This window comes from Halorubrum sp. Atlit-26R, assembly GCF_003666015.1.
Taxonomy (GTDB): Archaea; Halobacteriota; Halobacteria; order Halobacteriales; family Haloferacaceae; genus Halorubrum.
The window spans coordinates 1-54,883 of the sequence record NZ_QPLT01000014.1 but is presented as its reverse complement, the minus strand read 5'-3'; the positions used below and the strand labels follow the sequence as shown (position 1 = coordinate 54,883).

The 54,883-nt window shown below is 68.5% G+C and carries 53 protein-coding genes and 3 pseudogenes; 23 read left to right on the top strand and 33 right to left on the bottom strand.

Annotated elements, in window-relative coordinates:
• The first annotated feature begins 195 nt into the window (after nt 1–195).
• From DVK07_RS14650 to glmS, 8 genes are all read left to right on the top strand, one after another.
• Nucleotides 196–636, top strand: coding sequence for a helix-turn-helix domain-containing protein (locus tag DVK07_RS14650; protein ID WP_121597738.1), 441 nt, complete (start codon nt 196–198; stop codon nt 634–636).
• Entirely contained in the window at nt 633–1,046 is a 414-nt protein-coding gene (locus tag DVK07_RS14645; RefSeq protein ID WP_121597737.1) for a hypothetical protein, read from the top strand. The genes DVK07_RS14650 and DVK07_RS14645 overlap by 4 nt, the downstream gene beginning before the upstream one ends.
• The gene (locus tag DVK07_RS14640; protein WP_121597736.1) at nt 1,043–2,110 is read left to right on the top strand and encodes a DUF354 domain-containing protein; all 1,068 of its coding nucleotides are present in this window, start codon (nt 1,043–1,045) and stop codon (nt 2,108–2,110) included. Before DVK07_RS14645 ends, DVK07_RS14640 begins: the two co-directional genes overlap by 4 nt.
• Nucleotides 2,111–2,436: 326 nt before the next feature.
• Entirely contained in the window at nt 2,437–4,119 is a 1,683-nt protein-coding gene (locus DVK07_RS14635; RefSeq protein ID WP_121597735.1) for a hypothetical protein, read from the top strand.
• 277 nt (nt 4,120–4,396) lie between these two features.
• Nucleotides 4,397–5,194, top strand: coding sequence for an AAC(3) family N-acetyltransferase (locus tag DVK07_RS14630; protein WP_121597734.1), 798 nt, complete (start codon nt 4,397–4,399; stop codon nt 5,192–5,194).
• Nucleotides 5,195–5,236: 42 nt separating this feature from the next.
• Nucleotides 5,237–6,169, top strand: a complete 933-nt coding sequence (locus DVK07_RS14625) for a glycosyltransferase family 4 protein (RefSeq protein WP_121597733.1) — start codon at nt 5,237–5,239, stop codon at nt 6,167–6,169.
• 557 nt (nt 6,170–6,726) lie between these two features.
• A complete protein-coding gene (locus DVK07_RS14620) occupies nt 6,727–7,314 on the top strand; it encodes an ArsR family transcriptional regulator (protein WP_121597732.1) in 588 nt (195 codons plus the stop codon).
• A 246-nt stretch (nt 7,315–7,560) separates the two neighbouring features.
• Nucleotides 7,561–9,429, top strand: a complete 1,869-nt coding sequence (glmS, locus tag DVK07_RS14615) for a glutamine--fructose-6-phosphate transaminase (isomerizing) (protein ID WP_121597731.1) — start codon at nt 7,561–7,563, stop codon at nt 9,427–9,429.
• A gap of 392 nt (nt 9,430–9,821) precedes the next feature.
• On the opposite strand, the gene DVK07_RS14605 is transcribed toward glmS, so the two are convergent.
• Nucleotides 9,822–11,015: an alpha-D-ribose 1-methylphosphonate 5-triphosphate diphosphatase gene (locus tag DVK07_RS14605; RefSeq protein ID WP_121597729.1), complete on the bottom strand. Its 1,194-nt coding sequence runs from the start codon at nt 11,013–11,015 to the stop codon at nt 9,822–9,824.
• 295 nt (nt 11,016–11,310) lie between these two features.
• Here DVK07_RS14605 and DVK07_RS14600 point away from each other — a divergent pair, with 295 nt between their 5' ends.
• Entirely contained in the window at nt 11,311–11,595 is a 285-nt protein-coding gene (locus DVK07_RS14600; protein WP_121597728.1) for a HalOD1 output domain-containing protein, read from the top strand.
• 775 nt (nt 11,596–12,370) lie between these two features.
• Nucleotides 12,371–12,811, top strand: coding sequence for an Hsp20/alpha crystallin family protein (locus DVK07_RS14595; RefSeq protein ID WP_121597727.1), 441 nt, complete (start codon nt 12,371–12,373; stop codon nt 12,809–12,811).
• A gap of 47 nt (nt 12,812–12,858) precedes the next feature.
• On the opposite strand, the gene DVK07_RS14590 is transcribed toward DVK07_RS14595, so the two are convergent.
• Together DVK07_RS14590 and DVK07_RS14585 are read right to left on the bottom strand one after the other, a co-directional pair.
• Nucleotides 12,859–13,059, bottom strand: coding sequence for a hypothetical protein (locus tag DVK07_RS14590; RefSeq protein WP_121597726.1), 201 nt, complete (start codon nt 13,057–13,059; stop codon nt 12,859–12,861).
• A 94-nt stretch (nt 13,060–13,153) separates the two neighbouring features.
• Nucleotides 13,154–13,777, bottom strand: coding sequence for a phosphoribosyltransferase (locus tag DVK07_RS14585; RefSeq protein WP_121597725.1), 624 nt, complete (start codon nt 13,775–13,777; stop codon nt 13,154–13,156).
• A gap of 151 nt (nt 13,778–13,928) precedes the next feature.
• Here DVK07_RS14585 and DVK07_RS14580 point away from each other — a divergent pair, with 151 nt between their 5' ends.
• Entirely contained in the window at nt 13,929–14,099 is a 171-nt protein-coding gene (locus DVK07_RS14580) for a hypothetical protein (RefSeq protein WP_233565445.1), read from the top strand.
• Nucleotides 14,100–14,149: 50 nt separating this feature from the next.
• On the opposite strand, the gene DVK07_RS14575 is transcribed toward DVK07_RS14580, so the two are convergent.
• From DVK07_RS14575 to DVK07_RS14565, 3 genes are all read right to left on the bottom strand, one after another.
• Nucleotides 14,150–14,368, bottom strand: coding sequence for a hypothetical protein (locus tag DVK07_RS14575; RefSeq protein ID WP_121597723.1), 219 nt, complete (start codon nt 14,366–14,368; stop codon nt 14,150–14,152).
• 282 nt (nt 14,369–14,650) lie between these two features.
• Nucleotides 14,651–15,103, bottom strand: a complete 453-nt coding sequence (locus DVK07_RS14570; protein ID WP_121597722.1) for a hypothetical protein — start codon at nt 15,101–15,103, stop codon at nt 14,651–14,653.
• A gap of 52 nt (nt 15,104–15,155) precedes the next feature.
• Complete coding sequence (locus DVK07_RS14565) at nt 15,156–15,587, bottom strand: Hsp20/alpha crystallin family protein (RefSeq protein ID WP_121597784.1); 432 nt, start codon at nt 15,585–15,587, stop codon at nt 15,156–15,158.
• A 375-nt stretch (nt 15,588–15,962) separates the two neighbouring features.
• Here DVK07_RS14565 and DVK07_RS23380 point away from each other — a divergent pair, with 375 nt between their 5' ends.
• A complete protein-coding gene (locus DVK07_RS23380) occupies nt 15,963–16,103 on the top strand; it encodes a hypothetical protein (protein ID WP_199719539.1) in 141 nt (46 codons plus the stop codon).
• A 12-nt stretch (nt 16,104–16,115) separates the two neighbouring features.
• Here the strand turns inward: DVK07_RS23380 and DVK07_RS14560 are convergent, their stop codons facing one another.
• The 7 genes and pseudogenes from DVK07_RS14560 to DVK07_RS14530 form a co-directional block, all read right to left on the bottom strand.
• Nucleotides 16,116–16,538 (bottom strand): universal stress protein, encoded by a 423-nt coding sequence (locus DVK07_RS14560; protein ID WP_121597721.1) that lies wholly within the window; start codon nt 16,536–16,538, stop codon nt 16,116–16,118.
• A 2-nt stretch (nt 16,539–16,540) separates the two neighbouring features.
• Nucleotides 16,541–17,341, bottom strand: a complete 801-nt coding sequence (locus DVK07_RS14555) for a 3-oxoacyl-ACP reductase (protein WP_121597783.1) — start codon at nt 17,339–17,341, stop codon at nt 16,541–16,543.
• A gap of 2 nt (nt 17,342–17,343) precedes the next feature.
• Nucleotides 17,344–18,027: an HTH domain-containing protein gene (locus tag DVK07_RS14550; RefSeq protein ID WP_121597720.1), complete on the bottom strand. Its 684-nt coding sequence runs from the start codon at nt 18,025–18,027 to the stop codon at nt 17,344–17,346.
• Between the two features lie 205 nt (nt 18,028–18,232).
• On the bottom strand, nt 18,233–19,528 hold the full coding sequence (gene phaC, locus DVK07_RS14545) for a class III poly(R)-hydroxyalkanoic acid synthase subunit PhaC (RefSeq protein WP_121597719.1): 1,296 nt from the start codon (nt 19,526–19,528) through the stop codon (nt 18,233–18,235).
• Nucleotides 19,525–20,082 carry a poly(R)-hydroxyalkanoic acid synthase subunit PhaE gene (locus DVK07_RS14540; RefSeq protein WP_233565444.1) on the bottom strand — a complete coding sequence of 186 codons (558 nt, stop codon included), beginning with the start codon at nt 20,080–20,082 and terminating at the stop codon, nt 19,525–19,527. Before DVK07_RS14540 ends, phaC begins: the two co-directional genes overlap by 4 nt.
• Nucleotides 20,083–20,694: 612 nt before the next feature.
• A pseudogene (locus tag DVK07_RS24375) lies at nt 20,695–21,285 on the bottom strand (MaoC family dehydratase); the annotation flags it as partial.
• A 78-nt stretch (nt 21,286–21,363) separates the two neighbouring features.
• Nucleotides 21,364–21,609, bottom strand: coding sequence for a hypothetical protein (locus DVK07_RS14530; RefSeq protein WP_121597717.1), 246 nt, complete (start codon nt 21,607–21,609; stop codon nt 21,364–21,366).
• 136 nt (nt 21,610–21,745) lie between these two features.
• On the opposite strand from DVK07_RS14530, the gene DVK07_RS23370 reads away from it, so the two are divergent.
• Nucleotides 21,746–21,910, top strand: a complete 165-nt coding sequence (locus tag DVK07_RS23370; RefSeq protein WP_199719529.1) for a hypothetical protein — start codon at nt 21,746–21,748, stop codon at nt 21,908–21,910.
• A 193-nt stretch (nt 21,911–22,103) separates the two neighbouring features.
• Here the strand turns inward: DVK07_RS23370 and DVK07_RS14525 are convergent, their stop codons facing one another.
• Nucleotides 22,104–22,556, bottom strand: coding sequence for an Hsp20/alpha crystallin family protein (locus DVK07_RS14525; protein ID WP_121597716.1), 453 nt, complete (start codon nt 22,554–22,556; stop codon nt 22,104–22,106).
• Nucleotides 22,557–22,682: 126 nt separating this feature from the next.
• Between DVK07_RS14525 and DVK07_RS14520 the strand changes: the two genes are divergently transcribed.
• Nucleotides 22,683–23,165 carry a hypothetical protein gene (locus DVK07_RS14520; protein ID WP_121597715.1) on the top strand — a complete coding sequence of 161 codons (483 nt, stop codon included), beginning with the start codon at nt 22,683–22,685 and terminating at the stop codon, nt 23,163–23,165.
• A gap of 155 nt (nt 23,166–23,320) precedes the next feature.
• Here DVK07_RS14520 and DVK07_RS14515 read toward each other — a convergent pair whose 3' ends face one another.
• From DVK07_RS14515 to DVK07_RS14500, 4 genes are all read right to left on the bottom strand, one after another.
• Complete coding sequence (locus tag DVK07_RS14515; protein ID WP_121597714.1) at nt 23,321–23,518, bottom strand: hypothetical protein; 198 nt, start codon at nt 23,516–23,518, stop codon at nt 23,321–23,323.
• Nucleotides 23,519–23,819: 301 nt separating this feature from the next.
• Entirely contained in the window at nt 23,820–24,575 is a 756-nt protein-coding gene (locus tag DVK07_RS14510; protein ID WP_121597713.1) for a proteasome assembly chaperone family protein, read from the bottom strand.
• A 69-nt stretch (nt 24,576–24,644) separates the two neighbouring features.
• Nucleotides 24,645–25,256 (bottom strand): rod-determining factor RdfA, encoded by a 612-nt coding sequence (gene rdfA, locus DVK07_RS14505; RefSeq protein ID WP_121597712.1) that lies wholly within the window; start codon nt 25,254–25,256, stop codon nt 24,645–24,647.
• Between the two features lie 63 nt (nt 25,257–25,319).
• A complete protein-coding gene (locus DVK07_RS14500) occupies nt 25,320–27,275 on the bottom strand; it encodes an archaea-specific SMC-related protein (protein ID WP_121597711.1) in 1,956 nt (651 codons plus the stop codon).
• A 255-nt stretch (nt 27,276–27,530) separates the two neighbouring features.
• Between DVK07_RS14500 and DVK07_RS24370 the strand changes: the two are divergent.
• The 3 genes and pseudogenes from DVK07_RS24370 to DVK07_RS14485 all read left to right on the top strand — a co-directional run bounded on the left by DVK07_RS24370 (nt 27,531) and on the right by DVK07_RS14485 (nt 29,033).
• A pseudogene (locus DVK07_RS24370) lies at nt 27,531–27,963 on the top strand (universal stress protein).
• Nucleotides 27,964–27,995: 32 nt separating this feature from the next.
• Nucleotides 27,996–28,424: a DUF2267 domain-containing protein gene (locus tag DVK07_RS14490; RefSeq protein WP_121597710.1), complete on the top strand. Its 429-nt coding sequence runs from the start codon at nt 27,996–27,998 to the stop codon at nt 28,422–28,424.
• Nucleotides 28,425–28,598: 174 nt separating this feature from the next.
• A complete protein-coding gene (locus DVK07_RS14485) occupies nt 28,599–29,033 on the top strand; it encodes a pyridoxamine 5'-phosphate oxidase family protein (RefSeq protein ID WP_121597709.1) in 435 nt (144 codons plus the stop codon).
• On the opposite strand, the gene DVK07_RS14480 is transcribed toward DVK07_RS14485, so the two are convergent.
• On the bottom strand, nt 29,034–30,584 hold the full coding sequence (locus DVK07_RS14480; RefSeq protein WP_121597708.1) for an alkaline phosphatase family protein: 1,551 nt from the start codon (nt 30,582–30,584) through the stop codon (nt 29,034–29,036).
• 385 nt (nt 30,585–30,969) lie between these two features.
• On the opposite strand from DVK07_RS14480, the gene DVK07_RS14475 reads away from it, so the two are divergent.
• Complete coding sequence (locus DVK07_RS14475) at nt 30,970–31,899, top strand: glycosyltransferase (RefSeq protein WP_121597707.1); 930 nt, start codon at nt 30,970–30,972, stop codon at nt 31,897–31,899.
• A gap of 80 nt (nt 31,900–31,979) precedes the next feature.
• Here DVK07_RS14475 and DVK07_RS14470 read toward each other — a convergent pair whose 3' ends face one another.
• Together DVK07_RS14470 and DVK07_RS14465 are read right to left on the bottom strand one after the other, a co-directional pair.
• On the bottom strand, nt 31,980–33,206 hold the full coding sequence (locus DVK07_RS14470; protein WP_121597782.1) for a phage integrase SAM-like domain-containing protein: 1,227 nt from the start codon (nt 33,204–33,206) through the stop codon (nt 31,980–31,982).
• A gap of 392 nt (nt 33,207–33,598) precedes the next feature.
• The gene (locus tag DVK07_RS14465) at nt 33,599–34,429 is read right to left on the bottom strand and encodes a TrmB family transcriptional regulator (RefSeq protein ID WP_121597706.1); all 831 of its coding nucleotides are present in this window, start codon (nt 34,427–34,429) and stop codon (nt 33,599–33,601) included.
• A 293-nt stretch (nt 34,430–34,722) separates the two neighbouring features.
• Between DVK07_RS14465 and DVK07_RS14460 the strand changes: the two genes are divergently transcribed.
• Together DVK07_RS14460 and DVK07_RS14455 are read left to right on the top strand one after the other, a co-directional pair.
• Complete coding sequence (locus DVK07_RS14460) at nt 34,723–35,529, top strand: TrmB family transcriptional regulator (RefSeq protein ID WP_121597705.1); 807 nt, start codon at nt 34,723–34,725, stop codon at nt 35,527–35,529.
• 108 nt (nt 35,530–35,637) lie between these two features.
• Nucleotides 35,638–35,976, top strand: coding sequence for a HalOD1 output domain-containing protein (locus DVK07_RS14455; protein WP_121597781.1), 339 nt, complete (start codon nt 35,638–35,640; stop codon nt 35,974–35,976).
• 42 nt (nt 35,977–36,018) lie between these two features.
• On the opposite strand, the gene DVK07_RS14450 is transcribed toward DVK07_RS14455, so the two are convergent.
• The 4 genes from DVK07_RS14450 to DVK07_RS14435 all read right to left on the bottom strand — a co-directional run bounded on the left by DVK07_RS14450 (nt 36,019) and on the right by DVK07_RS14435 (nt 39,730).
• Nucleotides 36,019–36,351, bottom strand: coding sequence for a hypothetical protein (locus tag DVK07_RS14450; protein WP_199719526.1), 333 nt, complete (start codon nt 36,349–36,351; stop codon nt 36,019–36,021).
• A gap of 469 nt (nt 36,352–36,820) precedes the next feature.
• The gene (locus DVK07_RS14445; RefSeq protein ID WP_121597703.1) at nt 36,821–37,726 is read right to left on the bottom strand and encodes a hypothetical protein; all 906 of its coding nucleotides are present in this window, start codon (nt 37,724–37,726) and stop codon (nt 36,821–36,823) included.
• A gap of 6 nt (nt 37,727–37,732) precedes the next feature.
• On the bottom strand, nt 37,733–39,166 hold the full coding sequence (locus DVK07_RS14440) for a TIGR00341 family protein (protein ID WP_121597702.1): 1,434 nt from the start codon (nt 39,164–39,166) through the stop codon (nt 37,733–37,735).
• A 102-nt stretch (nt 39,167–39,268) separates the two neighbouring features.
• Complete coding sequence (locus DVK07_RS14435) at nt 39,269–39,730, bottom strand: DUF1269 domain-containing protein (protein WP_121597780.1); 462 nt, start codon at nt 39,728–39,730, stop codon at nt 39,269–39,271.
• A 375-nt stretch (nt 39,731–40,105) separates the two neighbouring features.
• Here DVK07_RS14435 and DVK07_RS14430 point away from each other — a divergent pair, with 375 nt between their 5' ends.
• Together DVK07_RS14430 and DVK07_RS14425 are read left to right on the top strand one after the other, a co-directional pair.
• A complete protein-coding gene (locus DVK07_RS14430; protein ID WP_121597701.1) occupies nt 40,106–41,437 on the top strand; it encodes a metallophosphoesterase in 1,332 nt (443 codons plus the stop codon).
• Nucleotides 41,438–41,444: 7 nt separating this feature from the next.
• Complete coding sequence (locus tag DVK07_RS14425; protein ID WP_121597700.1) at nt 41,445–43,172, top strand: MFS transporter; 1,728 nt, start codon at nt 41,445–41,447, stop codon at nt 43,170–43,172.
• A 95-nt stretch (nt 43,173–43,267) separates the two neighbouring features.
• Here the strand turns inward: DVK07_RS14425 and DVK07_RS14420 are convergent, their stop codons facing one another.
• The 5 genes from DVK07_RS14420 to DVK07_RS14400 all read right to left on the bottom strand — a co-directional run bounded on the left by DVK07_RS14420 (nt 43,268) and on the right by DVK07_RS14400 (nt 49,945).
• A complete protein-coding gene (locus DVK07_RS14420) occupies nt 43,268–43,951 on the bottom strand; it encodes a heme-binding protein (RefSeq protein WP_121597699.1) in 684 nt (227 codons plus the stop codon).
• An 81-nt stretch (nt 43,952–44,032) separates the two neighbouring features.
• Nucleotides 44,033–46,249, bottom strand: a complete 2,217-nt coding sequence (locus tag DVK07_RS14415; RefSeq protein ID WP_121597698.1) for a cation-translocating P-type ATPase — start codon at nt 46,247–46,249, stop codon at nt 44,033–44,035.
• Between the two features lie 76 nt (nt 46,250–46,325).
• Nucleotides 46,326–46,904, bottom strand: a complete 579-nt coding sequence (locus DVK07_RS14410) for a VIT1/CCC1 transporter family protein (RefSeq protein WP_121597697.1) — start codon at nt 46,902–46,904, stop codon at nt 46,326–46,328.
• 9 nt (nt 46,905–46,913) lie between these two features.
• Nucleotides 46,914–47,204, bottom strand: coding sequence for a DUF211 domain-containing protein (locus DVK07_RS14405; protein WP_121597696.1), 291 nt, complete (start codon nt 47,202–47,204; stop codon nt 46,914–46,916).
• 80 nt (nt 47,205–47,284) lie between these two features.
• A complete protein-coding gene (locus DVK07_RS14400) occupies nt 47,285–49,945 on the bottom strand; it encodes a cation-translocating P-type ATPase (protein WP_121597695.1) in 2,661 nt (886 codons plus the stop codon).
• 176 nt (nt 49,946–50,121) lie between these two features.
• Between DVK07_RS14400 and DVK07_RS14395 the strand changes: the two genes are divergently transcribed.
• A complete protein-coding gene (locus DVK07_RS14395) occupies nt 50,122–52,926 on the top strand; it encodes an HAD-IC family P-type ATPase (RefSeq protein ID WP_121597694.1) in 2,805 nt (934 codons plus the stop codon).
• Nucleotides 52,927–52,980: 54 nt separating this feature from the next.
• Here the strand turns inward: DVK07_RS14395 and DVK07_RS14390 are convergent, their stop codons facing one another.
• The 3 genes and pseudogenes from DVK07_RS14390 to DVK07_RS14380 all read right to left on the bottom strand — a co-directional run.
• Entirely contained in the window at nt 52,981–53,502 is a 522-nt protein-coding gene (locus DVK07_RS14390) for a hypothetical protein (RefSeq protein WP_121597693.1), read from the bottom strand.
• Nucleotides 53,502–54,386, bottom strand: coding sequence for a ParA family protein (locus DVK07_RS14385; RefSeq protein WP_121597692.1), 885 nt, complete (start codon nt 54,384–54,386; stop codon nt 53,502–53,504). The genes DVK07_RS14390 and DVK07_RS14385 overlap by 1 nt, the downstream gene beginning before the upstream one ends.
• A 342-nt stretch (nt 54,387–54,728) precedes the next feature.
• Nucleotides 54,729–54,883, bottom strand: a pseudogene (locus tag DVK07_RS14380) (IS6 family transposase); the annotation flags it as partial.

The window sequence follows — 54,883 nt, the reverse complement described above, 5'->3', positions numbered from 1 at the left end:
ACAGCGTGCGTGTTTCGCGCGTTCCGGCTGTTTCGGATCCCGACACAGCCAGCGGCGCCCGCGGCGGACGCCGGTTCGATCGCGCGGCGGATGAGGGGCCGGTCCGTTCCCCGGCGGCTGTCCGAGGCGAGCGACCGCGTCGTCGTCGGGCTATCTGAAGCATAACAAAGCGTCCGTCTTCCGCCCTCCGTAACAATGAGCGACAAGGAGTGGGACCCGAACAACGTGCTCGATCTCCTCGGGGACCCCCTCGCGCGGCGGGTGCTCGTCGCGACGGGCGCCCGGCCGAAGTCTGCGGAGGAACTCGCCGAGGAGTTCGACGTCTCGTTACCGACCGTCTACCGACGGACGAACAGGCTGATCGAACACGGACTGCTGTCGGATCACCTCCGCGCCGACGAGCGGAAAAACCAGTTCAAGGTCTTCGAAGCGACCGTCAGCGAGGTAGTCGTCAGCGTCGAAGAGCGGGGGTACGAGATCGAGATGAAGACGAGATCCACGGTCGGGACGCGCTTCGACGCGTTCTGGTCGGACATCGGCCGCTCCGTCCCCGACGACGGCGGGCGAAAAGACTCTGAGGACCGGTCGGTCGGGACCGATCGCCCCGACTCGACCGAACACACTGATCCCGCATGAGCCGGCTCGCCGTAACCGCCATCCTCGTCGTGAACGGCCTCGTGTTCCTGTTCGGCTGCGCGATGACGGGCCTGAGCCTGGCCGCGTACCGCGCGACCGACGGGCGCGGCTCGTACCGCTGGTCGACCGCGGGGTTCGCGTTCGTCACGGTCGGCTGCGTCATCGAACCAGTGTTCCAGTACGGGATCCGCCGCGACTGGGACATCTCCGGGATCGAACTGCTATACCTCCAGGCGATGGAGGGGACGTTCTTGGCGCTCGGGCTCGGAATCCTGTTCGTCTCGATCTACCGCCACGGTCGCGGACGGTCGACCCCCGGAACCGAACGAGTGCCGACGGAGCCGGCCCGGAACTCCGAGACCGTCCGCCTCTCCGTGGACTCGCGTCGGGATGGAGAGTCGGATCGATGAGTCGAATTCACTTCGACATCACGCACCCGGCGCACGTCCATCTGTTCAGACACGCGATCCGCGACCTCGTCGACGACGGGCACGCAGTCGCCGTCAGCTCGCGCGAGAAGGAGATCACGACCGATCTGCTCGACGCCTACGGCATCGAACACACGGTCCTCTCCCGGAAGGGAACCCGGAAGCCGGGACTGGTAGCGGAGTGGCTCGGTCGGGATTTGCGGGCGCTCCGATACGCGTGGCAGTTCGACCCGGACGTGGTGGTGAGCCGGCTCAGCCCGACGGCGATCCACGCGGCCGCGACGTTCGGGGCGGGGAGCGTCGTGCTCTACGACACCGAGGGGACGAACCGGCTGGCCCGGCTGTTCCTCCCGCTCGTGGACCGGATCTGTACGCCGGACTCGTTCGAGACCGAGTTCGGGGAGCCGCACCGCCGACACGCGGGAGTCCAGGAGCTCGCGTACCTCCATCCCGACCGGTTCGAGCCCGACTTCGACCGGCTCCGCGAGCACGGCATCGACCCAGACGACCCCTTCGCGGTGTTGCGGTTCGTCTCGATGGGCGCGCACCACGACGTCGGCCGGGAGGGGCTCTCCCCGGCGGTCAAGCGCCGGCTCGTCGACGCCTTGAGCGATCTCGGGGAGGTGTACGTCTCCGCGGAGGGCTCGCTGCCCCCAGACCTCGACGCGCGGCCGGTGCCGGTGCCGCCGGCGGCGATCCACGACCTGCTCGCGGCCGCGAACGTGCTGGTCACCGACTCGAACACGATGGCGACGGAGGCGGGGCTGCTCGGCACCCCGTCCGTGCGGTCCGGGTCGTACGTCGACACCGGGGAGTTCAGCAACTTCGCCGCCCTCGCCGAGGCGGGGCTCGTCGAGTCGATCGCCGACGGGGACGCCGCCGTCGAGCGCGCGGTCGAGCTCGCCGCGGACCCCGACGCGAGCGACCGGTGGGCGGAGCGCCGCCGGGAGTACGTCGCGGCGTCGACGGACGTCACCGACTACATCGTCGACACCGTCCTCGAAGTCGCCGGGGAACGGGACGCAGAATCTGTGGCCCGCGAGTAACCGACCCCACCCTACTTCGGTCGCTCTTTGAGGCCGGAGGCTCCACCTCGAAGTATGCTGAAGCCGAGAGCTCATCGACAGATTTCCTTCTGTGCGAACGGCCCACGCGAAAGACGCGCTACCTCAACTACCCACCCTCAGCGAGCGAAACCGTCGGGGCGAGGAAAGCGGGGAGGAGAAACCGCGTTATCACACCAGTCGAACGGAACCGACTCCCTACGTGTGAAGAATGGAACCCGACGAACCCATTTGTACAATACTTATCTACTGGCAGAAATCACGTCACACGTGTACGTTTCCAAGTAAGTGACGTACGATCTAAATTAATGTCGACACGCCCTCCATCCGACGATTCAGACGAACAGCCCTCCGATGACGATCTGACCGACTGGCCGCCGGACGGCCCCGACCAAGACCAGTCGTCCCGACCGTGGATTCCGCTTGGCGTTGTTGGAGTCATCGCCGTAGCCGTCGGGTGGTTCTTCCGGCCGTGGCTACACGGGCTCGTCTACACGGTCTACACGACGCCGCTGCTGTTGATCGGCATCGTCGTCGGCGGTCTCGCTGCGTGGATCACCGCACGGTCGGGAGATCGCGTCGAGACTGCCGTCAACACGCTCTCCAGCAACGACCACACGATCACTCCGCTCCGTGTCGGAGTGGTCGTACTCGTGATCGCTGCGTTCGCGCTGATGCCCGTCGCCAACGCGGTCGCTGGCGTCACGTTGAGCGACCAAACGATGAGTCAGACGACTACCGTCGAGCGACTCGACGATGTCGACGCCGAAAACCCGCGCATCGTCACGCGAGCGGTCGCCGATCGGTACGCGTCGAACACGCTCAGCCGGCCCCAGTACCGCGTCGGGGACACGGACATTAGCGTGGTGAACGGGACTCCCTACTGGGCGGCGCCGCTCGCACCGGACGGCCTGTTCAACACGATCACCAAACGGCAGGCCGGGACGGTCCTCGTCGATATGACGACCCAACAGGCGAACGTCCGGTCCGTCGACGGCGAACTCGAAACCGGCGTCGGAACGATATTCTACCGTAACTACCGGTGGGAACTCCTCAAATCGCAGTCGTACCTCGTGGACTACGGCGATCCGAAGATGGTCGTCCACGACGGTTCCCAGTATATTGCGGTTCCGTACACGGAGCCGACGTTCCACCTGACGCCGCTTCCCCACTCCACGCCGCAGTGGGGAGGCGTCGCCGTCATCGATCCGAGCGGATCGGTCCAGATGCTCTCGCCGTCCGAAGCTGCGGCCAGTCCGATCCTCGACTCTCAGCAACTGTACCCCGAGGCGCTGGCGCTCCGGTCGGTCGCAGCGACGAAGTACCGCAACGGGATCGTCAACACGTACACGAGCCACGAGGACGAGATCGAGATCGCACCGCTTCCCGGAGACGGAAACGACCAGCCGTTCTTCATCCTCTCCGAGACGGGGCCAAAGTACGTCGTCGCCGTCGAGCCGTACGGAGACGCACAGGGACTTCAGGAGCTGTGGACGATCGACGGTCAAAGCGGGACGTTCGAACGGTACGTGCCAGCCGACTCGCTGTTCGGCCCGCAGCGAGCAGCGGACCTCGTGAGGCAATCGGCGCCACAGACGGATTGGGACCGATTTTCGCCGGCCGAGCCGATCCTCACGGTCATCGACGATCGGGAGTACTGGCAAGTACGCGTCGTCCCCGAGGACAACAGCGGGATCGCGTACGTCGCGTTCGTCGACGCGCGGTCCGGTAACGTCGATTCGTTCGAAGAAACGGACGCGATCACGCAGTTCCTCGCGGGCGAGACGCCGTCTGGGACGCCCACAGAAACAGATCCGAGCGAGACGGCTACAGAGACGCCGACAGTCATAGTCCAACGGGTCGCCGAGAACGGCACCGTGATCGAGACCATGAGAGTGTACGACGACGAAACGGTCGAGATCCGAACACCAACGAACGGGACCGTCAGTACGGCGAACGCAACCGCCAGAGCGCTCGGAAGCCGGCCGTAGTCAACACCACAACCACGGCGACACGATCCGTGACCGGGCGGCGGGACCGACCCGGCGCCCTCGTTCATTGCGATCCGGTGGCCCGCTCGTTGGTTCGGGAACGGCGGTCGCCGCCCGGAGTAGCCCCGGCATTACAAACCGCGAAACCGCGGGAGACCGCACACGAATGTCTCACGGATCCCGCGGTGCGGCGCGAGGCGACAATCGATCTGCGGCGAGACGACCGCGCGGCGCCGGCCCGAACGCGAGGCGGCCGGGGCTTCGGGGGTGACCGCCGGTGGTCACGCACCTGCCGCGCACGCTCTGGAGCAGCCTGAGGCACTATCCGCTCTTACACCGTTCGAGCGACGTCGGCCCGGTCAGCCCGGAGCTGTTCGACGAAATCCTCGACGACTACGACGCCGACGCCGCGTTCCTCCACGTCGGGCTCAGCGACGTCAAGGCCGCGTTCGAGACGAACCCCTACGAGTTCGTCGTCGAGCGGCTCCGCGAGCGGTTCCCCTCGCTCCTCGTGCCGGGGTTCACCAAGTCGTTCCGCGATACCGGTCGGTTCGACGTGGCGGAGGACCCGCCGGAGCTCAACGCCTTCTCGCGGCTGTTCTACGAGAACGACGCGGAGTACCGGACGCCGGACCCGCTCCACTCGATCCTCTGTGCCGGCGAGTACCGGTTCGACGGCTGTGACTTCCGGGACACGTTCGGACCGGACGGCTGTTACGCCCAGCTCGAAGCCGACGACGTGCTCTGTCTGAACGTCGGGACGCACTGGCTGGTCTCGACGCAGCTCCACTACCTCGAACAGGCGCTCGACGTGCCGTATGTCGAGACCGTCGAGTTCGAGGGCGAACTCGTCCAAGAGGACGGCACGGTCGAGCAAGTGACGCAGACGAACTACGACAAGAACCTCTACCTCTACTTCTGGAACCGGACGAAGCTCCGCGACCAGATGGTTCGGGCGGGAGTTCTCGACTGGTACCGGCTCAACGGGCTCGACGTGATGGCGTTCACGATGGACGACCTCCGGTCGTTCGTCGAGCCGAACGTCCTGAACGACCCCTACTACCTCGTCGCGTGACCCGAACGCCAACCGCCGCGGCGGCCGGGGAGAGGTGAGACGGTGCGCGTGCTCACCCTCGCCACGAACGGTCGCTCGCGGTTCTACCGGCAGCATGTCGCGGGCCTCAGGGACCGTGGGCACGCGGTCGACGCGATGGTGGTCTCACAGCCCGACGACGGGGAGTCGCGGTCGGTTGCGACCTACGCCCGGTACTACGCGCGGGTCCTCGCCGCGGCGCGCCGAGGGTACGACGTGGTGCACGCGAACTACGGCCTCACGGCGCCGCCGGCGGTCGCACAGCCGTTCGCGCCGACGGTGGTGTCGCTGTGGGGGAGCGATCTCATGGGCCGCTACGGCGCCGTGAGCCGGAATGCGGCCCGGTTTGCCGACGCCGTCGTGGTGATGTCCGAGGAGATGGCCTCGCTCGTCGACCTCGACTGCCACGTGATTCCGCACGGGGTCGACACGGACCTGTTCCGGTCGCTCCCGCGCGAGTTCGCCCGCTCGGCGGTCGGGTGGGACCCGGACCGCCACCACGTGCTCTTCCCGTACCCGCGCGACCGAGCGGTGAAGGACTTCCCCCGGGCGCGGCGGATCGTCGACGCGGCCGACGCCGCGGCCGAGCGTCCGGTGGAGCTTCACACGATCAGCGGCGTTCCGCACGCCCGCATGCCGGTGTTCTACAACGCGGCCGACGCGCTGATCCTGACCTCGCGGCGGGAGGGCTCACCGAACGCGGTGAAGGAGGCGCTCGCGTGCGACTGCCCGGTGGTCGCGACCGACGTGGGCGACGTGGCGGAGCGGCTCGACGGCGTCGCCCACACGGCGGTCGGTGACGACGACGACGACCTCGCGCGGCGGCTGGCGGCGATACTCGCGTCCGGCTCCCGACCGGACGGCCACGCGGCGGTCGCCCCCCTCAGCATCGAGCGGCAGCTCGACGGGATAGTCGACGTGTACCGGTCCGTCGCGGACGCCCCGGACAGGCGGTGAGAGCGGCGTCGGTCGAGACCGTCCCGACATCCGCGAGTAGTGTAATTTAAACTATATAAGTGGACGGAACGGCCGGCTCCGACGAGCTATCGAAGCGGCGACACTCGTCGTCGGGAGTCTACAGAACGCCTCGAAACCGGTGATATCGGGATTCCGACCGCGTGATCGGAACGAACGAGGTCGATGAACAGCTTTGCCGTCGGCCGGCCGCCGGCGTGCGTCAGTTCTGTATATTCAAATATGTGTATCTTTTCTAAAACGTGGTATAAGACGCTTACCGCGGTGTATCCTGTATCAACCGTCGGTAGGTTTTAAATATATAGGTTAAATTGGATGACTCGAAACAGATGGCGATTCGACGAGTCGACCGGTCGTTCCGGGGCGCGTTCGGGAGCGGATTCGAGGCGTGGGCGCCCAGCCGGTCTCGGACGGTCCGGCGAACGGCCCGAAACCGCGGAACGGGTTGACGGCCCCGAGCGAACGACGCGCGTCGTTCTGCGGCGAGCGGACGGGTGCCGTGTGCGAACAAACGGGCGCCGACGAATCAGTTCGGACATATGAGTACTACAAAACCAACGACAGACCACGCGAATCCGACGGACTCAGACGGGAAATCGGACGACGAGGGAGAATCGAACGGCGACGAACGGGCGCAAGAGCTCTCGCTGGACGTCATCTTCGACATCCTGCGAAACCGGCGACGGCGGCTGGTGATAGAGGCCATCGAGGCCGAGGACGGTGAGACGACGCTGAGTGACCTCGCGGAGCGCATCGGCGGCATCGAGAACGACAAGTCGCCGAGCGCGCTCGACGCGCAAGAGCGGAAGCGCGTGTACGTCGGACTGTATCAGTGCCATCTCCCCAGGATGGACGACGCGGACGCGGTCGAGTTCGACAAGGACCGGGGAACGGTGACCCGCGGACCGATGGCCGACGCGTACCTCTCGTACTTGGAGTCGGACGCGGACGAGGAGTCGAAACGCCGGTGGTCGCGGTACTACTCCGCGCTCGTCGGGGGGAGCTTCGTCGCGTTCATCCTCTCGTGGACGTTTACGACGGATCTGGCGGCGCCCGTGTTCGCCGGATCGTTACTGCTGATCGCGGGCTTTTACGGCTACCACAGTATCGTCGAGGGAACCGACTGAGCGGACCCTCCGTCGCTCCCCGGCTCGGTTCCCGATCCGTCGCCGTTATTCGGCGACTGGACCGGCGTGTCCGGCCTCGGGCTCGCTCGGTTTACGCTCTATAACAAAGCCTCGGGCAGGGGTGGATGGGTATCTGACGTTCCGTCCCGGTTCGGAACCGATGGTGATACCCAATGAACGGACGACACGGATCCGACGACACGGCATCGAATCGACCGCACGGCGCCCGTTCCACGGAGGCCTGAGATGTGCGGCATCATCGCGCGGGTCGGCGACGGCGACGCGCTCGGCGAGATCCTCGGCGGCCTCCGCAACCTCGAATACCGCGGGTACGACTCGGCGGGCGTCGCGCTCCGGACGGAGGACGGCATCGACGTGTACAAGCGCGAGGGCGAGACCGACGCCCTCGTCGACGCGATCGGCGACCGGACGCCGGACGGGACGGTCGGCATCGGGCACACCCGGTGGAGCACGCACGGCGCTCCGTCGGACGCGAACGCGCACCCGCACACGGACGACGAAGGGAGGGTCGCCGTGGTCCACAACGGGATCATCAAAAACCACGAGTCCCTCCGCCGCGAGCTCCGCGCGGACGGGCACACGTTCACCAGCGAGACGGACACCGAGGTCGTCCCCCACCTCGTCTCCCGGGAGCTAGCGGCGGGAGCGGACCCCGAGACGGCCTTCCGGCGCGCGGTCGACCGCATCGAGGGCAGCTACGCCCTCGCGATGGTGGTGGCGGACGAAGACGCGGTGTACGCGACCCGGAGCGGGTCGCCGCTGGTGCTCGGGCTCGGCTCGGCGGCGAACTACCTCGCGAGCGACGTGCCCGCCTTCTTGGAGTTCACCGACCGCGTCGTGTACGTCGAAGACGACGAGGTCGTCGTGCTGGACGGGGCGGGGTACCGCATCAGCGACCCGGACGGCGAGACCGTCGAGCGCGCTCCGGAGACGGTGGAGTGGACGGCGGGAGACGCCCAGAAGGGCGTGTACAACCACTTCATGCGCAAAGAGATCGACGAGCAGCCGGTCTGTCTCCGGCAGACGGTCGACGGCCGCCTCGACGTCGAGGGCCGCGCCGACGGCGGCGAGGGCGGCGGCGGCACGCCGGTGTTGGACGCGTTGCCGCCGGGCGAGCTATCGGGGATCGCGAACGTCGTGTTCGTCGCCTGCGGCACGTCGTACCACGCCGCGATGTACGGCTGCGTGCTGCTCAAGCGGCTCGGGATTCCCGCGACGGCGATGCCGGCGAACGAGTTCGCTCACGACCCGATGCCGGTCGGCGACGAGACGCTTGTCGTCGCGGTGACGCAGAGCGGGGAGACGGCGGACACGCTCGCGTCGCTGCGCGCGGCCGACGCCTCGCCGGCCCGGACGCTGGCGGTCACGAACGTCGTCGGGTCGACGGCCGCGCGGATGGCCGACGACGCCGTGTTCATCCGGGCCGGGCCGGAGATCGGCGTCGCCGCGACCAAGACGTTCTCCTCGCAGGTCGCCACGCTCGCGATGCTGGCGGAGCGGCTCGCCGACGACGGCGCGGGCGTCGGCGCGACGACCCCGGGCGGCGCGGCGGTGAGCGAGGCGGCCGGGTGGTCGGCGAGCCTCGCGTCGCTTCCGGACCTCGTCGAGACCGTCGTCGAGGACGGCGGCGCGGCGCGGCTCGCCGAGGCGTACGCGGACGCCGAGGCCTACTTCTTCATCGGACGGGGGACGGGATACCCGGTGGCGCTCGAGGGCGCGCTGAAGTTCAAGGAGATCACGTACGAACACGCGGAGGGGTTCGCCGCCGGCGAACTCAAGCACGGACCGCTCGCGCTTGTCACCCCCGCGACGGTCGTCGTCGCGGTGTTCACGGGGCGGAACGACGACGTGACGCTTCATAACGTCCGCGAGGCCCAGAGCCGGGGCGCACCGGTCCTCGGTGTCGGTCCCGCGTCCTCGACGGCGGCCCGCGACGCCGTCGACGAGTACCTGGAAGTCCCGGACGCCGACCCGGAGCTGGTCGGGGTGTTAGCCAACGTCCACCTCCAACTGCTCGCGTATCACGCCGCGGCGATCCGGGACCGCGCGATAGACAAGCCTCGGAACCTCGCCAAAAGCGTGACCGTGGAGTAGGAGACGGGCGAAACGGCCGACCGCTTTTCCGTCACCGCGGCTCCCCGACGGGCCAGCTGATCCCCGCCTCTCGGGTGCTCGGCTCCGCGGCTCTCCCGAGCGTGAGGTCGGCCCGCTGCGTACACTCTAGACAGCCGTGAACGGTGTTATCCACGCCGAATACGCGGATGAAGCGGCTGCTCACTGCCGCGCCACACCGAGCGCATCGTCGGTTCAGATCTGTCGTGGCGTCTCCGGCGTTCACCATGTCCGACGCATCCGTCCATTCCGCCTATTGTTAGGTATACGTTGTTACTGTGTATCGTGAGAACATACCTCTCACTTTGTGGTCCCGCGAACCGATCGACGCCGCCCGGCACCGCGCCGCCACCGGCCGAGCGGGAGCCCTCGTCTCAGGAGCCCGACCCGCGGAACGGAACGCGCCTGGCGGACCGCTCGCGCCTCGGTCCCGACCTGAGGACCTCCGACCCGGCGACGAAGACGCGCTCGACGGACGGCGTCGGTGACGGCTCGACGACGATCACGTCTGCCCGGGCGCCCACTTCGAGGCGTCCACGGTCGTGGAGCCCGACCGCCTCGGCCGGGTTCCGCGTCACCCGGTTCACCCGGGTCGACAGCGACTCGCCCGTCTCGACGAACGGCGCGGCCAGGAGCGACGGCGGGTGGTAGTCGGAACAGAGCGCGTCCACGGCGCCCGCCCGGACGGCCGACCGGGCCGAGAGGTTCCCCCACAGGCTCTCGCCGCGCACGAGGTTCGGCGCGCCCATCGCCGTCGTCATCCCCAGACTGACCGCGCGTTCGGCCGCCTCGACGGTGAGCGGGTACTCGCTTATCGACGCCCCGCGGTCGGCCATCCGCTCGACGGCCGCCGCGGTCTCGTCGTCGTGCGAGGCGAGGGGCACGTCGGCGTCGGCCGCGAGGTCGGCGACGCGCGCGACGAGGTCGTCACGGTCCGAGGGCGACGGCGCAGCCCGCGTCTCCGAGAGGCGTTCAACCGCGTCCGGCGGCACGTTCCTGTCTTCCGCGTAGTGCCGCTCGAACGCAGCCTCGTCGAACTGACCCTCGCCGGGCACGTGGCGCATCACCGACAGCAGGTCGACGGAGACGTCGCCCTCGGCGACGACGCGTTCGACCGCGTCGACGCTCTCGCGCGACAGGTCCGCCCGGACGTGGACGCGGTTGTCGGCGAGCGTGTCGCCCGCGGCGTCGACCGCGCGGACCAGCGTTTCGGCCTCGCCGACGGACCTGGCGTCCTCGCCGTCGGCTTCGAACGCGATCGCGTGGAACTTCGTCGTCACCCCCGCCACGACGTTCGTCCGGTCGGCGGACAGCACGGCGGACCCGGCGTCGACCCGGGCGCCCGTACGGGGAGCGCGGTGTCGCTCGACGTCGTCGCCGTGGAGGTCCACCAGCCCCGGCAGGACGACCCGCCCGCCCACGTCGACGACCGTCGTCCGGGGGACCGGGTCGGGAGGCGCCTCGCCGACCCGAACGATCCGGTCGTCGGCGATGACGACGTGGCCGTCCGCTATCACGCCCGTCGGGGTAACGACACGGCCGTTGCGGAGCTCGAACGCGTCGGTCATCGCGACGGCTCCGAGCGGCTCCGCGCGGTCGGAGGGTGACGCGTCGCCGAGACGGGGATGGCCCCGCCGCCGGGAGCTGTCTGAAACATAACGCCCACGTAACTGTGGCGGGGGCTTTGTTAGGGAGGGCCAACGCGGTCGAAGGGTCTCGACGACGCCGCGCTTTTCCGGTGCCGTGTGCGTCGAGAAAAATCAATGAATTAATACATGTCGCGAATACCGAAACGACAAATCACCGGGTTTCATATGACAGCAAGCCCTGAATATCGACGTTGGTTATGAGGGCGTGTATTTCATGTCAGTAGACAGTCCCCCCGAACGCGGGCGAGACGACGAATCTACAGTCTTCGAGTGGGACGAAGGTACGGAGGTCGGAATCGCAATCGCGGAGTCCGTCGCAGCGGTCGCCGGCGTCGATCCCGTCGACCTCGAACCGCGCGTCAACGACGTCGTCGATCCGGACGCACTCGACCGCGCTCTCCGGAGCGCCCACTCCGGTGCCTCCTTCGCCTTCCCGTTCGGCGACTACCTCGTCACCGTCTGGAGTGACGGCGAGCTCGTCGTCTCGGAAGCCGATTGACCCCGATCTCACCTCACGCGGTCGCATAGGCGACGACTACCGACGCGAGTACTCGGTGAGCAGCGACGGCCCATGGCGGTGCCGGACGATCGGGGCCACCGCGAGCCGGAAGTATATTACGTGATAGCATTCAGTATAACTGAGACGAACTCGATCGGCACAGACTCCGCGTCGCTGCCCGACGCCCGGATAAAAGCTACTACTCAGGCCTAAAGCGCCCGAATCCGACGGTCACCGCCGGTAGATCAGGAGCCATCTGACGGTCCGGACTACTTTACCGTTCGACACGTACACCGGTTCGCTGATGGGTATTCCGAGGTTTCACCGGCTTTCGTGATAGCTGTCCATCCGGGTCGAAATATATAAAAGTATAAATACTTCTTATGAATAATAAGTTATCATATATTTAACCGCCACCGTCTGTCGGCGTCGACGAGGATGGCCGCCGCTCGCTGTCGACGGTCGTTAGCGCGCCGGATCGCGTCGCGAACGCCTGCCGGGAACCGCCGTCGGTCGCGCGGAGCCGGGCCGCCGAAGCGTTCGATTACTCGGGTGACCGACGCCGGCACGGTGTTAATAACGATGTCGGCCGCCGCGCTACCCGCGCTCACTTCACGGAGGAGACTATCATGAGTCACCAGAGTCATTCGGACGGACGGCAGCGGTATCGCAAGCCCCGGCGGTCGAGGCGGTCCGGAAGGGAGTGTCCGCGCGAACCCAACGAGCCGCCGGCCGGAGGCGAAGCGAGCGGCCCCGGTAGCGAGGTGTCCGGCACGTGACGCCGAACCCGCACGGACGGACGCCCGGACCGGAGCAGCCGGCGGCGTCGGGACGACAGTTCCCTCAGGGTCAGACGTACGCCGGACAACAGCTCGGGGGGCAGAAGGCGGGACGGTCGCCCGTCCCGGCGGTCGACGTCATCGAGAACGAGGACCACCTCTGGGTGTTCGTCGACCTCCCCGGGTTCACCGAGGAGGAGATCACCGTCCGCGCCGACGAGAACACGCTGTTGCTGAGCGCGGACCGCACGGGCGAACTCGAAGCGGGCCGGCGCCCGATCCTCAGCGAGCGGGCGACGCACGTCGAACGCAGCGTCCCGCTGCCCCGTCCCGTCCGGACGAACGGGTCTCGGGCGGTGTTCGAGAACGGCGTCTGTAAGGTCGTGCTTCCGAAGGCCGCGACGGACCGCTACGCGAAGATCGAGTTCACCGACTGACGGCGCTCGGCCCGGGCGACGGCGCAGGTACTCGGTGGAGACGCGAGTCAGTCGTCGTCGGCGCGGGGCGGCTCGGCTGCTTGGCGGTACACCTCGCAGTCGCTCTCGTGATCGAACCGGAAGCGGTTGTTACAGACGTCGGCGCGCATCGGGGAGACGAACTCCCCCATCACCGTACAGTAGGGTCGGTCGTGGTCGAACTGGTGCGTCTCGTCTTCGGCGCGGTAATCGAGGTGCGGACACGTCATCGTCGACGGCGAGACTCCTCCCGACGACTTTGTAACCGGACCGCTACTCCACCCGACGGCGGGGGCGATTCGGGGAACGGGCGAGGGATCGCCCTCAGTCCGAGAGGCACGCTTCGGCTCGTTCGTCCGAGACCTGGTCGAACGACTCGTAGAACTCGCCGACGGCCCCGAAGTACGGCGGCGTCTCGACGCAGATCACCTCGTCGGCCTCCCCGTAGAGGCGCTCGACCGTGTCCGGCGGGGCGACGGGCGCCGCCACGACCACCCGCTCGGCGGCGGCGTTTCGGACCTGTCTCGCACAGGCGGTCATCGTCGCGCCCGTCGCGATCCCGTCGTCGACGATGACCGCGCGCTCGCCGCGCAGGTCGAGGGGCGGGCGGTCGCCGCGATACCGCTTCAGCTTCTCCGCGGCGACCTCCCGCTGGCGTCCGATCTGGTCGGCGACGTACGACTCCCGGATCCGGAACCGCGCGAGCAGCGAGTCGTTCAGCCATACGGTACCGTCGCTCGCGACCGCGCCGATCGCGAGTTCGTGGTTCCACGGCGCCCCGAGCTTCCGGGCGGAGACGACGTCCAGCGGGGCGTCGAGGCGGTCCGCCACCGCTCGCCCGACCGGGAGCCCGCCGCGCGGGATCGCGAGGACGAGGTCTGCTTCGACGTCGTGGTCCGTCAGGAGCTTCGCCAGCTGTTTGCCGGCGTCGGTTCTGTCCTTGAACATGGTTTCTCCGTTTCGCGCGTCCGTCGGTGCGAGTCGCCGCCCTCGCGGACGGAGCGGCACACGGCCGGGAGCCGGAAAGTATGTGGCATATTACTATGCTAAGAATTTATTTATATCGTATATGGAATTTGTGCCGACCCGATCGAGAAAAGTGTGTCTCGTAACGTTGGGTACCGCGCTCTCGTTGCTGACGGTCGGTCTCGGCTACCTCATCGCGTTCGGCACGACGCTGGCCGATTTCCTCCTCATCGTCGCCGGGCTACTGCTCGGCTGGGTGGGGTTCATCTACTGTTTCGCACACTTCTCCGGCTGGCGCGAGTGAGCGTCTCCTCGCCCGCCGAGACCCGGACATTCGGATCGGGTCGACGGCGGTCAGTCGGTGGGCTCCGCCTCCCCTTCGCCCACTCGACGCTCGCGCCGCCCACCGAAGTACTCGACGGCCCACAGCAGTATCCCCAGGACGATCAGTCCGATTCCGAGCATCGACGTCGGGGGGAGCGGGACCACGAACAGCACGGCGCCGACGACGATCAGGACCCCGGGTGAGGCCAGTGCTATCCAGTCGCGTATCGAACGGCGTTCTGATGCCATCGTCCGCACATGGCCGACCCCGGTGATTGTTATAGTGGTCGTAGCGGTCGTACGAGCGGGGTATCGGGAGACGGCGGTGAGGTGGTGGGGCGTCGCGGCCCAGAGGCGTGCCGGTTCGGTCCCCGAGTCACGACTTCTCGGTCGGCTCGGAGATCAGGAGCCAGCCGTCGCTCCGGACCTCGACGCGCTACCCGCCGTAGCGGAACTCCACCGTCCCCGTGCCCCACTTCTCGCGCTCGGGACCGAAGAAAACTCTTCGACTGCGGCCGCGTCGGCCCTCCGTCAGCGCCGAACGTCATCGGTCTCATCCCGTGCGTGCGCCTCCTGCCGACCGTCGACGCTTCCCTCTATTGCTTCGAGGACCGAGAGGACCTGCGTGGCGTTCCCGGCCGGCCGTATCGTTTCGCTCGCCTCGTCGAAGGCGACGATGTCGTCGTCGACCAGCTTGGGGACGTGCGCGTGATACAGCGAGACGATCACTCGTTGCCGTTGGCACTCGGTGACCGCGTCCTCGGACGCCCCGTTCTCCCACGCGGCGATCCGCGTCGCCAAGTCCGACAGCGACCACGAGGCCCCTCCGAGGAGGGTGTAACAGAGGTACCGGCGCCGCGGATGTGCCAGCGCTCGGTAAACGTGGTCGAGTCCGAGAACGTCGGGTGACGGGGGCCGATCGCCCGCCGACGGGTCCCCCGGACCGTCGCCGGCGCGATCGTTTCGGTTTTGACCGTCGTTCATGACAACTGTATATACTGTAACCGATATTAAATGATACCGGTAACCGCCGGGCTCACTCCTCGTTGATCTCGACGGTTCGCTCCGCCTCGGCGGTCGTCCGCGGGAGCGTGACGGTCAACACTCCGTTTCGCATCCGGGCCGACACCGCTTCCGTGTCCACTTCGTCGGGGAGACTCACTGACTCGCGGACCGAGCGATGGCGACGCTCGCGCCTGATGTACGCCTCGTCGTCCTCAGACACCGACTCGTCGCGGTCGGCCTCGATCCGGAGCGTGTGATCAGCGACCCGGACCTCGACGTCGTCCGTCTCGAACCCCGGGAGATCGAAGGTGACGACGAACTCGTCGTCGTGTTCGACGAGGTCGATCGGCGTCGACGACGAGCGGTCGTCAGACGCGTCCCAGCCCTCGACGTCGCCAAACCGCCGGTTCATTCGGTCGAGCAGCCGCTCCGTCTCCGCGAAAGGGTCGTATCGAGAGCTCATGGTTAACACTCTGGTCAACGATACGCGGAACTTCGTAATATAGCCTTGGGCAGTTGTCGAGTCGCGGTCGATTCGGGGTTCTCCCGACGGCCCACGAGAGGAACCGGCACACGAGACCGAGGAGTCCTAGCAACCGCCTCGGTGCCGAAGGCCGCCGCTCATGGCCGGTGCGGGGGCAGTTCGAGCGGGTTCGAGGCCGCGGTCGCTCGGTCGGTCCGCGGTCGTCGCCGCGATTTCGGCGCAGTCTGTCATGTCGTGAGGGCTCGATACACCGTTAGCAACGGCGTGTGTGACGGTATCGATCCCGTTACCGGACGGCTCGCCGCGAACGGAGGCGGGGGTTTATCTTATCGTTACGCGTTATCACTCCTCGTGATGGCGACTATCGAACTCGACGACGAGCTACTGGCGCGCATCGAGAGCCACCTGGAGGACGACGAGACCCCCGCGGAGTTCATCGCGGAAGTCGTCACCATCTACGAACAGGAGGGCCGCTTCCTTCAGGAGGGACCCTGACGCGGTCCCGGACTACGAGACGAGGAGGACCGGCTGGGGACAGTTGCGAACGACGCGGTCCGCGACGCCGCCGAGGTGTCCGGGGCGGTCGTGCGTGAGCCCCTGCGTGCCGATGACGACGACCCCGGCGTCGACCGTCCCCGCGTAGTCGACGATCTCGCGGGACGGGTACCCTCGACAGAGGCGCGACTGTGCGTCGACGCCGACAGACGCCGCGCGGTCGACGAACTCCCGGAGCAGGTCGTCGCCGCGGTCTTCGAGCCCGTCGATCACCAGCTCGGCGTTGCTCAGCGCCGGCTCGCCGTACCGGTGCGTGTCGACCACGTGGATCACGTGGAGGTCTGCGTCGAAGCGCTCCGCGATGGTGAGCGCGTGTTCGGCCGCCTTGTTCGATCCGGCGCTACCGTCGACGGGGAGGATGACGTGTTCGTACATGGTCACGCGTACATGCCGCCGTTGACGTTGACGATCTCGCCGGTGACGTACGACGCCCGCGGCGCCGCGAGGAAGCCGACGGCTGCGGCGACCTCCTCGGGGGCCGCGAACCGGTCGAGCGGGATGTCCTCCCGGATCGCCTCCTGAACGTCCTCGCGAACGACCTCCAGCATCTCCGTCTCGGTGAACCCGGGCGCGACGCAGTTGACGGTGGAGCCGTGCGGCGCGAGCTCCAGCGCGAGCGAGCGGGTGAAGCCGATCAGGCCGCTCTTCGAGGCCGCGTAGTTCGTCTGGCCGTAGTTCCCGCGGCGGCCGACGACGCTCCCGACGTTTATGAGCCGCCCGGCGTCGGCGTCGCGGATGTCCTCGTAGAACGCGTTCGTACAGTTGAACGTCCCACCGAGGTTGGTCTCGATCACCCGCTGCCAGTCGCTCCGGTCCATCCGCTCGAAGGGGGTATCGACCGTGATCCCGGCGTTGTTGACCAGCACGTCGACCGGACCGAACCGCTCGCGGACCGCCGTCGCCATCGACTCGACCGCCTCGGGGTCGGCGACGTCCGCCCGGACGGCGGTCGCCTCGCCCTCGGCCGCGTCGTCGATCGCCTCGGCGACGGCGTTCGCCCGGTCCGCGGAGCTGCGGTAGTTCACCACCACGTCCGCTCCGGCGGCGCCGAGCTCGGTCGCGATGGCGCGGCCGATGCCGCGCGAACCGCCGGTCACGACGCAGGTCGCGTCGGCGAGGCCGCCGCGCTCCCTCGTCTCCTCGACCCGGGCGAGCGCGTCTCGTTCGAGGCCCGACACGGTCACTCGCCCTCCGTACCGAGGGGTCCGATCGGGGTGAAATCGTCGCCGGACCGCGTCGGCTCACCGCGCTCGGCGGCGTCCTCGGGCTCCTCGCGGCTCGGCTCCGAGGCGGCGCGATCCACCACCGACAGGCAGTCCTCGATGTGCCAGGTGCCGTCCCGCCCGTGGCACGGCGCGAGGTCGACGAGGTCCGACCCGTCGTAAAGCAGGAGACAGAGCGCCGGCAGCAGGAACACCTCCGTCGTCTCGTCGGTGATCGCCGAGTGCCGCGAGACGATCCGGAACGGGTACCGATGTCGGTCCTCGCCCCCGAGCCGGTCGGCGACGTCCAAGAGGCCGCGGACGTTCGTCGCGGCCGTGGCCGTCGATCGCTCGCTGAGGTTCACCTCCGGCGGGACGGCGTGGACGACGTAGCCGTCGAGCCGCCCGTCGGCCGCGAGGTCGTCCATGCGGTCGACGACGCGCCGGACGCGGCCCGGCGCCGGGGCGTTCGCCCGCACGTACAGCTCGGCTTTGAATCCCTGAGCGTCCCCGCCGCCGTCCGAGCGGACGGCCTCTTCGGTTTCGACGGTCGGCGGCGGGGCGGCTCCCGCGCCGTCGCGAACTGTGCGTCTCTCGTCGGTCGTGGCGTCGGCTGCGGGAGGATCACGTCGTCCCGCAGTCGAGGCGTTTTCGTGCGTCATTGTCGGTCACCTTCGCGCAGCGTGCCGCGTCCGCCGGGCTCGCCGTTCCGTCGCGTTCGAACGACCGTTGGGGGCGCGCTCGCGGACCGGTTCGCACTCGGACGGCGATGTCTCGTCGCTCTCGGGGTCACGTCGCCGGCGGAGCGTCGTAGCAGTTTGTCAGTCACCAGCATTCGATAAAAGTGTTTCTCGGGCGAGGACGAGACTACTCCCCGAGTCGGTCCGCCGCCCGTTCGACCCAGCCACGGACCCGGCTCGGCGGGGCGCCCGTGGCCGACGCCAACTCGTCTGGGTCTCCCTCGACGAGGTCGGCGAGGGAGTCGACGCCGGCGGCGCGGAGCCGCTCGGCGTACACCTCGCCGATCCCGTCGACGACCTGTATGTCGGGGGCGTCCTCGGGCGACGCCCCGGAGTCGTCGGCCGACGAGCGCTCGGCGAACCAGTCGGCGACCCGCGGCCAGAGCTCGTCGTGCGAGCGACGGGAGACGGAGAGGCCGATGTGGCCGGTCGCGAACTCGATGGTCTCGACGTCGTCGCTGGGTATCGCGTCGTTGAACGGTCGGCTCGCGCTCGGCGGCACGAGGTGGTCGTACTCGGCGAGGATCTGTAACACCGGCATTCGGAGGTTGTCGAGGTCGACGCGCTCGCCGGCGAGTTCGAGCTCGTTCCGACAGAGGGCGTTCGACTGGTACACCTCCTCGAGGAACTGCCGGTACGTCTCGCCGGCCATGTCGATCCCCTCGGAGAGCCAGCGCTCCATCCGGGCGAAGTTCGCCACGAACTCGTCGTCGTCGAGGTTCTCGCCGAGCCGGACGTACTTCGTCAGGGCGTTGTCGACCGGGTCCATCAGGTCGAAGCCGGTCGCGAAGAAGTCCGCCGGCACCGTGCCGGTGGCCTCGGCGACCGCGGCCGGCGAGTAGTACGCCTCGTCGCCCCACGTCTCCAGAACGCCGCCGCTGTCGTCGAAACAGAGGCTCGCGGCCATCAGCCCGAGGTTCCGTACCTTCTCCGGTCGGAGCGCGGCGTACATCGCGCTCATGCTCCCGCCCATACAGTAGCCCAGCAGCGAGACGGCGTCGACGCCCGCCCGCTCGCGGACCTCGTCGACGCAGTTGTCGATGTAGCGCGTGACGTAGTCGGCGAGGGTGAGCGACGCGTCCAGCGTCGAGGGCTCGCCCCAGTCGATGAGATAGACCTCGAAGCCGCGCTCCAAGAGCCGGCGGACGACGCTCCTGTCCGGCTGGAGGTCGAGGATGTACGGGCGGTTGATGAGCGCGTACACGACGAGTATGGGCACGTCGTGCTCGCGCTCGACGAGCGGCTCGTACCGCAGGAGTTCGAGCTTGTTCTCCCGGTACACCACCTCGCTCGGGGTCTGTCCGACGTCGACGTCGGCCATCAGCTCCGCTCGGTCGGCGGCGTCGCTCCGGCGGCCGACCGCCGCGGCGCTCTCGCGCCACAGGTCCGTTCCGAGGTCGACGAACGCCGGAATGGACCTCATTCCTTGGCGTCGAGCGCCTCGAGGATCCGGTCGAGCCGGTCCTCGACGGCGTGTTGGCGCCGTTCGAGCTCGACGAGCCGCTCGCCGACCTCCTCGATGTCGCCCTCGCTCGGGAGGCCGCTCGCGTGGAGCGACGTCTCGACGAGGTCGTCGACGCGCTGCCGGAGGTCCATCTGGGACCCGACCGACTGGCCGGTCGCCGCGGCGAAGGCCCGGGTCTGCATCACGTCCTTGAACGCCTGGTTGGCGGCGTTCAGCCAGATCGACCGGAACTGCTCGGCCGAGACGTTCTCGCCTTCCATCACGTCGGCCATCGTTTCCACGGACTCGTTGGCGGCCGTCATCCACGTCTCGTAGGCGCGCATGACGCCCGCCATCCCGTCGGACATCTCCTCTTGGCCGGACGTCACGTCGAACGAGTCCATCCAGGCCTCGGTGAACGCGGCCTGCGCGTCGAGGTTCCGTTCGAGCGCGGTCGCGAACTCCTCGTTCATCTCGGCGAAGCTGTTCCACCACTCGGACTGCGCGTCCATCGGGTCGGTCGTCGTTGACATTGTGTGTCTGCCGTGTCGGGGGTCGCTGTCGGTTCGCGACCGGTCACGTCACCGGTCGGGGCCGGGCGTCTCGTCGGCGTCGAATCCGCGGTCCGGAGTCGCCGTCGGGCGCATCCCGCCGCCGGTCATCGCGTCGACGAACGACTCGTACGCCGCGATCTGGGCGTCGAGTCCCTCCTCGACGAGCGACCAGTTGGCCGCCCGCAGGTCCGCGAGCGGCTCGAACGAGCGCTCGACGAACTCGTCGACGTCGGCCTCGGTCTCGGCCGCGCGCGCCGACGAGCTCCAGGCGGTCATCGGCGTCCGCAGCGCGAGCCGGGTCAGGTCGCGGGCCACCGCGTCGGCCCGCCGCTGTGCCGACCGGGCCTCCGGCGTCGCCTCGCGGGCGGCGCGGGCGAATCGCCGCGGGAGGTCGAACTGTTGTTCGACGGCCCGCTGGCCCAGGTCGACCGCGCGTCGTCGGTTCTGTGCGGCGGTCTCGGTCGGGTCCCCGTGTCGGGTCGGTCGGTTCGAGAGCATGGCGTGTTCTACCGCGGTTCGGATGATCTGCGCCGCGTTCGGCGGTCCGCCGGTTCGCCGACGACTCTGATAAGTGTTTGCCCCCGTCGCTTCCGGGGGCGCCTCGCCGATCAGCACCACCGCCTCGCCGTCGACCACCGTCTCGCCGTCGTCGGTAGTGACGCGGGTGTGGAGCCGGTATCGGTCGTCACCGACCGGTTCGAGGACCTCGCACTCGGCCGTCACGCGGTCGCCGACCGACACCGGGCCGAGGAAGCGGAGGTCCTGCGAGAGGTAGACGACGAGCCCCGGGAGCTTCGCGAGCGCGGCGCTGATCACGCCCGCCACCAGAATTCCGTGGGCGACCCGCTCTCCGAAGCGGGTCTCGCGGGCGTACGCCTCGACGAGGTGGAGCGGGTTCTCGTCGCCGCTCGCGCGGGCGAACGCCCGGACGTCCGCGTCGGTCAGCCGCTTACCGTACGAAACGACCTGTCCGATCCGTAGCTCCTCGGGAGCGTCCGCGGCCGCGTCGGCGGAGCGGTCCCCGTCGGGCTCGGAGCCGGACGCGTCCGACGGCTGCGGAGCGGCGTCGTCCAGTCCCGGAGTCGGTACGGGGAACGCTCGTGCCGCTCTCGCCCACGGACGGATCCAGCGCTGTGCGGCGTCGGTCCATCGGCCGGTGTCGGTCTCGTCGAGTCGGATCATCTGTTGTGTCGAACCGCGCTCCGTCCGTCGTCCGTCGGATCCGTCCCTCTCCGCCGCATCGGCTCGGGCTTCGGCGCGTCACACGCGGTACGTCTGGCCGTCGCGGCTGACGATATCGCGCGACGCGAGGTGCCGCAGGAGCGGGTAGAGGGAGATCTTTCTGATTCGCAGAGCCGCGGACAGCTCCTCCGCCGTCGCCGGGCCGACGGCGTCCAGGTAGAGGTACAGCAGCTTCGCGGCGTGTGAATCGAGCTGTTCGGGGAGCGGAGTGAGTGGCGCCTCGCGTTTCGGGGGCCGCTCGCTGACGCCGTTCTGTGCGTGCATGCGGTTGACGACAAACCCTGCCCGTGCCGGACGCTAAGTTATTATGACCGATCTGCTCGATAAGCCGCGATTACCCGGCGGCGGCCCCGAACGGTCGCCGGAAAGGTTAGATACGTGGTCCCTGTACACAGGCCGCATGCCAGATACCAAAGAGGGACGAGACGAGCAGGCTCACGACGAGGAGAAACGGCAGCGCGAACGGGAGATGGACGAGGAGATGGAATACGCGGAGGAAACACGGGAGCGACGCGAGGAACGAGAAGCCGAGGAGGACGAAGACGAGCTCGACAGCGACGAGTAGCCGGCGGAGAAATCGCCGGCGGCGTCGCGACGGGGTTCAGCCCGGCGACCTCGCGTACGCCCCCGTCGATGTCAGCGATCGACGAGGCGCGCGGTCCGAGACGACTTGACGCGCCGGTATCGGGACGCCGGGTGATCGAACCTTCAGCGCGGGACGGGACGAGTGCGATCCCCTCGCGGGCGGACCGACCGGATCACTCGACTTCGATGGTGTGAGTTCGCTCGACTTCGAGCTTCGGGAGGGTGACGGTCAAGACGCCGTTCTTCATCGCGGCGGTCACGCCGTCGGCGTCGACGTCGTCCGGGAGTCGGATCGACCGGTGAACCGCGTCGTGCCGGCGCTCGCGCCGGAGGTACCGCCCGTCGTCGTCCGGCTCCTCGGCCGGGGCGTCCCGCTCGGCCTCGATCCGAAGGACGTGGTCCGTGACGCGGACCTCGACGTCGTCGCGCTCGAACCCCGGTAGGTCGACCCTCGCCTCGAACTCCTCGTCGCGCTCGAGGAGATCGACCGCCGCCCCGTCGATCGCGGCGGACCACCGACCGAACGGGGTGACCGGCTCCCACGAGCGGGAGACGTCCCCGAACTGCCTGTTCAGCCGGTCGAACAACTGTTCCAGTTCCTCGGAGAACGTGTTGCGTGAGTCCATTGTTTGCCTGCGTCCCCCTGTTGGCGAACCAACAGCAAATACTATGGGGTCGTTCGGGCGAGGCGGCGACCGCGACGAACGCGGAAACGAGCCACTATTTATCACTCGCGTCGCCGAAGCGCGCACATGGCGCTCGACGTCGACCCGCCGCCGCCGCCCGATCTGACGAACCGTCCGCCACCGAGCGATCTCGACCCCGCGGGCGCGGTCGACGACATCGGCGACCGCCGCCGCGAGGAGCTGGAAGAACTGCTGGCTGACGGGGCGTGGACCGACGCGTTCCTCGAATGGGCCGACTACACCGACCTGACCGAGTCGGCGTACCGGAGCGTCCGCGAACTCGGCCTCTTCGAGCGGCTCGACTTCTACTGGGACCCGACGGAGGAGCGGCTCCGCTTCGAAGTGCCGAGCGTCGCGGAACTCGCGCCGCGCGAGGAGCTCGGCGGCCTCGCGGCGGCGGAGCTGACGGACCTCGGCGAGTTGGTCGTCGAGACCCTCGAACGCGGGTACGTCGACTGGGGCGAGCCGAGCGAGGGGGAAGACGACTGGCGCGACGGCGTGTTCGACGACGACGCGTTCGAAGACGACGACGCGTTCGGCGACCGGTAGCGGCGCCCGCGACCGGCTGTCCGTCGGTCGACCGCTCGCCGTCACCCGCCCCACTCGCCGTCACCCGCCCCACTCGCCGTCACCCGCCCCACTCGCCGTCACCCGCCCCACTCGCCGTCACCCGCCCCACTCGCCGTCACCCGCCCCACTCGCCGTCACCCGCCCCACTCGCCGCCGATGTCGTCGGCGACCCGCTGGCGCCAGACCGCGAAGCGCTCCTCGCACTCGGGCGCGTCGTCGAGGTGATCGATGAATCCGGCGCCGGCGTCGGTGAGTTCGGCGCCGCAGAACGGACAGAAGTCCGGGCGGTGCCAGTCCGGCGAGTCGGGCGAGGGGTGCGAGTGTTCCGCCATGCTCTCGCCTTGATCGTTCGGCCGCATATACGCTTGTACCGAGTCGTTGCGAGCCGGGACGACGCCGCAGAAGCCGGCCGACCCCCGCGGTCGGTAACGATACCCACCGGGCGGTCGTCGCCGTCGTCGAACGGTCTATCGAGGAGCGATAGCGAGACGTAGCAGGGCCGTCCCGTTACAGTAACGGACGCGTAATTTCGGTACGACCGGATTACCCTCGCCGCCGCCGGCGCGGTCCGCGAGACCGACACGGACCGCGTCGACGCGGCGGTCAGTGTGTGGCGGCGAGAACGCGGGCGGCTCACTGGTACATGCTCAGCTGCGCGGTCTCCGACCGCGGCCCCTGCCCCTCGACCATCTGCCGATACTGCTCGGCGACCTGTTCCATCTGCCGGCGGATCCGGTCCGACTGCGCTTCGAGCTCCGACGTGTCGATGTCGAAGTCGACGAGCGGTTCCAGCGCGTTCTCGATGACCGCGCGAGCGGCGCCCGGGTCCGGGAAGTACGGGTCGGCGCGGACGACGAGCACCGCCGCCGGGATGTCGGTGTGATAGCAGTCGCTGGCGAGCGCGCCGGTGACGCCGCCGACGAGTCCGGTCCCCTCGGCCAGTTCGATGCCGCAGTCGCGGAGCTCCGCGTCGAGCGCGGGCGTCGTCGTGATCGCTTCGACGTTCCCGACGTCGGCCTCGCTCTCCGCGGGAGCGCCGGCGAGGAAGATCGCCCGCTCGAACTCGGGGGCCAGCTCCTCGCGCACGCAGCGGCTCAGCGGCTCGAACGCGCTGGGCGGGGGCGCGAGGTCGCTCTGGAGCGTCATGACGTCGGCGTCCGATCCCGCGTACACTCGGATCACGTCCTGCGCGTGTCCGTCGCGGTACGAGAGGACCTTCGGGAACTCGTCGGAGACGACGTTCCCGTGGTGTTCGAGGCCCAGCTGAGTCGTTATCTGTTCGACCGCTATCGCGGCGACGAGGCCGAAGCCCGGGAACCCCTCGATGAGGGTCGGCGCGTCGGTCGCCGCGTCCGTGAGCCGGTCGAAGGTGACTGAGACCTCGTCCATCGTGTCTGTCGTCCGCGTCCGCGGGGCGCGGGCATTGTTAGCAGGAGCGTACCGCTGTGCGCGTGCCGATCAGTCCGAACAGCCGCAGCCGCCCTCGCGGAGGAGTTCGCTGACCGGGCGGTCGGCGCCGCACTCGGGGCAGACGGCCCGGACGTTCACGAGTACGTCGTAGTCGTCCCGGTCGAGCTCGTCGGCCGCGGCGAGCGAGGAGAGCGCGGACTCCGTCACCGCCGCGAGCCGGCCCTGAAGCTTCTCGATCGATTCGACCTTCCGCTCGCGTCGGTCTCCGTCGTCCGCCGGGAGGCTCGCGTCCCGGTCCCGCTTCAGGTACGTGTGGACGGCCTGATGCGTGACGAAGTCCGACTCGACGGCCTCCGCGTCGACGCCCCCGCGCTCCAGCCGCCGACGCGCGCGGGTCGCGTCCGCCTCCGTCCCCGACGACAGCGTCTCGTACGTCCCCGACACCTCGAACTCCAGCGGCGCGCCGCCGGCGTCCCGGAGCGCGGCCTCCAGCACCGCCTCGTTGAACTCGTCGGCCAAATCTCGCAGGCTCGTTCGCTCGCCCGACTCGCCCGAATCGCCGGTCCACGCCGCTTCGAGGCGGGCACCCATCCCGGTCAGCCCGTACTCGTCTATCACGCGAGCGACCTTCGTCCGCCGACCCTCGTTCGACTGCGACATACCTCTCCGTTGAGCGCGAGGCATTACAAATGTAGCGCTGTAATCTCTATCGGACGCGGTGACTCAGTCGATGGTTTCCACGTACGCGTACTCGTCGTCGAGCGCCTGCGCGTCTTCCGGCAACAGCGCCGCGACGAGGTGGTCCGCGTGGTCGCGGAAGTAGTCGACGAGGTCGGCGATCCGGTCCGAGTCGATCGCCTCCAAGGAGTCGAGCAGGACGAAGGGGACCGTCTCGTCGACGTCGTGAACCAGGTAGCCGGCGAGCGCGAACACCAGCCCCGTGACCTCGCGTTCGCTCTCCGAGAGGTGCCCGACCGCGTCCTCGTATGCGCTGCCGTCCGCCGCCGACCGAACGACGTGGAGGTCGAAGCGCGTTCGCGTCACCTTCCGGCGTCCCTCGCGCTCCTCGACCTCGCGGCGCTCGATCCAGATCCGGTCGAGGTTGTCGTACGACAGGATGTCGAGCACCGTCGACATGTGGTCGTTGAACGCGTCGACCGCCTCCCCTTCGATCCGGTCGACGCGGGTTCGGAGGTCAGCGAGCCGGTCGGCGACCGCCTCGCGCTCGGCGACGAGGTCCTCGCGCTCCGACAGCGCCGCCTCCCGCTCGGCGACCTCGTCTTCGACCGACGCGAGGTCCGACTCCAGCCGCTCGATCCGGAGCTCGACGCCGTTGATCTCCCGGTGGAGTTCGAGCGCCTCGTCGTGGTTGTCGACCTCGATCGACTCCGCGGTCGACTCGAGCTCCTCGACGGTCGCCTCCTGGTCCGCGATTCGGGCTTCCAGATCGGACGCGCGTTCCCTGGCCGCCTCTATGTCGCCTTCGATCTCGTCGAGCCGCCGCTCGGTGCGCTCCCGCTTCGACCGCCGCTCCCGAAGCGTCGAGCGCCTGTCGGTCAGCTCGTCGATCTCGGAGCGCACCTCGTTCCGCTCCTCGAGCTTCGCCGAGCGGAGGTCGCGGAGGCGGTCGAGCGTGGCCTCGATCTGGTCGGTCTCGACCGTCGAACCGCAGGTCCAGCACGTCGTCTCGGCGTCGGCGACGAGCTCCGCCGTCGGGTCGGAGCCGCTCCCGTCACCGGACGCGGCGTCCGCCGCGCCGTCGAGATCGATACCCTCTCCGTCGAGCATCTCCCGGTTGAAGTTGACGACGCTCCCGAGCTCGTCGACGGTCTCGTCGAGCGAGCGCTTGCGCTCGCGGAGCTCGTCGACGCGACCGTCGAGCGCGTCGAGGTCGCCGTCGGGCTCGTCGAGCGCGTCGAGCGTCGACTCGAGCTCCTCGCGCTCCGCCTCCAGCTGTTCGATCGTGGACCGCTCGGTCTCGAGGTCGAACTCGAGGTCGTCGAGGTCGGCCCGCGCGTCCCGAACCCGCTCGAACGCACGTTCGAGCTCCGCCTTCCGCTCTCGGCTCTCCTCGACGCCCGCGTCCAGCTCCTCCAGCTCCGCCTCCTTCGCCGCGAGTTTCTCGCGAGCGTCCGCCAGCTCCGACTCGATCTCCTCCCGTTCGGCCTCCAGTTCGGGGAGCTCCCGCTCCAGTTCGTCGAGCTCCTCGATCCGCGATTCGAGGTCGTCGCGCTCCCGCTTCGCCGCCTCGATATCGGACTCGATGCGCGCCGTGTCGATCGGCCGCATGATGATCTCCCTGAGGTCGTCGCCGCGCGCGACGGCGCGTCGGGCCTCGTTGCTCTCAAGCAGGAACGCGAACAGGTCGGCCACGCCCGGGTCGTCGAGGTAGGGATCGCCCCCGAACGCCACCCCGTTCTCCGTCCGCGTGAGCGTCCTCGTGTACGTCTGGTCGCCGATCGTCAGCGTCACCGATCCCTCCGACGCGTCGCCCTTCAGCGAGGATCGTTCACTCCCGAGTCCGGCCATGAGCGCCTGGAGGAACGACGTCCTGTTCGTCGCGTTCCGGCCGGTGAGCACCGAGACGCCGGGCGGGATCGTCACCGTCGCCTCGTCGATGCCGCCGACGTTGCTGACTTCGACGCGGGTGCGCGACAGCGAAGCGGGGTCAGTAGACATGTGCTAACGAACGGTCGAGTTCCAATTAAGTCTGTCCTTCCGTCGGGTCTCGCGGCGAGAGACGCCGAGATCCACGGCGAGTGTCCCGTCGATCTGGCAACCCGTTCTGACTGACGGCGAGGCCACCCAGCCCGGTACGCGATTGCTACCGAGGACGGAGACGCCGACACTCGTGGGATTTCGGGCGTTTCGACGCCCCTTTCGGCCGCTTTCCCACGCGATTCTTTACATTGGGAAGGGCATCTACCGGGCATCGTGTACGAGAAGGCCCTCATTCCGACCGACGGAAGCGACGGGACGCCCCGGGCCGTCGAGCACGCGATCCGTCTCGCCCGGACGAGCGGGGAAACGCTCCACGTGCTCCACGTCTTCGACGAGGTGCTCCCGCTCGATTCGCACAGCCGATCGCCGTACGACGAGCTGGAGACGACCGGTCGAGTCTCGGCGGTGGCGATCTGTGACCGTGCCGCGGAGGCCGGAGTCCACGCGGTCGGCACCGTCCGACGGGGTCCCGTCCGAGGTGATCCTCGACTACGCCGACGGGAACGACGTCGACCTCATCGTTACGGGGGCCCGCAGCCGGACCGGCCTCCCGCGGCTGCTCCTCGGCAGCACCACCGAGCGCGTGGTTCGCCTCTTTGACGCTCCGGTCCTCACGGTCCGGACGCTGCCGGTAACTGACGAGTAGTTATGACGGCGGCTCACGAACCCATGAGTAGCATGAACTTCGACGAGTTCACCGGCGCGGTCCAGCACCGCTTGGAACTCCCCGGGACCGGCGAGGCCGTTCGGACGACGCGCGCGACGCTGCTGACGCTGGGACAGCGCATCCCCGAGGGAAACGCCGCCGACCTGGCCGCCTCGCTGCCGATAGAGGTCAAGTGGTACCCGACCGGAGCGGTCCGCGAACACGGACAGCGGTTCGACTGGGTGGAGTTCGTGGCGCGCGTCAGCGAGATCGAAGGGACGGAGCCGCAGGACGCGGCCTATCACGCACAGGTCGTCATGGACCTCGTGGGGTCGGTGGTTCCGCCCTCCGACCTCCAGCAGCTCCGCGACCAGCTCCCGGAGGGCGAAGGCGAGGGGAACTGGGCCAAGCTCTTCGCGGTGATCGACGCGGGGGGCTGGGAGGCGACGCGGGGGGAGTAACCCGACGCGGCGGTCAGTCGTCGCGCTCCGACAGCAGTCGGGGGCCGGTCCGAGCGAATGCGCCGAGCCCCTGCGCCTCCGTGCCCAGTTCGGGGGCGACATGACGGCCATAGGGTCGTTGTCGGGACCGTGCCGTACACCCCTTATATTACCGTTCGCTGCGTGTGTCCGCGCATGAAACACGCCGAGTACGTCTACACGAGCGGAATGACCGAGTCCGAGACCGACGCCCGCCTGCGAGCGGGCGAACACGGCGTGCTCGGATTGGCGGCCGACGACGACGCGTACGCGGTACCGCTGAGCTATCACTACGACGGCGACAGGTTCCTCCTGCGCGTGAGCGAACACGACGACGAAAGCGAGAAGCGAAGCTTCCTCGAAGCGACTGCGACGGCCACGTTCGTCTGCTACGAATCGTCGACGGACGAGTCGTGGAGCGTCCACGTTCGCGGCCCGATCCGGAAGGTCGACGCCGAGGTAGACGAGGCGACGCTCAACGAGCGGTTCCAACCGTTCCGGCTGTTCGACGAGGCGGTCGAGAACGTGGCCTTCTCGCTGTACGAGCTGGGAATGGAGACCGTGATCGGCCGGAAGACGGCGGGTCTGTGATCACTCCAAGTATCCGAGGTCTTCCAGCTGGTCTCGGAGTCCGTCTTCCACGGCGTTCCCCCTCGTCGATTCGACCTCGATCGGATCGCGCTCGGTGACGGACAGCGTTCCGTCCGAAAACGCCGTTTCGAGCGGATATCCGTCCATATCCGTCGGGATCGGCGAGTCCAGGTAACTCAGCACCGTCGGAGCGACGTCGAGGATCGAGCACTCGGACAGTTCTCCCTGTTCAACGCCGGGGCCGTTCAGGAGGAGCACGCCGAGCGGATGGTTTCCCGAGGTCCAGGACATCACTTGGGACTCGAACGGCGACGGAGTGATGCCGCCGTAGATCTCCCACCCCTCCGAACTGGACAACAGGAGGTCCGGCGCATCGGCGACGAACGGTCCGTCGTACACCGCTTCGGCCGGGCGGACGTCCGACAGCACCGTCGAGCCCCGGTGCGTGAGATCGGACAGCTCTCGCCGTAGCTCTTCGCGGACCGCCTCGTACCGATCGCCGAGGCGACGGCGGTTGAGGTACAGCGGGCCCTGACTGAACGCCAGGGCGTCGGTCTCGCTCCAGTCGACCTCGCTGGCCAGTTCCGCGCTCGAAATGGGGAACGAAGCGGGGACGATGGCGTCGTACAGCGGTGACGGGAGGATCCGTCGGGCGTAGACGGACGCCTGCTTCGGTGAGATCCCGAGCGATTCGAGCGTGGTGTACGCCTTCTCCGAGAGGGCGGTTCCCAGGGAACTCCCGGCCGAAGCGTCCGCGGACAGCGAGAGATAGCCGTTATCGAGGAGCCAGCGGTTGACGGCGAACGTGTGGTCGATCCGGCTGTGACCGTGATCGGAGTAGAGGACGAGCAGCGTCTCCTCGGTGTCGATCCGGCCGAGGCGGTCGTCGATCAGCTCCCAGGCGCGGGCCGTCTCTTCGCCGTCGCCGTACTTGTGCTGGAGGGCGTTGACGGCGAAGACGGTGAGGTGGACGTAGTCGTAGTCCGCTTCGAGGGTGTCGGAGAGGAGTTCGAACCGGGAACGGATCATCTCGTACGCCGCCTCCAGCCCCTCCCGAGTGGTCACGTCGTCGACTTGGGTCTCCCAGTCGTACTTCTCGACCAGTTCGTCCTCGAACGGTGGCGGATACGTGAGGGGACGTTCGTGGTCCTCGTTCAGGTCGAAGGCCGCGCCGAACCCGGAGACCATCGTTCCGTTGATCTCGCTCGGAGGATACGTCATCGGGACGTTGAGGGCGGCACAGCGGTAGCCGTCTTCGCCCAGGTAATCCCAGACGTCCGCCGTCGGGAACGAGGTCGCGTCGGGGCTGACGATTTCGCCGCGATCGCGGTCGAGGTTCAACCACCAGTACACCCCGAGTTTCCCCGGGTTCTTCCCGGAGGTCGAACACCGCCAAGCCGGACACGTGACGGGGGGCGTGACGGACCGGAGCTGCGCCCGGGCCCCGGCGTCCGTCAGCGCCGCCAGATTGGGCAGGCGTCCGTCCGCGATCAGTCGATCGAGCTTGTGCCACGCCGCACCGTCGAGCCCGATCGAGACGACGTCGGCCATCTACGTGCCTCTCGGCGGCAACGCGCTAGGACTCGGTTGTGGATAGGGGCGTGAGTTCATCGACGCCGCTCTCTGCGGCTGCGTCCCTGTTTGTTATCTCGCCCATAAATCGTTCAGCTACGCGAGCGGGTCAGGACCCGAGAGCGGAGCCTGAGTCGTCGATGAGGTAGGGAGCTCCCGACGAACGGTTCCACGCTGACCCGTCCGTGGGACGCGGCACTCGCGGTTACGTACGCCGGCGTCCGGAATAAGGAGCGAATACTAACGACGCCCGGTTTCGTCGTCCGGGTATGTACGTCCCCGCGGTCAGTCAGCGAGAGGTCACTCGAACGCGCGCAACGACAGGCCGTCGAGCCGGGTTACCGGCGCGCTCCGACCCCTTCTGATGCGCGTCCTCAGTCTCGTCACCAGCGAGAACGCGAACTTCTACCGACAGCAGATCGCCGGACTTCGCGGCCGTGGTCACGACGTCGACGTGCTCTCCGTGCCAGGGCAGCGCGTTAACGACGGGACGAAGACCGGTCGCCGTCCCGCGTCAGCCTATCTGCGGTATTACCCCCGCGCGGTGCTGGCCGCCGCCGGGAACTACGACTTCGTCCACGCAAATTACGGGCTGACCGCCCCGCCGGCGGTCGTCCAGCCGTTCCGGCCCGCGGTGCTGACGTTCTGGGGGAGCGACCTCACGGGCGACGTGTCGCGGCTCAGCCGCGTCTGTGCGAGGTACGCGGACGCCGTCGTGGTGATGTCCGAGGAGATGGCCGACCTCGTCGACCGCGACTGTCACGTGATCCCCCACGGCGTCGACTTCGACACGTTCCGCCCGCTGTCGCGGACGGAAGCGCGAGGGAGAGTCGGGTGGGACGGCGAGGCGCGTCACGTGTTGTTTCCGTACGGTCCCTCTCGATCGGTGAAAGATTTCCCGCGAGCGGAGCGCATCGTGGAACTGGCGCGCGCGAGGCTCGACCCCCGCGTGGCGCTTCACACGATGTCCGGCGTGCCACACGAGCGCGTGCCGTGGTACATGAACGCCGCAGACGCGATGCTGTTGGTATCGAAGCGGGAGGGGTCGCCGAACACGGTGAAGGAGGCGCTGGCGTGTAACCTCCCGGTCGTCTCGACGGACGTCGGCGACCTCGCTCACCGGCTCGACGGCGTGAGCCGCTCCGTCGTGGGGCGTTCCGACGCGGAACTCGCAGACGGCCTCGTGGAGGTCTTACGGGACGGGAAGCGTTCAAACGGGCGAGAAGCGGTCGCCGACCTCCGTCTCGAAAACCAACTGGACCGCATCGAGGCGGTCTACCGGGAGGTCGCCTGAGGGGAGTGTCGTCGGTCGGTTCTGGATCGCAAGCTATCGGTTTCGTTCGCGCCGACGAGCGGTGGCCGACGAGACGGCCGTCATCCGTCGATCTCCGAGAGCGCCTCGGTGGCGACGTCACCGAGTTCGCCGGCCTCGATGTGCGAGTACCGCTCCCGGACCATCTCCTCCGAGTTGTCGAGATACCGAGCCGCGACCGTGTAGCCGAACGCGCGGACGAGGACTTCACCCATCCCCCGACGGCCGCCGTGCGGTGCGAGGTAGTCGTGTTTCGGGTGGTCGATGTCAACCGCCGCGGCGTCGGAGAGTCGCCGAAGGACCGACCGGGCACCGTCCGTCGTGATCGACGGCGGACGGACGTCCTCGTCGAGCGCCAACAGGAGGTCGCGGGCGTACTCGTCGCGGCGCGCATCGATCGCTTCGGGACGCACCCCCCTGTCGGCGAGTTCGTCACGCACGAGCCCCGCGAGCGTTCGTTGATCGAACGTCGGGAACACCGGCCACCGCTCCGTCGGTGGGTCCATCAGCTGACGGTAGCTCCGGAGCGGTGCGAGTACCGGATCGGGGAGGCTCGCGGCGTCCCACTGCTGTTTCTTCCGGTAGACGTCCATACTCCCGTCGTCGAGCGAGAGGTCCTCCCAGCGGACGCCGCGTCGACGCGGGTCGTTCGGATCCCGGAGGAGTTCCCCGACGCGGACGGCGGTGTACGCGAGGACGAACACCAGCGCTCGGTCGCGAGCCGCCTTCAGCGCTTCGTAGCGTGCCCGCTGCTTGTCGAGGGGGGCAGCGTCGTCCGGGAGCGTCGTGTACGCCTCGATGGCCGCGCGTGCCTGTTCGTCGACGTGTCGAGTGATCGCGTGGCGCTGCTCGGACGTCCAGGCCTGCTGGTCGCCGGGCTTGCGGCCGTCGTCCTCCGGCAGCGGCGCCATCGCACTCGCCCGCTGGGCGTAGTGCGCTTCGAGGTACCCCTCGTTGACGCACCACCCGCACCACGCGGAGATATAGCGGTAGTAGGTTTGCACCGTGTTCTGTTTGAGTCCACGGTCACCGGCGAGATGGCGAGCGTACTCGCGGAAGACGCGTTCGTCGAGATCGTCGAAGGTCGGGTCCCGGCCGACGTCGTCGGGGACGATCCCGGTCCAGTCGTCGGCGCCGCGGTCGCCGGCGGCCCACTCGGCGAACCGCTCCAGTTCGCGGGCGGCGTTCCGTCGGTAGTTCCCGCCGTCGCCCCCGCGGCCCTTCCCCTTGTCCTGGAGGTAGCGCTCGAAGCTGTCGTCGAGTTGCGTCGAAAGCGCTCGTTCAGGCATCCACTGGCCCTCCACTGTCCTGCGGACCCGGTCTCGGTGCCTCTACCCCGGGGGAAGCGCCGTCGTGAGGCGGTTGCAGCATTCGTGCTTCACCGACGGCGGCGGGGTACTTCAAAGTGGTCGTGATTACGAGCATAATCAGGACCACTTATCGTATTCGACTCATCGGAAGAATTCGGGGATATGGGGCCTCTTAGCGTCTGAATTCCGCACTACAAATAAATATATATTGTATATCGCTATACAAACTTCCGAACGTGAGGTTGCCCCACGGGCTCAGAGGATGGGCCAGTTTTGGATCGAAAAGGAGAACGGTGTCGACCGGTCAGCTGCCGGCGACTTCCGCTTAACTGCCGGTTAGCCGAACTTCGGCCGTGGCCTACGAGTACAACTCAAGCCCTCTCGGTTTCGGGGTCGTTCACGGAGGGGAGTCCCGTCGCCATCAGTCGTCGAGTGATCGCGACGAGCCCGTTGTCGAATCCCCGACCGAAGACCCCCTGTTCGTGCCCACGGCCGTCCGCCGTCGTTTCGGTGAACGAGCTCACCAGGATCGCCTCGCGGTCGACCAGCAACAGGCGACTGATCTCGGTGTCGTCGTCCGGCAGCGGTGACCGGCTCAACCACTCCAGTTCCGACACGAACACTTCGGTATCCGGGAGTGCGTCCTGAACCGTGGTCCGAAGCTCGTCGTCGACCGTCCCGATGATGACCTTCACGTCTCGCTCCCGGGCCAGCTGTAGCTGTTCGACTAACTGGTCGGTGAAGACCCCCTCGTGGCCGATCACGAGGATCAACTCCTCAGTCGCTCCCTCGATGAGCTGGCGTGTCCGGCTCGTAATGCCTTGGTCCCCGGAGATGGACCACACCTCGTGGGTGGTCTCCGTCTGTTCGTCACCGTCGATCGGGTCAAGCCCGCTCAGGGTGTTCCGAAGTGACTCGGTCCGTTCGACGTACTCCGACTGAAGCGTGTTGACGGCCTCGTCGACGGAGACCGCTCGAAACACCTGCGGATTCGAGTGCTGCGTCTCCACCAGCCCTTTCGACTCCAACACGCGAATCGCGTCGTAGACGCGCGTTCGTGGCACCTCGGAGGTATCGCTGATGTCCTTGGCCGTCCCGCGCTGCCGGCGCGCGAGCGCCACGAACGACTTGGCCTCGTACTCTTTGAGCCCGAGCTGCTGAAGTAGTTCGATCGCTTGCTCTTGGTTTGTAATATCGTCCATTTGGTCCCAACCTCGAACGCTACCGCCCCGTTCGTCTCCTAGGTGTTTAGTACGTCGCACTGGGGAATGACTGTGTAACCCAGATAATCACACAATAAATTCGTATTCGAGCCGTCCGGTCGCAGCGAAGGCAGTGCGATTCAGTCGTTCACTCAGTTAATCACAATACATCTATAAGCGGGTAGCACGGATGCTATCACGGCGTGTGACCTCAGATTTGGTCCCAACCTCTCTGTCGTCACACGTCAAAAACCACCACACCCGGTGGTTTTCACCGAACCGGTGACGAACGAATGTCCGACGACCCATCTAGCAAAGCACGGTCCACAGCTGTCGAACAGCTGAAGTCCCTCGGGCTCAGTACCTACGCCGCTCGGACGTTCGTCGCGCTGGTGACGCTCGGTGAAGCGACCGCCCAAGACGTGAGCGACCTCGCCGACGTTCCCCGCACGCGCGTCTACGACGCGGCCGACGAACTCCGTGAACGCGGCCTCGTCGACGTGAAACGTTCGAACCCAAAGCAGTTCTGGGCGATCTCGTCCGAGACGACGGGTCGACATTTCGAACGGGAGTACGAACACCGCGTGTCGACCCTGACAGACGCCCTCGATCGGCTCGACGACGCGAACCGGTCCACCGAGCAGCGCGGGGTCTGGACGGTTACCGGGCGGGAAGCCGTGACCGACCGCGTGATCGATTTCATCTCGGCGGCCGACGACGAGGTCGTCTACGTGACCGTCGGGGAACTGCTCACGGACGAGATCGGCGAGGCCTTATCCCGAGCGAGTGACGAGGGGGTCTCGATTCGTCTGGCGGACATGTCGGAGTCGATCGAAGACCGATTCGGACGGGACGTCCCCGCGGCGCAGCCGTTCGAGTCGCTGTGGGACTGGTCGGACACACCCGCCGGCCGGCTTCTCATGGTGGATCAGGAGAAGACGCTCGTGAGCGTCCTCGTCGACGGCAAGGGTGAGTACCCGCCGGAACCGCGCGACGAAACCGCGATCTGGGGCGTGGGCTCGACGAACAGCCTGGTCGTCGTCCTGAAAGCGCTGTTTACCTGGCAACTGGATGAGGACCGTGACTCGAACGGTGAGTAGGAACACAGGAAGAGAGATGAACGAAGTGACCCGAATTCGACGTTTGAGACCAGAGACCGTATCAGTCACCCCCGTTGACGCTTTCGGCTTACCGGCCGGTGAGCGATGATGTGTGACGAGACGGACAGGCGAAGGGGTTCTGACGCGCCCGGAGGGTCGGAACGCACGGGCGCGAACCGCACGACGGTTCGGCACGACTGGCAGCTGTCGGACCAACCCAGCGTGGTGGTCGTCGAGGCGGTCGCCGCCGCCACGAATCGGCCCGTGACCGAGCTCCCGCTGTTACAGAAGACCATCGACACGGACGCGCTCGACGCAATACTTAAAAACAAGGCGCCGTCGGTATCGATATCGTTCCGGTACGCCGGTACCACCGTCTGGGTCGACGGCGAGGGCAGTATAGAGGTCCACGTCGACGCAGAACTCACGGCAGAAGACGACGCATAGGAGGTACGGAACGGATCCGCGATCGGAACGTTGTCGTCAGTGTCACTCTCGGTGTTCGTCGATGGTCTCGAGCAGTCCGAACACGTCTCGGAACTCTCGGCCTCGACGGACGACGCCTCGGTCGGCGTCGTACTCGATCACGTCCGCCTCCTGTAACTTCGGTAGGTGAACGTGGTGAAGCTCGATACGCCCCCGTTCCGGGGAACTGTCGTCGTCCGGGGGCGGCGAATCTCCCTCTCGCGAACCGTTACTGAGTCGATCGACTGGCGTCTCCCCGGGCGTGTCAGCTACACGTCGGAGGATCCGTCGTCGCTGCTGTTTGGCCAGCAGCTCTAATGCCGTCTCGGTCGTTATCTGCTGTTCCGTGTTGCTCATGAGTAGTCCCACCATGTCCAGTCGGGACATCGATTCGCACGAACATGGATCTGATACTTCACACCCTCGGGGGAAACCCGTGTCGTTAACCCGAATCCTCAAAGTGTACGGATTGTACGGGACGTAAATACCTGATTTTCGTTAGATATTTTAAAAAAGTACATATTATAGCTATTTGCTCTGTCTCCTACCAGCATTTATAATGGTATATTTTTAAATAGTTATCCAGTTTTGTGACACATAGTACGTGAGATCGCTCTATTAGTTTGAATCATATCTGTTTTTTGAGTATGCGGTCTGGCCGCCGGGGAAGCGTACTATATTGGTTACGTCGAATTTGCGCTCTCGAACGGTCAATCTTAAAATACGCCATCTGCCTGAAACGTTCGATCGCGTCGGGCAGCGTGTCGTCGAGTGCTTGCTTCGAGCGCTCGCCCCGTCGGATCCGGGACCGGCCCGGAGCTGTCGGCTACCACACGCTTCCGCGGTACTCGAACCGCAGGTGATCGGCCGTTTCCGGCGGGATCCCCATCGCCTCGAACATCGTCTTCACGACCGCACGGACGTCCGCCTCCTCGAAGGACCGCGAGGCGCGCGTCCGCGCGTCGACCGCGACGCCGCCGTGGTAGTCGAGGTGGACGCGGTACGCGTACCCGTTCGCCTCGTGCGTGACGGTCGCCCGCGGGAGGACGAACTCGGCGCTGCCGAGCCGTTCGCCGTCCGCGTAGTACTCCCGGACGTGCCACCCGGAGCCGGGCTCGGAGGTCGCGTTGACGGCCGTCGCCCGGGTCGTCAGATCGTCGTACGCCGCCCGGAAGGCGACCGGTTCGTCGATGCGGACGCTCGGCGCGCCCGCACCCGGCTCCTCGGGGTCGCCGGTCCGAACGTCCGTCTTCAGCTCCGCCACGTAGCGTTCCGCGGTGGCGTCGTCCATCTCGAACAGCAGCGTGAGCCGGTCGACGAGCCACTCGTCGGGCGGGAGGTCCCCGACGGTGAACTCGCCGCGAACGTCGTCCGCGAAGAGCGTCACGACCGTGGCCCCCTCGTCGGCGTAGAAGGTGGCCCACAGTCGCTTCGCGTCGGAGCGGTCGAACGTCACTCTGAACGCCTCGTACCCCGGACCGAGTTCGTCGTCGAGCTCGGCTATCCCCTCCGGGTGGAACCCGCTCGATCCGACGCGTTCCACCGCGTACCCGGCCGCGGCGGCCCGTTCGAGGGCAGTCTCGTACGAGAGGTCCGACACGACGACGCCGTCGGAGGAATACGAGGCCACGTCCGACCCGATCAGGACGCCCGCGAAGACCGCGTACGCGGCGAGCAGGGCGACGGCGACGGCCGCGGCGAGCGCGAGCGCGAAGCGATACCGGTCTCTCATGTCCGGTCACGCTCGCGGCGGGAGCATAGTTATGTCGTCGCTGACCGGCTCCCGCTCGCCACCGCAGCTACTCTGCGGTTTCAACGCCCGTGTCGGGTATAAAGGAGGCACGCTGGACGCAGCGGTGTTCCGCGTCTGAGTCGCCCCCGCCCCCTGATCGGAGACCTGCGTCTCGAGGAACCCGACTCGAACGGTGACCTCGCGGTCGAGCTCCGCGGTCAACTGCTCGTCCCACCGCCGGGCTAAGTCGGGCGGTGCCGCGAGGCTCCGCGGGATCGCGACGAGGACATCGACCTGCGGTCGGTTCCCGAGCACCAGGTCGATCGGCCGGTAGTCGACGGTGACGGAGACGAGTTCGACCGCTTCGATGTCCGCTTCCTCGAACTGCTGTCGGAGTTCGCCCCGGGCCTCCTGCTCGAACGACTGGGTCTGGAACGTCGCGTACGTCACCGCCCCGAGGGCGATCGAGAGCACGGCGATGGCGATCGCGATCACGACGACGCGCGAGACGACCGACGATTTGACTCCCTCGAACCGTCCCGCGTCGAGGGGCTTGAACCCGGCGAGGTAGAACAGGACGAGCGCGGAGACGTTGATAGCGAGGAGGTTCACGACCACGAGCACCGCCGCGGCGACGGCTACCCCCGGGAGGCCGAATGCGAGGCCCAGCCCGGACGCGGCGGCGGGGGGGACCAGCGCGACGGCGATCGCCACGCCGACGAGCGTCGATCCCGAGCCGCGCATGATACTCAACGATCCGGCGATGCCCGACCCGAGCGCGAGGAACAGCGACAGGACGTTCGGACTCGTCCGTTCCGCCACCTGCGGGATGGAGCGGACGTCGAGCGCGGGCGGGATGAGCACCGTTTGCCGGAGCAGCCACCCGAGGACCGCCGCGGTGAGGATCGCCGCGAGCAGCCCCGCGACCTGGAGCGTGACGCCGCGAGCGGCCATCTCGGGATCGTCGAGGATCGTCCCGACCGAGGCGGAGATGGCGGGGCCCATCAGCGGCGCGACGACCATCGCGCCGATTATCGTCGCCGCGGAGTCGAGCAGGAGCCCGGTCGTCGCGATGACGGTACTCAGGACGAGGAACGCGAAGAAGGTCGAGTCCGCCGGCGCGAGGTCCGTCGCCCGCGCGTACAGCTCCTCCCGGGATATCCGGAGCCCCGGGAACCGCTCGGACAGCGCCGAGGTGCGCGGGGAGACGACGGTCTCGGTCGGTAAGACGATCGTGTACGAATCCTCGCGCACGCCGGCGGCGACGAGTTCGTCCATCACCGGCTCCACGCCGCTGGGCGGGACGGGAAACTGGACCATCGCTTCGAAGTCGCCGCGGCCCACCTCGTCGAATACCGCGTAGTCGATCCCCTGCTCGTCGAGTGCTTCGACGACAGATGATCGGTTCCCTTCGGGGATCAGGACTTGGACGAGACGCATTGGATAGCTGAGTTCGTTGGGCGGTCGAGCGGCGAGGCCGCGAACCCGTCGACGGGTGAGTCGGTCGCAGTGTGCCGGGATCCAGAGTGCGGTTACCGGAAGCTATCCCGCGACCTCTTCCGCGGCGAAGGTCTCCCGGAGGCGGGTCTCGTCTTCGGGCGAGAGGTTCGTCTCGAGTATCTCGAACGGCTCGTCGGTCTCCGCGGCGATCCGGTCCAGCTGCGCGTCGCGAACGAGTAAGAAGAGCGCCGACTCGCCCGGTTGGATGGCGTCTCCCACCTCCGAGATGAACGAGTCGTCGATCCCGATGTCGCCGAGTTTGCCCGACACCGCGCCGCCGGCGGCCCCCGCGAGGAGCCCGAGCCAGGGGGCGAAAAAGAGGACGCCGATGAGCATCCCCCAGAACGCGCCGCCCAGCGCGCCCGCGCCGACGAGGCTGTGCGCCTGTTTGACCTTCGCCCGGCCCGATTCGTTGCGGACGACCACCGCCGCGTCTTCGAGCCGTATCAGCTCTCGCTTCTGGAAGTCGTACAGCTTGTCGCGCATCTGCTCTGCGCCGTCCATGTCGTCGAACGCCAGCACTACGAGTGAACTCATGGCCCTCCCGTCGGGGACATCGTATATTGTAATAAGTCGACCAACGCGAGTAAGCCCGAGTTAGTCCTCGAGCGACGGACTCGTGGAATATCGGACGCTCGTCCCGTGGCAGGCGACCGGAACGCACGGGCGGGAGCGAGCCGTCCGACGGCGACGGTCGACCGGCCACCGGTACGCGCGGGCGATCGCCCGGGTACCCGGGTACTACTTAACCGAACCGAGCCCCTCGGCCGCACCATGTTTCGGACGCCGGCTCGGTGAACGTCGGATGGAGCGCTCCCTGCTCACGCGGTCGGGGCGGACCGTGCGGCCGTCCCCGAACGGACGGATCGGGGGGAACCGATGAGCGACGTCTACTACTTCGTCAGCGACCTCCACATCGGCGGCGACGAGCAACTGGAGCACGTGGACTTCCTCGAAGAGCTGCTCGCCTTCCTCCGCGACCTGGAAGCGACCGACGAGGACGCGGAACTGATACTCAACGGCGACGCGTTCGGGCTCTGGGAGTTCACGCGGGTCGAGGGGCCGGCGAAGTTCGACGCGCTCCTCGACCGCTATCCGAGGCTGTTCGAGCAGCTCCGGGCGACCGGGGAGGCGGTGCCGATCACGCTCATCCCCGGCAACCACGATTACGAACTCGCGGCGTACGACGAGTACGTGGACCGGCTGGCGGAGTACAACGTCCGACTGGAGCAGGAGGTGTCCATCGCCCGCGACGTGGGCGACCACGTCGTCCACGTCGAACACGGGATGCAGGCGGACCCGAACAACAGGATTCCGGACTTCGGGAACCCGTACGCGAACCCGCCGGGGTACTTCGTCAACCGCCAGATCACGAGTCGAGCGGGCCGGCTGTCCGGCCGCGGGAAGTACAACTGGCTGAAAGACATCCAGGCGGTGACCCCGATGACCCGGATTCCCGAGTGGATGATGTCGAACTACTTCTACCGGGAGATGAGCGCGTGGCTCCGGTTCGTGGCCGTTCCCTTCCTCCTGCTGTTCAACGTGGCGCTGTGGTACGTCGCGGTCTTCGCGCTCGACAGGGTCGGAGTCTGGTCTGTCCCCATGGAGGTCGTTCAGGGCGCGCTCGGTCTCTTCGGTCCGGTCGGTCGGGTGGTCGACGTCGTCCTCACGGCGAACCTCGTCCTCATCGCGTTGCTGGTGGCGATATCGGTCCCCCTCTACCTGTTCGCGCGGGACGTGCGGAGGACCCTCCGGCGATTCGGCCTGCTACAGTCGGGGGACGACGACGCGGAACCCGCCGCGAAGTACCTCGACAGGGCGCGGACCGTGTTCGACGAGAGCCCCGCCGTCGCCGTCTACGTCTACGGGCACACGCACCGGCCCTCGGTGACGGAGGTCGACGAGCGACTCGTCCTCAACACCGGAACCTGGCTGAAACGGTTACGGCGGGTCGAAACCATCATCGGCGTCGTCCCGCCGGTGTACTACGCCTCGTATCAGCTCAACTACTTTCGGGTCTCCGCGGCCGACGCGGGCGGCGTCCGCGTCGAATACGACGTGATAGACAAGTCGGATCCGAACGAGGAGACGCGCCTCCAGCGGCTGCTCACCCGGGCGCCGAAACCGGACTCGAAGCCCCCGGCCGAGACCGTCGTCGATCCCCCGGCCGAAGGCGACGAAGAGTCGGTCGCGTCCGAACCGGGGGAGTAGTAACTGTATGAGACGTCACGACGAGGACGCTGGGGGCGGTCCGTCGGACCCGGGAGCGGAGGCGTCGGGGGTCGCGTACTGGGCGCCGGCGGTCGTCGCCGCGACGAGCCTCTTCCTCGGCGTCCTCGACACGTCGATGATGAACGTCGCGGTCCCGGCCATCGTCCGCGATCTCGACACGACCGTCAGCGCGATGCAGGCGACCATCGCCGCGTACTCGATGGTGATGGCCGCGCTGATAATCCCGGGCGGCGTCCTGCGGGCGGCGGTCGACACCAGGCGGCTCCTCGTCGGCACGCTCGCCGTCTACAGCGTCGGGACGCTGCTGGCGGGGCTCAGTTGGAGCATGCCCGTGCTCTTCGTCAGCTGGTCGGTGATCGAGGGCGTCGCCGCCGCCCTCCTGTTGCCGATCACCTACTCGATCGTCGTCGAGAACTACGTCGGCACCGACCGTGCGACGGCGTTCGGAGCCATCGGCGGGGTCACGGCGGTCGGGGTCGCCGTCGGGCCGATCCTCGGCGGGCTGCTCACGACGTTCGCCAGCTGGCGCTGGGGGTTCATCGGCGAGTTCCTCCTCGTCGTCGTCGTGGTCGCGTTGACGCTCCGGTATCTCCCGTCTCGGCCCACGGAGGCGAAGATCGAGTTCGACGCCGGGGGAACGGTCCTGTCGGTGCTCGCCGTCGTCGCGATCGTCGGCGGGTCGCTGCTCGCGGGGCGCTACGGCTGGATACGTCCGCTCCGTCCGCTCTCGGTCGGTGGGGCGCCCGTCCAGCCGCTCGGTCTCTCGCCGGCGGTCTGGTTCGTCGGGCTCGGGATCGCGCTCCTCGTCGCGTTCGTCCGCTGGGAGTTCCGCGAGGAGCGCGCCGGCCGACCGACGCTGGTCCCGGTGACCGCCCTGCGAAACCGGACGTTCGCGGTCGGCGTGCTCACGTTCGCGAGCGAGTCGCTGTTCCTGGCCGGGTTCATGTTCACGGTGCCCGTCTTCCTCCAGTCCGCGCTCGGCTACTCGGCGTTCGACAGCGGCGTGGCGCTCCTGCCGTTCTCCGTCGCCACGCTCGTCGTCGCGGTGGTCTCGACCGGGTGGCGGGCGTACCTCCCGCAACGGCGCATCGTCCAGACCGGGCTCGCGCTGATCGCCGTCGGGCTGGTGCTCCTCGTCGATCGGACCGGCCTCGGCGTGACCATCCCGGATCTGGTCGTCCCGATGACGGTCGTCGGAGTGGGCCTCGGGTTGTTCACCGGACAGGTCGTAGACCTCGCGATGTCGGCTGCCCCGGGGTCGCTCTCGGACGTCTCGTCGGGCGTCATCAACTCGCTGAGCCAGCTCGGCTACGCGTTCGGGACGGCCGTCGCCGGGTCGGTCCTCCTGTCGCAGTTCTACGGGACCGTGGTCACCGAGGTTCGGATCTTCGCGGGGGGAGACCCCGTCACGCGCGCCGAGCGCCGACAGTTGGCGGTCAGACTCGCTGACGCCGGAGAGACGACGACCCGGGCCCAACAGGAGGCGTTCGTGAGGGGACTGCCGCCGGACATACAGCGGGAACTCGTCGAGATCGTCCGGGCCTCGATGGTGGCCGCCCAGCGGAGCGTGCTGGTCGTTCTCGTCGTCTTCGTCCTCGCTACCCTTCTCGTCTCGAGTTTCCTCCCGGATTCGCGGCGGGGGCGAGACCGGACCGAAGCGGCGACGAACCCCGACTCCGACCCACCGGCCGCGGCAAAGGACGACGAGGCGTGACGGGACCTCGCGGCTTGCGCCCGGCGGCGGCGCTCTCCGCCCCGACACCGACGGGCGGTCTCACCGATCGTCTGCCGACCGGCCGCTTCGGGCCGTCACGCTGACCGAACGCGCCGCACCGGCAGCGTGACCTCGTTCGTTCGGAGGAACGGCGGCACCCACGGGCCCTCGTACCGGAGCAGGCCCGGATCGCCGGCCACCTCGTAGGCGTCGGCGCCGGCGATCGACGAGCGCAGCTCGTCCGTCTTCCGGGCCACGCGGTCGTCGGTCGCCCACCACGAGAACCCGAGCGCGGCGAGGACGCGGCCCGGCCGCTCGACGAGCCGAACCGACTCGTCCGTCGGTCGCGGCGCGCTGTCGAAGTCGTACTTGGCCGGCAGGTAGAACGCCATCCGCACGCCCTCCGCGTCGCCCTCGGTCTCGACCGGAGCCGTCATCGAGATGCGCTCGCCGGATCCGCCTTCGATCTCATCGGGCCCGTCTCCGGTCCCGGCAGATCCGCTTTCGGTCTCGACCGGTGCCGTCATCGAAATCTCGTCGCTCGTCCGATTCTCGCCGGAGATGTACCCGAAGAGCCGCCGGAAGGCGGCGTTCTCCGACGGTGCGACCGTCTCGACGACGACCGACGGCGGATAGCGCCGGACCTCGACGTCGCCGAACCGGTCGATGACCTCGTAGTCGACCCGCGGCGTCCGGCGGTCTTGGATCACGCGGCGGGTCGCGAACGCGGCGGCGAGCAGGCCGACCGCACCGAGAGCGAGCGTGGAGCGACGTGTCATACGCTCCGTACGTCGGTGGGCGTGGAAAACCCATCGGCGGCCGGCACCCCCGGGGATCGAGGCCGGACCCGACGGCGCCGGTCACCCGTCGCTTCGGAACCCGAGCAGCCGAAGGCCGTTGAGCGAGACGACGACCGTCGAGCCCTCGTGGCCGACGACGGCGAGGGGGAGCGGGAGCCCGGCGGCGAGGATCGCCGCGATCATGACCGCGATGGCGCCGAACGCGACGACGAAGTTCGTCGAGAGGGTCCGGCGCGTCGCCCGCCCGAGGCCGAACGCGTACGGGATCTTCCCGAGGTCGTCGGCCATCAACACCACGTCGGCCGTTTCGAGCGCGACGTCGGTCCCCGCGCCGCCCATGGCCACGCCGAGCGTCGCGGTCGCGAGGGCCGGGGCGTCGTTGACCCCGTCGCCGACCATCGCGACCTCGCCGTACCGGTCGACGAGCTCCTCGACGATCGCGACTTTCTGCTCCGGGAGCAGCTCCGCGCGGACCTCGTCGATGCCGACCTCGTCCGCGATCTCTCGGGCGACGGCCTCGTTGTCCCCGGTCAGCATGACGACGTGTTCGACGCCGAGCTTCCGGAGCGCGGCGATCATCTCCGCCGCCCCCGGCCGGAGCGTGTCGGTGAACGCCAGCCAGCCGACGACGCGCAGGCGCTCGTCGGTCTCGACCGCGACGAGCACGCTCGTCTTCCCCTCGTCTTGGAGGGTTTCGAGCGCCTCGAAGCCGGCGTCGCTCCCCGCGATCGGCCCCGCTTCCGTGACGGTCTCGAAGTACCGCCTGTTTCCGATATGGACGGTGTGTCCCCGAACGACGCCGCTGACGCCCTTCCCGACGGTCGCCCGGAAGCCGGTCACGTCGGGAACGTCGAGTCCTCGCTCGCGCGCACCGTCGACGGTCGCCCGGGCCAGGTGGTGTTCCGAGCGGTCCTGAACGGCGGCGGCCCACGCCAGCAGCCGGTCAGTGGTCATCTCCGCGCCGTCGATGTCGACGCCGTCGCGAACGCGGACGTCGGTCAGCTTCGTGTTCCCCTCGGTCAGCGTCCCCGTCTTGTCGAACGCGACGGCGTCGATCGTCGCGGCCGACTCGACGTGTTCCCCGCCCTTGAACAGGACGCCCTGCCGCGCCGCCGCCGCGATTGCCGACAGCACCGCCGCGGGCGTCGAGATGATGACCGCGCAGGGCGAGGCGGCGACCATGAGGGTCATCGCCCGGTAGAACGTCGGGTCGAACGGTCGCCCGAACGACAGCGGGACGGCGACGGCCAGCGCCGTCATGGCGAGCACGCCGAGGACGTACGGCTGTTCGAGGCGGTCGATGAGCCGCTGGGTCGGCGCCCGCTCGCTTTGCGCCTCCTCGACCATGTGTATGAGCCGGGCGATGGCCGACTCCGACGCCCGGTTAGTGACCCTGACTTCGAGGCTCCCCGACTCGTTTATCGTCCCGCCGAACACGTCGTCGCCGGGGCCCTTCGCGACCGGGACCGACTCGCCGGTGAGGCTCGACTGGTCGACCGTGCTCTCGCCGGCCGCGACGACGCCGTCCAGCGGGAGGCGGTCGCCGGGGCGGACCACGAAGCGCTCGCCGACCTCGACCTCGTCGACCGGGACGGACACCTCCGATCCGTCGCGGAGGACCTGCGCCGATTCCGGCCGAAGCTTCATCAGCGCGTGGATCGCCCGACGCGAGCGCCCGATCGCGTAGTCCTGGAGGACGTTCGAAAGCGAGAAGAGGAACAGCAGCATCGCGCCCTCGAACGGCGCGCCGATCGACAGCGCCCCGAGCGCAGCGAGGATCATCAGCAGATCGATGTCGACCGCCCGGTGCCGGAGCGTCTGGACCGCGCCCACGAGCCCGTACCACCCGCCGAACACGTACGCCAGCCCGTATCCCACCGACGCCGCGACCGGCGGGCCGTCGACCCAGCCCGTCGCCAGCCCCCCGACCGTTCCGAGGAACGTTATCGCGACGAACGCCGTTTCGATCCGGAGCGAGCGTCTGCTCGTCCCGTCGTCCGCGGCCCCGCCGTCCGCCTCTCGGACCGTCACGCCGAACTCGCTGATCGCTCGTTCGAGGGCGTCGGTCCCGACGACGCCGTCGTCGTACCTGACGGTGACGACGCCGGCCCGGAGCGAGACGTCGGCGTCGTGAACGCCTGAGAGGCGACGGAGGCGCCGTTCGAGCGACAGCGCGGTCGACTCCCGGCTGCGTCCCCCCGCGGGCTCGACCTCGAACGTCGCGGTGGACGGCTCGTCCGACGGGGACGTGCCGCGGGAGTCTGACGGGTCGCTCATTGTCGAACCGTGACCCGTCACCGACATAACCGTTTCCGCGACCGTCGCCGTTCGCGACCGGCGACCGCCCCGACCCTCACCCAGGAAGGACGAGGTTGATCGCGGCCACGACGAGTCCCGCGAGCCCCATCCGGGCCGCGGCGACGTACCATCGCTGCCCGGAGATGGACCCCATGTACGCGCCGAACGCGCTCAACACGCCGACGCCGAGGCCGACGGCGACCGCCGCGGCCTCCGTCATCGTGAGCAGCGATCCCTCGACGACGAACGGCAGCAGGGGGACGAGGATCCCGACGAGCGGTCCGAGACCGCTCATCGTCGCGTGGACGACCCTCGCGCCTCGCCGTTCGCGCTGGACGCGGGTGTCGTCGAGGTCCAGTAGCATCGCCCGTTCGATCCGCCGGATCTCGGCTCGCGTCTCGGCGCGCTCGATCTCCCAGACGCTCCAGACGGCCGACGTGCCGAGCCCGACCGCCGCGCCCAGGCCGATGGCGATGACCGTGGCGCCGTCGGGAACGCCCGAGAGGACCGCCCCGACGACGATCCCGACGCACGTGAGCGTCCCGTCGAACCCGTTCGAGATGAAGTACCGGCGGGAGATCGCGAGGACGTCCTCGTTCCCGGCGAGACGCCCCAACAGCCCTCGGATCGACATCGCCGCTGGCTACCCGTCCTGGAGGGTCGGGCGGTCGGCGACAGCGTAGTCGCCGCACGCGACCTGATCGACGGAGTGGACCGACCCGCCGAGGTCCGCCACCGCCCGGTCTACCGCCGAGAACTCCAGATCGTCTCCCTCGACGGTGACCTTGACGTTCTGTACCTCCTGATCGAGTTCGATGAGCGAGCACGTGGCGCCGTCGACGCCGTCGACGTCCGCGATCCGCTCCGTGAACTCGACGACGGGCGGGTCGTGCGGCTTCAGCACGTCGAGGACGACGCGTCTGACTGCGGCCATACCTTCCGTTGTCGCTCCCTGCGGTGGTAAAGCCGGGGGCTGATCTCGGTGAATCCTCCGAGAGGCTCGCTCTCGGGGAGTCACCAGTCCGTCGACCGCCTGACCGCCGCCGCGACGGCGCCGTACAGCGGCAGCGCGGCGAAGAGTATCGCGCCGACCAGCGCCCAGTCACCGACGGCCAGCGGCACCGTGCCGAAGTACCGGTTGAGCGGGGTGTAGAGGACGGCGAGCTGTAACGCCGCGGACCCCCCGACCGCGAGCGCGAGCCACGGGTTCGAGAGCGTCGGGGTGCCGCGCAGCCAGCGGACGACGTACAGCTTCTCGAACTCGAGGAAGACGAACGTCGTGAACACCAGCGTCATCGCGTACGGCGTGACCGCCGCCGCCCCGTCGAGCGCGTACCACAACAGCCCGAGCATGAGCGCGGTCGACACGGTCCCGGCCCCGCCGACGAACAGCGCCATCGGCCGGTCGATGACGCCGGTCTCTGGGTCGCGCGGCGACCGCTCCATCACGTCGCCGCTCTGCGGGTCCGCCCCCAGCGCCAGCGCCGGCAGGCCGTCGGTGAGCAGGTTGATCCACAGCAGCTGGACCGCCGGGAGCACGAGGTACCCGTACAGCGAGGCGAGGAAGACCAACGCGACCTCCGCGACGTTCGCGCTGAGCAGGAAGGCGACGAACTTCCAGATGTTGTCGAAGATGGCGCGCCCGCGCTCGATCGCCAGCTCGATGGTCGCGTAGTTGTCGTCCAACAGGACCACGTCGCTCGCCTGCTTCGCCACGTCGGTCCCGCGGACCCCCATCGAGACGCCGATGTCGGCGCTCTTCAGCGCGGGCGCGTCGTTGACGCCGTCGCCCGTCATCGCGACGACGTGCCCGTTCCGCTGGAGCGCCCGGAGGATGCGGACCTTGTGCTGCGGGGACGTGCGGGCGAAGACGTCGACCGCCTCGACCCGCTCGGCGAGCGCCGCGTCGTCTAAGCGATCGAGCTCGCGCCCCTCGACGACCGTCCGGTCCATGCCGAGCGATCCCGCGACCGCGGCGGCGGTGCGGACGTTGTCGCCCGTGATCATCTTCACGTCGATCCCGGCCCGCTCGGTCGCCGCGAGGGCGTCGGCGACCTCCGCCCGCGGCGGGTCGATCAGTCCGACGAGCCCGACGAACACCAGTCCCTCTCCGAGGGTCTCGGTGTCGTCGGTGTAGGCGACCGCGAGCACCCGGAGGGCGTCGTCGGCGAACGTCCCGACGCGCTCGCGGACCGCGTCGGCCGCCTCCTGGGTGAGCTCCGTCGGTCCGTCGGCCGCGAGGATCCGGTCGGACATCTCCAGGACGACCGCCGGAGCGCCCTTGACGTACCCGACGTCGCCGTGGGCGGTCCCCATCCACTTCCGCTCGGAGGAGAACGGTACCTCGTCGGTCCGCGGGTTCGCCTCGCGGAGCGCGTCGACGTCGATCCCGCGGGTCGCGGCCGCGTCGACGAGCGCGCGCTCCGTCGGGTCGCCCGCCTCAGCGGTGGCGTCGTTACACAGGGACCCGGCCCGCAACAGGAGGGAGAGGCGGTCGGGCGAGGCCTCCTCACCGACCCCCTCGGCGGCCGCGGTTCCGTCGAGCGTCCGGCCCCCGTCGGCCGGCCCGCCGACTGTTCTGTTCCCGTCCACCTGCTCGCCGCCGTTCGGGGCGCCGACGGCGCGTAGGTCCGTCGTCTCGTCGTGGGTCCACGCCCTGCTGACGGTCATCCGTCCCTCGGTGAGCGTGCCGGTCTTGTCGGTACAGACGACGCTCACCGAGCCCAGCGCCTCGACGGCGGGCAGCCGACGGACGAGCGCGTTCTCCGCGGCCATGCGCCGCACGCCGAGCGCGAGCGTCAGCGTCACCACGGCGGGCAGCCCCTCCGGGATCGCGGCGACGGCCAGCGACACCGCGGTCAGTCCGGACTCGACCAGGGGCGTGTCCCGCGCGACCAGCAGCGGAACCACGAGCGCGGCCAGCACGGAAACGCCGAGGCCGAGCCGGCGGCCGAGTTGGTCTAATTCCGACTGGAGCGGCGTCTCCGTCTCCTCGGTGGCCGCGAGCTCGCGGGCGATCGAGCCGACCTCGCTGTCCATCCCGGTCGCGGTGACGACCGCGACGCCTCGCCCGCGCGTGACGCTCGTCCCGCCGAACACCATGCTCTCCCGCTCGGCGAGCGGAGCGTCCGCGTCGACCGGCTCCGGCGACTTCGCGACGGGCGCGCTCTCGCCGGTGAGCGCGGCCTCGTCGACCTCGAGGTCGACGCTCTCTATCACCCGCCCGTCGGCCGGGACGACGGCCCCGCTCCCCAGTTCGATCACGTCGCCGACGACCAGCTCCGCGGCGTCTACCGCCGTCGCCTCGCCGTCGCGGCGGACGACCGCGGTCGGCGCGGTCAGCCGCCGGAGCGATTCGAGGCTCCGCTCGGCGCGGTAGTCCTGAACGAACCCGAAGACCCCGTTCACGGCGACGATGACGACGATGAGGACGGCGTCGACGGCGTGTCCCGCCACGGCGGAGAGCAGGGCCGCCGCCAGCAGGACCCAGATGAGGACGCTGTCGAACTGCGCCAGCAGGATCGCCCGCGGCGTCCGTCCGCCGGCCCCGGTGACCTCGTTGCGCCCGGACGCGGCGAGCCGCTCGCCGGCCTCGTCGGCCGTCAGCCCCGCCGGACTGCTCTGATGGGTCGCCAACACCGCCTCGGGCGGCCGGCTGTGCGGCTGGTCGCTCACGCCTCGTAGTTCGCGGGCGTCCCTAATGGTACTTGCCGCGGACGCTGGCCGCCGCGCGCGGCGCCGAGCGGGCGCGCCGAGCGAGCGGTACGGAGCGACGACCGCTCGGTCGCGGCGAACGGCGGTTCCCCTCGTCCGGAGTTCTAAGTCGCTCGCAGGCGTACTCCTCGGAACCGATGGCCGCTGCCGACGCCGACGGCGAGCCCTGGCACTCGCGGGACATCGAGGAGGTGTACGACGCGCTCGCGGCCGACCCGGAGGGGCTCGGCTCCGAGGAGGTCGCCCGCCGTCGCGCCGAATACGGGCCGAACCGGCTTCCGCAGCCGAAGCCGGTAACCGCGTGGCAGGTCCTCCTCCGCCAGTTCAGGAATCCCCTCATCTACATCCTCGGGGTGGCGGCGCTCGTCTCGGTCGGGATCGGCGAGACGACGGACGCCGCGTTCATCGCCGCGGTACTCCTTGTGAACGCGCTCGTCGGCGGCCTTCAAGAATGGCGCGCGGAACGCAGCAGTCAGGCGCTCCGTCAGCTCATCCGCACGCGGGCGACCGTCGTCCGCGACGGAGAGGTGCGAGACGTCGACGGCGAGGAGCTCGTTCCGGGCGACGTCGTCCTCCTCGAATCGGGCTCGCGGGTCCCCGCCGACGTCCGGCTGTCCTCGACGCGCGGGCTCGAAGTCGACGAGTCGGCGCTCACCGGTGAGAGCGAGCCGGCGTCGAAACGCGAGGCCTGGCGGGGCGACGAGGCGACGCCGCTCGGGGACCGACGGAACGCCGCGTACGCCGGAACGGTGGTCGCTCGCGGTCGCGGGCGCGGCGTCGTCGTCGAGACCGGCGCCGACACGGTCGTCGGGCGACTGGCCGAGGACGTCACCGCCGTCGAGGGCGGGAAGCCGCCGCTCGTCGCGCGCATGGAGCGGTTCACACGCATCGTCGGGCTCGCCGTGCTCGCCGCCGCGGCGGCCACGGCGCTGCTGGGGATCTTCGTGCGCCAGTACGACGCCGTCGAGATGTTCCTGTTCGCGGTGGCGCTGGCCGTGTCGGCGATCCCGGAGGGGCTCCCGGTCGGGATCACGGTGGCGCTGGGGGTGGCGAGCCGGCGCATGGCCGCGGTCGGCGTCATCGTTCGACGGTTGGTCGCCGTCGAGGGGCTCGGGAGCTGTACGCTGATCGCCTCCGACAAGACCGGCACCCTGACCGCGAACGAGCTGACCGCAAAGCGGGTCCGGCTCCCGGACGGCGCCGACTTCGAGGTGACCGGAGAGGGGTACGACCCGGCCGGCGAGGTGCTCCGGGACGGCCGCCCGCCGAGTCCGGCACACGAGGACGAACTCACACGGCTCGCCACGGCGGCCGTCCTGTGTAACGAGGGCGACCTCCACCGGCGCGGGGACGAGTGGGTACGGCGCGGCGACCCGACCGACGTCGCGCTCCTCGCGCTCGGCCGCAAGCTCGGGGTGGACCGCGGGTCGGCGGTCGCGTCGCGCCCGCAGGTCGGCGAGACCCCCTTCGAGCCCGAGCGTCGATACGCGGCGACCGTCCATCGGACCGCGGACGGGGACCGGACGTTCGTCAAGGGCGCCCCGGAGCGCGTGATCGAGATGTGTACCGACGCCGCGGGCGGGGAGTTCTCGCGCTCGACGCTCCGATCGCGGGCGGCCGAGATGGCCCGCGACGGGTACCGCGTCCTCGCCGTCGCCGAGGGGGCGGCTCCCCGAAGCAGGGCGGGCAGCGAGGCGTCGGGCAGCGGCGACAACGGCGACCCGGACGATCTGACCTTGCTGGGGCTGATCGGGCTGATAGACCCGCCGCGACCGGGCGTGGCCGACGCGATCGCCGCGGCGCGTCGCGCCGGGGTCGCCGTGACGATGATCACCGGCGACCACCCGGAGACCGCCCTCGCCGTCGCTCGCACGATCGGGCTCGCCGACTCGGACGACGAGGTCACCACTGGGGCCGAGCTGGCCGACGCCACCGACGACGAACTCGCCGAGCTGCTCGACGCGACGCGGGTGTTCGCCCGGGTCTCGCCGGACCAGAAGCTCGCGCTCGTGCGCGCCGCCCGGAACGCGGGTCACTACGTGGCGGTGACGGGCGACGGCGTCAACGACGCGCCGGCGCTCCGGCAGGCGAACATCGGCATCGCCATGGGGAAGACGGGGACCGACGTCGCGCGCGACGCCGCCGAGCTCGTCATCAGCGACGACGACTTCGCGACGATCGTGGCTGGGATCAAGCAGGGGCGCGTCGCCTTCGACAACGTCCGGAAGATCGTCTTCCTCCTCGTCTCGACCGGCGCCGGCGAGGTGGTGCTCGTCCTGTCGAGCCTCGCCGCCGGCCTGCCGCTTCCGCTCTTGCCCGTCCAGATCCTGTGGCTGAACCTCGTCACCAACGGGATTCAGGACGTCGCGCTGGCGTTCGAGCCCGAGGAGGGAGACGTGTTGGAGCGGCCCCCGCGTCCGCCGGACGAGCGGATATTCAATCGGGTCATGATCGAGCGGACGGTCGTCTCCGCGCTCGTCATCGGCGTGATCGGGTTCGGCGCCTTCGACTGGCTGCTGGACCGCGGGCTCTCCGAGGCGGCCGCCCGGAACCACCTGTTGCTACTGATCGTCTTATTCGAGATCGTCAACATCGGCAACGCCCGGTCCGAGACGACCTCGCTGTTCCGGCTCTCGCCGCTGCGGAGCCCGATACTGCTCACCGGGACCGTCGCGGCGCTGCTGATCCACGTCGGCGCGATGTATCTCCCGGCCGGACAGCGCGTCCTCGGCACGGCGCCCGTCGCCGGGGAGCTGTGGCTCGTCCTCGCCGCGACGGCCGCGACGATCGCGGTCGCGATAGAGCTCCACAAGCTGAGCTGGCGGGCGCGATACTCGTCGGCTTCTCCCTCGGAATCGCGGCCGCGTTCAGAGAAGAGGCACAGCGATCCCGGCGACACGGGAGAGACAAGGGGGCCGGACGACGCGAAGCAAGAAGAGTAGTCCGGCGTCGGGGTGGGCGGCGGCCGGTACGACGGCCTCGCCGCCGGCGGCCGCTCAGTCGAGGTCGTAGCCCCACTCCCGGAGCGTCGCGGCGACCTCGTCGAGGCGTTCGAGCCCGACGAGCAGCGCGGCCTCGCGGAGGTCGGCCTTCTTCACCGTCTCGCCCAGCTCCGCTTCGAGCGTCCGCGCCGCCTCGCGCTGCGCCTCGACCGTCGACCGCTGGAGGTGGAGCTGGACGGTCTGGTCGCGCCCGTCGGTGATGCTGTTCCGCGTCAGCGTCCACGGCAGATCGCGCCGCTGCGGCTGCGCGTCCGTACCGGTCGCTCGGGGGCTGTCTCCGGGGGTGCCGGCACGTGCCGACCGTGAGCCGCCGTCACGGCCGCGGTCGCCGGACCCGTCGAACCGCTCGTCCGCCGGCGCGGAGCTGGCGGCCTCGGTCTCCGCGCGCTCCGGATCCGAATCGCGTCCCGGCTCTGAATCGCCCTCCTGCTCCGAATCGCCCGCCGACCCGGAGTCGGGGGTCGACGCCGCGTCTCCCCAGTCGTCGTCGGCCGCACCGCTCTTGAAGCCGCCCATCAGACGGTCACCTCCGGTTCGTCCTCGTCCACGGCGCCCGGCTCCGGCGGCGCCGGCGCCTCGACGCCGCCCTGTCGCTCGACGAACCGGGCGATGCGGTCGAACTGCGCGAGCGTCTCGACCTCGTACTCGCGGCGCCGATTCCGGTGGCGTCGGACGTACTCGAACGCCGAACACTGCTGGCGCCAACACCCCTCCATCAGCGACGTCCGGTCGCCGATGACCTCGGGGACCTCGTACGGCACCGACTCCAACATCGCCTCCTGGTCGCGGGTGGCCTTGAACCCGATCGGGACGGCGCCCAACACGCCGACGTCGATGTTGAGCTGGTCCGCGAAGTTGGTCGCGAGGTCTTCGAGCCCCTCGACCGCGGCGCGTCCCTTGGCCGACGGTTCGATCGGAAGCAGCAGGTTCCGCGTCGCGTAGATCGCGTTGTAGAGGTGCGACCCCTCGGTCGCCGGCGGGTCACAGATCAGGATGTCGTACTCGTCCGGGACGCCCGCCTCGCCGAGGACCCGCCGCAGTTGCGCGTGAACGTTGTACGCGTCGCCGAAGTCCTCGGCCTTCTGCTGTTCGCGGTCCAAGTGTTGGGTGAGGTCGGACAGCGAGTTGTGTTCCGGGACCACGTCGATCCCCTCGACCGACTCCACGAGGTCCTCGAACGGACCCCGAGGGCTCCCGACCATGTGCCGGACGAGGCTGTCGGCGCTCGGGTCGGCCCTGTCGCCGTCGACGCCGAGCAGCCGGCTCAGGTCGCCGTCCTGCGGGTCCAGCGGGACGACGAGCACGTCGAGCCCCGCCCGCCGGTGCGCGACGGCGGCGTTCACCGCGAGCGACGTCTTCCCGACGCCGCCCGCCTCGCTGTATACCGTGTACGCTAGCATGTACGTGAGATGCGTGTCTTGCGTAATAAATGTGCGTCAGACACTCAGATTACTGTCTTACCTATCTTTCTTAGATAAGTTTCTTACGCCAGTGTCTTAGATATGTGTCTTAGACTTGTGCCGTAGGCGTGCGTCACAGATGTGTGTCTTAGTTATCTCACGGGGCACAGTGGCCGAAGAAGGGTCTGAAACGTCGTACGGGTGATCGACCCGAACATCAGATTCCGGTATTAGGTGGTCTCCTTGGCGTCGTGGGTGGTCGGGAACATGCGGTCGGCGTCGTGGAAAGCTATCACGGGCGACTGCGGAAAGTTCCGAAGGCGGCGTCCGCCGTCGGTCGCGTTAAGTTTGGCGTGAATTGTGGTAGACGGCGAAGGCTTCGAGCCAGTTTTGAGCTGTCTCTAACGCGACATTGCTAAAACTATTCGCAAACGATGATGTTCGGCGTTCTATTTCCCAAAAGACACGTTCGATAGCATTCCGATTTCCATGTTGAA

What these genes read in the sequence shown, in the direction of transcription:
- DVK07_RS14640 (WP_121597736.1), top strand. Translation starts at nt 1,043, where the DNA reads ATGAGTCGAATTCACTTCGACATCACGCACCCGGCGCACGTCCATCTG.
- DVK07_RS14500 (WP_121597711.1), bottom strand. Translation starts at nt 27,275, where the DNA reads ATGTCTACTGACCCCGCTTCGCTGTCGCGCACCCGCGTCGAAGTCAGC.
- DVK07_RS14570 (WP_121597722.1), bottom strand. Translation starts at nt 15,103, where the DNA reads ATGAACGACGGTCAAAACCGAAACGATCGCGCCGGCGACGGTCCGGGG.
- DVK07_RS14430 (WP_121597701.1), top strand. Translation starts at nt 40,106, where the DNA reads ATGAGCGACGTCTACTACTTCGTCAGCGACCTCCACATCGGCGGCGAC.
- DVK07_RS14525 (WP_121597716.1), bottom strand. Translation starts at nt 22,556, where the DNA reads ATGGACTCACGCAACACGTTCTCCGAGGAACTGGAACAGTTGTTCGAC.
- DVK07_RS14565 (WP_121597784.1), bottom strand. Translation starts at nt 15,587, where the DNA reads ATGAGCTCTCGATACGACCCTTTCGCGGAGACGGAGCGGCTGCTCGAC.
- DVK07_RS14560 (WP_121597721.1), bottom strand. Translation starts at nt 16,538, where the DNA reads ATGTACGAACACGTCATCCTCCCCGTCGACGGTAGCGCCGGATCGAAC.
- DVK07_RS23380 (WP_199719539.1), top strand. Translation starts at nt 15,963, where the DNA reads ATGGCGACTATCGAACTCGACGACGAGCTACTGGCGCGCATCGAGAGC.
- DVK07_RS14455 (WP_121597781.1), top strand. Translation starts at nt 35,638, where the DNA reads ATGTGTGACGAGACGGACAGGCGAAGGGGTTCTGACGCGCCCGGAGGG.
- DVK07_RS14515 (WP_121597714.1), bottom strand. Translation starts at nt 23,518, where the DNA reads ATGGCGGAACACTCGCACCCCTCGCCCGACTCGCCGGACTGGCACCGC.
- glmS (WP_121597731.1), top strand. Translation starts at nt 7,561, where the DNA reads ATGTGCGGCATCATCGCGCGGGTCGGCGACGGCGACGCGCTCGGCGAG.
- DVK07_RS14480 (WP_121597708.1), bottom strand. Translation starts at nt 30,584, where the DNA reads ATGGCCGACGTCGTCTCGATCGGGCTCGACGGTGCGGCGTGGCACAAG.
- DVK07_RS14440 (WP_121597702.1), bottom strand. Translation starts at nt 39,166, where the DNA reads ATGCGTCTCGTCCAAGTCCTGATCCCCGAAGGGAACCGATCATCTGTC.
- DVK07_RS14605 (WP_121597729.1), bottom strand. Translation starts at nt 11,015, where the DNA reads ATGACCGACGCGTTCGAGCTCCGCAACGGCCGTGTCGTTACCCCGACG.
- DVK07_RS14460 (WP_121597705.1), top strand. Translation starts at nt 34,723, where the DNA reads ATGTCCGACGACCCATCTAGCAAAGCACGGTCCACAGCTGTCGAACAG.
- DVK07_RS14485 (WP_121597709.1), top strand. Translation starts at nt 28,599, where the DNA reads ATGAAACACGCCGAGTACGTCTACACGAGCGGAATGACCGAGTCCGAG.
- phaC (WP_121597719.1), bottom strand. Translation starts at nt 19,528, where the DNA reads ATGAGGTCCATTCCGGCGTTCGTCGACCTCGGAACGGACCTGTGGCGC.
- DVK07_RS14405 (WP_121597696.1), bottom strand. Translation starts at nt 47,204, where the DNA reads ATGGCCGCAGTCAGACGCGTCGTCCTCGACGTGCTGAAGCCGCACGAC.
- DVK07_RS14585 (WP_121597725.1), bottom strand. Translation starts at nt 13,777, where the DNA reads ATGTTCAAGGACAGAACCGACGCCGGCAAACAGCTGGCGAAGCTCCTG.
- DVK07_RS14620 (WP_121597732.1), top strand. Translation starts at nt 6,727, where the DNA reads ATGAGTACTACAAAACCAACGACAGACCACGCGAATCCGACGGACTCA.
- DVK07_RS14390 (WP_121597693.1), bottom strand. Translation starts at nt 53,502, where the DNA reads ATGGGCGGCTTCAAGAGCGGTGCGGCCGACGACGACTGGGGAGACGCG.
- DVK07_RS14385 (WP_121597692.1), bottom strand. Translation starts at nt 54,386, where the DNA reads ATGCTAGCGTACACGGTATACAGCGAGGCGGGCGGCGTCGGGAAGACG.
- DVK07_RS14530 (WP_121597717.1), bottom strand. Translation starts at nt 21,609, where the DNA reads ATGCACGCACAGAACGGCGTCAGCGAGCGGCCCCCGAAACGCGAGGCG.
- DVK07_RS14410 (WP_121597697.1), bottom strand. Translation starts at nt 46,904, where the DNA reads ATGTCGATCCGAGGGCTGTTGGGGCGTCTCGCCGGGAACGAGGACGTC.
- DVK07_RS14445 (WP_121597703.1), bottom strand. Translation starts at nt 37,726, where the DNA reads ATGAGAGACCGGTATCGCTTCGCGCTCGCGCTCGCCGCGGCCGTCGCC.
- DVK07_RS14490 (WP_121597710.1), top strand. Translation starts at nt 27,996, where the DNA reads ATGAACTTCGACGAGTTCACCGGCGCGGTCCAGCACCGCTTGGAACTC.
- DVK07_RS14600 (WP_121597728.1), top strand. Translation starts at nt 11,311, where the DNA reads ATGTCAGTAGACAGTCCCCCCGAACGCGGGCGAGACGACGAATCTACA.
- DVK07_RS14645 (WP_121597737.1), top strand. Translation starts at nt 633, where the DNA reads ATGAGCCGGCTCGCCGTAACCGCCATCCTCGTCGTGAACGGCCTCGTG.
- DVK07_RS14470 (WP_121597782.1), bottom strand. Translation starts at nt 33,206, where the DNA reads ATGCCTGAACGAGCGCTTTCGACGCAACTCGACGACAGCTTCGAGCGC.
- DVK07_RS14425 (WP_121597700.1), top strand. Translation starts at nt 41,445, where the DNA reads ATGAGACGTCACGACGAGGACGCTGGGGGCGGTCCGTCGGACCCGGGA.
- DVK07_RS14550 (WP_121597720.1), bottom strand. Translation starts at nt 18,027, where the DNA reads ATGACGCACGAAAACGCCTCGACTGCGGGACGACGTGATCCTCCCGCA.
- DVK07_RS14465 (WP_121597706.1), bottom strand. Translation starts at nt 34,429, where the DNA reads ATGGACGATATTACAAACCAAGAGCAAGCGATCGAACTACTTCAGCAG.
- DVK07_RS23370 (WP_199719529.1), top strand. Translation starts at nt 21,746, where the DNA reads ATGCCAGATACCAAAGAGGGACGAGACGAGCAGGCTCACGACGAGGAG.
- DVK07_RS14510 (WP_121597713.1), bottom strand. Translation starts at nt 24,575, where the DNA reads ATGGACGAGGTCTCAGTCACCTTCGACCGGCTCACGGACGCGGCGACC.
- DVK07_RS14475 (WP_121597707.1), top strand. Translation starts at nt 30,970, where the DNA reads ATGCGCGTCCTCAGTCTCGTCACCAGCGAGAACGCGAACTTCTACCGA.
- DVK07_RS14435 (WP_121597780.1), bottom strand. Translation starts at nt 39,730, where the DNA reads ATGGACGGCGCAGAGCAGATGCGCGACAAGCTGTACGACTTCCAGAAG.
- DVK07_RS14575 (WP_121597723.1), bottom strand. Translation starts at nt 14,368, where the DNA reads ATGGCATCAGAACGCCGTTCGATACGCGACTGGATAGCACTGGCCTCA.
- DVK07_RS14540 (WP_233565444.1), bottom strand. Translation starts at nt 20,082, where the DNA reads ATGTCAACGACGACCGACCCGATGGACGCGCAGTCCGAGTGGTGGAAC.
- DVK07_RS14520 (WP_121597715.1), top strand. Translation starts at nt 22,683, where the DNA reads ATGGCGCTCGACGTCGACCCGCCGCCGCCGCCCGATCTGACGAACCGT.
- DVK07_RS14450 (WP_199719526.1), bottom strand. Translation starts at nt 36,351, where the DNA reads ATGAGCAACACGGAACAGCAGATAACGACCGAGACGGCATTAGAGCTG.
- DVK07_RS14650 (WP_121597738.1), top strand. Translation starts at nt 196, where the DNA reads ATGAGCGACAAGGAGTGGGACCCGAACAACGTGCTCGATCTCCTCGGG.
- DVK07_RS14590 (WP_121597726.1), bottom strand. Translation starts at nt 13,059, where the DNA reads ATGACGTGTCCGCACCTCGATTACCGCGCCGAAGACGAGACGCACCAG.
- rdfA (WP_121597712.1), bottom strand. Translation starts at nt 25,256, where the DNA reads ATGTCGCAGTCGAACGAGGGTCGGCGGACGAAGGTCGCTCGCGTGATA.
- DVK07_RS14420 (WP_121597699.1), bottom strand. Translation starts at nt 43,951, where the DNA reads ATGACACGTCGCTCCACGCTCGCTCTCGGTGCGGTCGGCCTGCTCGCC.
- DVK07_RS14415 (WP_121597698.1), bottom strand. Translation starts at nt 46,249, where the DNA reads ATGAGCGACCCGTCAGACTCCCGCGGCACGTCCCCGTCGGACGAGCCG.
- DVK07_RS14635 (WP_121597735.1), top strand. Translation starts at nt 2,437, where the DNA reads ATGTCGACACGCCCTCCATCCGACGATTCAGACGAACAGCCCTCCGAT.
- DVK07_RS14395 (WP_121597694.1), top strand. Translation starts at nt 50,122, where the DNA reads ATGGCCGCTGCCGACGCCGACGGCGAGCCCTGGCACTCGCGGGACATC.